This window comes from Rhizobium sp. Leaf311, from assembly GCF_001423445.1.
Classification (GTDB): Bacteria; Pseudomonadota; Alphaproteobacteria; order Rhizobiales; family Rhizobiaceae; genus Agrobacterium.
The window spans coordinates 470987-528657 of sequence record NZ_LMNZ01000020.1; the positions used below are offsets into that span (position 1 = coordinate 470987).

A 57671-nucleotide genomic window follows, 5' to 3' on the forward strand; every position below is an offset into this window, starting at 1 on the left:
CTGGGCCGATTGTTGTATGCAAAGGCCTCCAAGAAACTTGAAATAAGCGGTGGATAGAATGAGTTCTCAGGATACGGGCAAGACGCAAAACACAAACGCCAATGCGGATCTGGAAGAACAGGCGCTTTTCTATCATCGTTACCCGCGCCCGGGAAAACTTGAAATTCAGGCGTCCAAGCCCCTTGGAAACCAGCGCGATCTGGCGCTTGCCTATTCACCCGGTGTTGCAGCACCCTGCCTTGCCATTCACGAAAATCCTGAAACGGCGGCTCAATACACGGCGCGCGCCAATCTGGTTGCGGTGATTTCGAACGGCACAGCGGTCCTCGGCCTCGGTAACATCGGACCTTTGGCCTCCAAGCCCGTCATGGAAGGCAAGGCGGTCCTCTTCAAGAAATTCGCCGGCATCGATGTGTTCGACATCGAAATCGATGCGCCCGGCATCAACGATATGGTCTCGACCATTTCAGCGCTGGAGCCGACCTTCGGCGGCATCAATCTGGAAGACATCAAGGCGCCTGAGTGCTTCGAAGTGGAACGTCAGCTCCGTGAGAAGATGAACATTCCGGTGTTCCACGATGACCAGCACGGCACGGCCATCATCGTAGCTGCAGCGGTTACGAACGCGCTCGAACTGGCCGGCAAATCGATCGGCGACGTCAAGATCGTGGCATCCGGTGCGGGCGCTGCCGCGCTCGCCTGCCTCAATCTTCTGGTCGTCTTGGGTGCCAAGCGCGAGAACATCTGGGTCCACGATATCGAAGGCCTCGTCTATGATGGCCGTAACACTCTTATGGACGAGTGGAAGGAAGTCTACGCCCAGAAGACCGACAAGCGCTCGCTCAACGAGACCATCGATGGCGCTGACGTCTTCCTCGGCCTTTCCGCTGCTGGCGTGCTGAAACCGGAACTTCTGGCGCGCATGGCTGAAAAGCCGCTTATTCTGGCGCTCGCCAATCCTACACCCGAAATCATGCCCGAACTTGCCCGCCAGGCCCGGCCGGATGCCATGATTTGCACCGGTCGTTCGGATTTCCCCAATCAGGTCAATAACGTGCTCTGCTTCCCCTATATTTTCAGGGGCGCGCTGGATTGTGGTGCGACAAGCATCAACGAAGAAATGAAAATGGCTGCCGTTCACGCAATCGCTGAACTGGCGCGTGAGGAAGTTTCTGAAGTTGCGGCGAAAGCTTACAGCGATGAGACACCAATCTTTGGTCCGAACTACCTCATCCCCTCGCCGTTCGATCCGCGGCTCATCCTGCGTATTGCTCCGGCTGTCGCACGGGCAGCGGCTGCGAGCGGTGTTGCCTCCCGTCCGATTACCGATTTTGACGCCTATCTCGATCAGCTGAACCGCTTTGTCTGGCGCTCCGGCTTTATCATGAAGCCGATCTTCAACCTGGCGAAGACCGCCGAGAAAAAGCGGATCATCTTTGCGGAAGGCGAAGACGAACGCGTGCTGCGTGCTGCCCAGGTGTTGCTCGAAGAAGGTACTGGAATACCGATCCTCATCGGTCGTCCGCAGATCATCGAAACCCGTCTGAAGCGGTTCGGTCTTCGCATTCGGCCAAATACGGACTTTGCCGTCGTCAATCCGGAAGACGATCCGCGCTACCGCGACTATGTCGATGACTATTTCGCGCTCGTCGGCCGCGCCGGCATCAACCCGGAAGCTGCTCGCACAATCGTTCGTACCAACAGTACGGTCATCGGCGCTCTCTCGGTCAAGCGCGGTGAGGCAGACGCATTGATCTGCGGTCTGGAAGGCCGTTTCGACAGACATCTGCGCGACGTCAATCAGATCATCGGCAAACAGGAAGGCGCACATACATTTGGCGGCCTCAGCCTGCTGATCACACAGCAGGGTGCGCTGTTCCTTACGGACACCTTCGTCAATTACGAACCGACGTCGGAAGACATCGCTGAACTGGCGATCCTGTCGTCCAAGGAAATCAAGCGCTTCGGCATCACGCCGAAGATTGCACTGGCAAGCCATTCGAACTTCGGTTCGCGTGATTCCGAAAGTGCCCGCAAGATGCGCCGCGCCCTTCAGCTGGTACGTCAGGCTGCGCCGGAACTGGAAATCGATGGTGAAATGCAGGGTGGCTCTGCCCTGTCGGAGACCCTTCGCAAGCGCGCCATGCCAAACAGCTCCCTGTCGGGCGAGGCCAATTTGCTGGTGTTCCCGAACCTCGACTCGGCAAACATCACGCTCGGCGTTGTGCGCACCATGACAGAAGGCTTGCATGTCGGCCCGATTCTTCTTGGTTCCGCCCTGCCCGTCCACATCCTGTCACCAACAGTGACATCACGCGGCGTGGTCAACATGGCTGCCCTTGCGGTGGTGCAAGCCTCCAATCCGTCGGAGTAAGCCAGAGTTAACATAATTTTGAGGTGCGGCTTGCCGCACTGCGATGCAGCATTATGTTACCATCAGCTAAACAGCGTCGTCCGTATTGCGCGGGCGACCCACGACAGAAGATGGCTCGCATAAGGCGGGCCAGGAAGACGGACGTATCATTGACCCCGCGCCGCCGCCGAGCGATTGGTACCTTGCTTACGCTGATGTTCGCCGTGCCGTTTTCGGCTCAGGCAGATCCCGTCTGCGATTCCCTGCGCGCGCAGCTGGAGCAGCCAAGGCAGGCCATCGGCAACACTGCTGAGGTGCGCAGATATGCGAACGCGCTGGCGCAGCAGAATATCCTCATTCGCCGGATCAGGAATGATATGCGCGGCTACGGCTGCTCGTCAGGCAGTGTCATTGTCTACGGAAATCCAAATGCCGAACTCTGCGCAGAGATCGGCGATGCGCTCGTTCAGGCGCAGGAAGACCGGGAAATGATCACGCAGGAGCGTGACAGAATGCTTGCCGAACGGCGGCAGAACAGCGGCAGCAACAACCGACAGCAAATTATGGCGGCTCTGGATGCGCAAGGCTGTCTTGACGAGCAGGCACCATCGATCACCACCATCGACCCGCCACAGGACCCTGACATGCGCGGCCCGGGTGATCCGTTTGAGCAACCCGGCTATTCCGATTATGGGCCGAACCCCGATATGCCCATGCAAGGTAGGCTTAGAACGTTATGCGTGAGAACCTGCGACGGCGCATTTTTCCCCATCGCATCCAACGCAACGCCGCTGGATTTCCGCTCGCAGGCAGCGCAATGCGAGCGAATGTGTCCAGGCACCCAGACGGAACTTTTTTATCACGCGCTTGAGGGCCAGGAAAGTTCCGACATGGTCTCTGCCAAGACTGGCCAACCCTACTCTTCGATGCCGACAGCTTTCGCCTATCGAGACAAGCCCACTTCCGAAAGGTCACCGTCCTGCAGCTGCAACATGGCGGCCTATCAGAATGATGAGAAGAAGCAGGATCAGGCGCCCCAGTCCACAGCGCTGCAAAATCAGTCCAGCATCACAACGATCAAGCCGAAGGGCAACGAAGAGTCGGCAAAACCTGCGCAAGAGCCGCAAAAACAGACGGCTTCGCCCATTCCCGAGCGAGATTATGATCCGGCGAAGAACAAGGTCCGCATGGTTGGACCACAGTTTCTGCCGGAGGAGCAAAGCCGAATCGATCTGAAAAATCCAGCTTTGAAGGGTGCGCAGCCACAACAGCAGTGATGGCCAGCTAAGACCTTCCCCACCTGTCGCGGAACACCAGCTCTTCAATAGGCAGCCGCTGACGCCAGCCTTTGACCGCAAGTTCCGGCTCCTGATAGAGCATGTCGACCCGGCCCAGACAGAGCCACGCGACGATTTCAATATGGTCGGGAATGCCGAGGATGTCCCGGATGTCCGCATCGTGGAAGATGCTGACCCAGCCAACCCCGATACCTTCCGCCCTTGCGGCCAGCCACAGGTTTTGCACGGCACAGACTGTGGAATAGACATCCATGCGGGGATTGTGTGTGCGCCCCAGAACGACGTCGCCGCCGCGTGTAGGATCACAGGTCACGCAGATCGAGAGCGGGGCCTTGCGAATGCCTTCGAGCTTGAGACTGCGATAAAGCGCCTGCTTCTCACCCTCGAACATATTGGCCGCTTCTGCATTGGCGCGAGAAAACGCCTCCCAAGCACGCTCTTTCGTCGCCGCGTCGGTTACCAGTGTGAAGTTCCACGGCTGCATGAACCCGACCGAGGGAGCAGCGTGAGCGGCGCCAAGCAGTCTCTCAATAAGATCAGCCGGCAATGGGTCAGGCAGGAACTGATCGCGAACGTCCCGGCGCTCATGTATGGCACGATAGACGGCGTCGACCTCGTCCTGCGAAAATTTACAAACAGGCCTGAGTGCCTGCTTCTGTTCGTCCGTCGGCATCGTCATTCCCCAACAATGCATGGCATAGCGCTTAACGCCTGCCAATTAACAACGTGGCGCCGTCCTTGCGCTTCGGTCCATGGTATCAGGCCGGTCTTCTGACTCGGCTTCTTCAGCACATTTCCGCCTTCCCGAAACTTTAGTGGCATTTGGAAATATGCCTCGGCCTTACAGCGTTGGGCACGTCACGGATTTTCACCGTGTTCCCGATTCTCCCGCGTCGCGCGGGCACCTGATGCGAGCGCTTATGCAAGCCATGAGTTCGAGATGCAAGCCGCTGGTGGCCGATTTCGCAGATGGCGGAACCGTGCTGCCCACCTGTGCATTCTATAGGCAAATGGAGTAAGACGATGGACGATTACAACGAACTTAGGCAGCAGATTGGTTCGGACCTCGATACGTTGAGCCGCATGGAACGTCCAAAATCGATCTTCGAGCTTGCAGACGACTATTTGTTGGGCGACCCTTCATTGAAACGCCAGCTGGTTGAAGACATCATCAAGCAGGAAGCTGACAAGCGGAATATTGAGATCCACTAAGACCTTTAAGTCTTTACGATAGGGCGGATAAAACGATCGCTGTGAGTGCCGTAACATTGTTTGCAGTGTTGATCGTCCTGGCAATTTTCGCTGGCCTTGCGCTGGCATCCCGCCATCGTGACAAGATCATTACGAAGATTGCTTCTACGGCCCTGCCGAAATCAGACGATGCCACACCGCTCGACCGGCACTGGATCAACCTCAGTTCGGCCCATGCCGAACCTAGCGCCATCTCCCTGATACAATCCAATCTTGGTGCATTTGCTGTACGCGTTGGCAGCGCGCGCGCCGCAGGGCGCAGCCTTGATCTCATGTACTATATGTGGAACGCCGACCTCACCGGACAGCTGGTGATGCGCGAGGTGATCGCTGCAGCGGACCGCGGTGTTCGTGTTCGCCTGCTTCTGGATGACTTGGGTGTCTCCATATCGGACAGGGCCTTCCATGCCATAGATAGCCACCCCAACATCGAACTGCGCCTCTTCAACCCGACAAAGGCACGGGAGAACGTCATTCGCCGAGGGCTCGAGCTTCTCATGCGTTTCCGTTCCGTCAACCGACGTATGCACAACAAGGCCTGGATTGCAGATGGTCGGGTTTTGATTGTCGGAGGGCGAAACATTGGAGATGCCTATTTCGACGCCGCCGAGAGCGCGAATTTCCGCGATTTCGATGTTATCGCGCACGGAGAATGCGTTGCGCAGGCAGAGGAAATCTTCGACGACTACTGGAACAGTGCCGTTGCCGTGCCTGTTCGGTCCCTTCTTGCAAGAAGGCCAAACAAACTCGCAAAACTTCGGCGCCGCATGGATGTACTCGCCTCAGGCGACGCCGCTTCGCCCTATCTTGCACAGGTGGAAAGCCAGCACCATTCCGGTAACTTCCTGAGGGCCGATAATCTTCATTGGGTGGACAATGCGCAAGTGGTCGCCGACCCGCCTGAAAAAGCAGCCGGAAAGCGACGCACCGGTCGCAACTTTCTCATGGAAACGCTTCTGCCTTTGATGGAAGAGACGAAGCATAAGCTCAAGATAACATCGCCCTATTTCATACCGGGGCAGAAGGGTGTGGAAACGCTTTCGCGCCTGTCTGCAAGCGGGGTTTCGGTCAGCGTTCTCACCAACTCGCTTGCCGCAACCGATGTCGCGGCAGTACATGCAGGCTATTCACGATACAGGCGTCCGCTCTTGGTCAATGGCATCAAGCTGCATGAGCTTCGCTTGCTCGCAGATGACCATAAGTCCTTCTCCTTGCGGGGCTCGGGTCAGGCAAGCCTTCATACGAAAGCCTTTACCCGTGATGGTGGGACCGGATTTATCGGGTCTCTGAATTTCGATCCCCGGTCGATGTCTCTCAACACCGAAATGGGTGTTCTTTTTTCGTCCGAAGAACTGGTTCGGGAAATGGACGAAATCTTCAAGGAAGAAACAAGCCGCGAAATGAGTTTCGAGCTTGCTCTGGACGAACGCAACAACCTCAGATGGACCGGCCTTGTTCGAGGCAAGCCGCAACATTATCGATACGAGCCATATGCCAGCGTCAGCCGTCGTGTACTTGCCGGCATCATGGGCTTTCTTCCGCTTGAATCACAGCTTTGAAAAAAGCTTGCGAACAACTGATCGAATTTCGCGCTCACGCATTTTAGAAATATGGAAATGCAGGAGAGTCACATGTTCATCACGCCGCCAGAGCCGAAAACCAGCCGCAAAACGGCTGAAATGTACAGGAACGCGGAAGAAACCTACGGCTACTTGCCCAATATGTACCGGGCTTTCGGCCATCGACCGGAGGTTATGGAAAGCTGGAGTGCGCTTCTTGTCAGCCTTCGAGGCAATATCGAGCCGCGCCGCTATGAGTTGATCACACTGGCAGCAGCGCGGGAACTGCGGTCCTCTTACTGCATGTTGGCACACGCCTCTGTTCTGGCTCGGGAAGGCGCTACAGAAGACGAACTGGTTGGCATCATTTCAAATGCAGAAAACGCGCCACTGGATGAACAGGAGCGCGCAATCATGATATTTGCGTCGAAGGTCGTCCATGATGCAACATCGATCACCCAGGCGGATATCGATGCGCTCAAGACGCACGCGCTGACAGACGCCGAAATCTTTGACATTGTCGCAGCAGCGGCAGCCCGTTGTTTCTTTTCAAAAACACTGGACGCGTTGGGCACCCAACCGGACCCGGCCTACGTCGAAAAGCTTGGACCTCAGCTTGCCCAGAAACTGGCACTAGGTCGTCCGGTAGAGCAGCCCGCAGAAGCTGCCCTACCCTAATGGCGATCAGGCAGCTTTTTTGCCAAGCAACTTCGCAGCCTGGATCTGTACCAGCGTGTCCAGGTTCTGGTTGACGCGGCAATAGAACTCTTCTTCGATGAAGGGCCGCAGCATAAAGTCGTTACCGCCAGCTTTCAGGAAGCGCGCGGACAACAGGCGGTTCGTAGACGAAGAAACGCCGATAATGCGCAGCTCATGAGACCCGCGCATGGTGCGAATACGGCGTGTGAGCTCAAATCCGTCGATATCGGGCATGTTATAGTCGGTAACGACCAAACCGATATCCTTGTTGTTCTTGAGAATGTCCAGAGCCTTGGCACCGCTCTCAGCAAGGCTGACTCGGAAGTTATACCGCTTCAGGCGGCTTGAAAGAAGCGCGCGTGCGGTCGGGCTATCATCGACGATAAGAACGTGGTGGCGGTGGTTTGTCAGGAAGCGGCAAACCGATTCCGTCAGCATGTCGACGGCAAAGACGTTGTCTTTCAGGATGTAGTCGACAACTTCCTTGGTGATGAGCTTCTCGCGCGTATCCTCATGGAAGGTACTTGTGAAAACGATTGTCGGGATCGAGAGATCAATGAGATATTCGAGCGCTTCGCCATTTTCTGCACCAGGCAGATTAATATTAGAGATCGCGAGAGTAACAGGTTCGGTGGAATGTTCGTAACACTCCTGCAGCTCTTCAAAGTTCCTGCAGATTTCGACTGAGAGTCCAAGCAACTCTTTCAGGCGGGCACCAATCATCTGGGTAAAGACATTCGAGTCTTCAGCCAGCAGTATTCTCGTTTCGTCAAACGGTACGCCTGAATACTGCATACCTGTGATACCCAAAAAATTCATAGTGCCCCCAAAACACCTCAATTGTTTGGACGCACTATATGGGACAGTATTTTCGGAATAATTAATTGCGACCCGTGTGTCGCAACTATGGTTACTGATTTTCAAAGCTCTTTTTAGCTTAAGTGAACATTAGAGCGTCATGCGCTTTAGCGTATCTACCACTTTCTGAAAATCGTAAGGCTTCGAAAAGAAGACGCTCCGCGGTGGAAGCGCGTCGTCGTCTGGACGATGGTGCCCGGAGGTGAGGACTATGCCAAGTGGCATGTCTGTCGCCCTTGCCCAGTTGGCAAGCGCTACGCCATTCATGCTCCCGGGCATATCCACGTCGGTAAACAGGACGTCTACATCCGAGCGATGCTCCAAAATCTCGACAGCCTCGTCTGCACCGCAGGCTTCGATGGCGTTGAAACCGGCATCCTCGACCATGTCGACGGCCATCATCCGTAAGAGCGGGTCGTCTTCAACGACCAGCACCACCTGTTTGGCGAATGGATTACTCTGTCCCATATCAAGTCACCTGCTTCCACATCCGAGCGTCGAGTTCTTCGAACCCTTAACCCTTGGATTGAACAACGTGCCGATAGGGTGCTTGTTCCTTCAATAGCTGTGGAAACAGGCTTCCCGGCCCATCAAAAGCCAGCCGAGATGGACGTAAAAATTTCAACATTTACGGGAATTTCATTTAGACAGAACGGGTTAGCCCGCCATCAACACGCAGGTTCTGGCCAGTAATATAACCCGCGCCGTCAGAGGCGAGGAATGCGACCGTTGCCGCTATCTCTTCACTTCTGCCATAACGCTGCATGGGCACCATCTCGCGCCGCTGCTCGGTTGCGGGCAAACTGTCGATCCAGCCGGGCAGCACGTTGTTCATCCGCACATTGTCGGGCGCATATTTGTCGGAGAAGATTTTCGTGTAGGCCGCAAGGCCGGCGCGAAAAACGGCGGACGTGGGAAACATCTCGCTTGGCTCAAATGCCCATGCCGTAGAAATGTTGATGATGGTGCCAGCTTTCTGCTCGACCATCACTGGTGTAACGATGCGCGTCGGGCGGATAACGTTCATCAGATACACGTCCAAGCCGGTATGCCACTGCTCGTCGCTAATTTCGAGAATGGGCGCGCGCGGACCATGACCCGCGCTGTTTACGAGAACATCGATGCGGCCGAAGGTTTGCTGCGTCATATCAACCAGCTTCTGCAGATCGTCGGTGGACTGGTTGGAGCCGGTCACGCCAATGCCGCCAAGCTCCTTTGCCAGGGCCTCGCCCATGCCGGACGATGAGAGAATGGCGACCTTATAACCATCTGCGGCCATGCGTTTCGCCACCGCAGCACCCATGCCGCTTCCGCCTGCCGTAATGACTGCAACTTTTTCCGTCGACATGGTGCTTCCTCCAAGCTTCCTTAGTTTTCTGCTGATCTATTTGAGCCAGCCCGCAATCCGGCCGATCGCTTCGGCAATATCTGACACCGAACCCGCATAGGAGAACCGCAGAGCGCGGTGACCTTCCAACGGATCGAAATCAAGACCGGGCGTTGCCGCGACATCGATCTCCGCCAACATGCGTTTGGCAAAATCCATGCTGTCGTTGGAATAGCGGCTGGTATCAACATAGGCGTAAAACGCACCATCCATGGGCGAAGCCAACGGCAAACCCAGCTCCGGCAGGCGGCTGGTCAGAAAATCGCGATTGGTGCGATAGCTTTCCTTGTAGACGTCAAGTTCTTCCTCTGCGGAAAAAGCAGCCGCTGCTGCAAGCTGCGACAGTTCGGGCGCTGAAATATACATGCTCTGCGCAAGGCACTCTATCGGCCTTATCAGCTTTTCCGGCAGAACCATCCAGCCAATGCGCCAGCCAGTCATGCAGTAGTATTTGGAGAAAGAATTGATGACGATGGCGTTGTCGCTGAGTTCAACGGCACTCGTCTCGTCACCAACAAATGTCAGCCCGTGGTAAATCTCGTCGGAAATGAAGGCTATGTCCCGGCTGTCGCAGTAGCCTATCAGACGTTTCAGCGCCTCACGGCCCGTGACTGTGCCCGTAGGATTGGCTGGGCTGGCGAGCAGCACGCCCTTGAGCTTGCAACCGGCTTTGGTTTCCGCCCGCTCAAGGCTGGCTGGGGTCAATGTGTAACCGGTCTCTGCCGTTACGGGAACTTCAACAACGTTCAGCCCAAGCGCCTTGAGGATATTACGATATGCGGGGTAGCCAGGCCGAGCGATCGCAACCGCATCGCCGACATCAAACAGCGCCAGAAACGCAAGATTGAATGCCGCAGACGAACCAGTTGTCACGGCAATGCGTGCCGGGTCCACAATCGCGCCGTGGCGTAGGCGATAACTGGAGGCAATCGCCTCGCGCAATTCCCGAAGCCCCAGTGCATCCGTATAGCCAATGCGGCCATGTTTCAGCGCAGCTTCTGCCGCCTTGAGCGCAACCTTCGGAGCGGAGTGAGAGGGTTGGCCTACCGCCATGGAAATAACGGGGCGACCCGCCTGTCTGCGGCGGTTGGCTTCTGCCAGGATATCCATGGCATGAAATGGCTCAACCGCGCTTCGCTTGGACAAGGTTATCAAAGGCATGTTCTTTCTTGGAAAACTGTCGGAGATTTGCCGTATTATTGCTGTCATCACAATGGCGACATCGCAACGGACAGACTACTTTGCGATATGGCAATTAAATTAAATTACGGTAATTGCGTGGGATAACGGAATCATCACGCAAACCGCATCTATGAGGACAGACATGGCGCTTTCGATCAAATCCACGGCTCTGGCCTGCATGACGGCTCTTTCCACGCTATTCGTCTCGCTACCGGCACATGCGCTGGATGATCAGCAGAAGAAGGAATTCGGTGCGTTCATCAAGGAATACCTGATCGAAAACCCGGAAATCATGCTGGAGGTTCAGGAGGCGCTTGAGCGCAAGCAGTATGAAAGCCGCAATGCCAAGGCTGCGGAAGCTGTCGCCGACAACCAGAAAACCATTTTCCAGTCGAAGTATGACCTTTCGCTCGGCAATCCCAATGGCGATGTCACGCTTGTCGAATTTTTCGATTACAATTGCGGCTATTGCAAACGGGCCATGGCGGATGTCGACACGATCCTGAAAACCGACAAGAATGTGCGCTTCGTGCTAAAGGAATTCCCCATCCTTGGGCCGGAATCACTGGAGGCCCACAAGGTTTCCAATGCCGTGAAGCTGATCGCACCTGAGAAGTATCCACAATTCCAGAGAACGCTTCTTGGCAGCTCCGGCCGCGCCAATGAAGAAAGCGCGATGGAAGTCGCTCAGTCGCTTGGCATCAAGGAAGCGGATATCCGCAAATCCATGGCTGCAAATCCTAATGATGAGCAGGTCAAGGAAGCCTATCAGCTGGCCACAAATCTCGGCATCACCGGCACGCCCTCCTACATCATTGGCAACGAGGCTGTCTTCGGTGCGGTCGGTGCGGTGCCGCTGAAGGAAAAGATTGCCAACATGCGCAGCTGTGGAAAGGCGACCTGCTCTTAAAAAAGCAGGCCAGAAACACCGCCAAAGCCCAGAAGATTAAGGACAACCCGTGCTTTACGTGCTTCGGGGCTTTTCCTTCGCGGTCGCGCGGTCTATAGGTGGCGCTGATTTTTTGACGGAACGGCAAATGAGCAACACGATCTTCGTCCTCAACGGACCCAATCTCAACATGTTGGGAAAACGGGAACCGGGCATTTACGGTGGCAAGACGCTGAAAGATATCGAGAACGAATGTGAAGAGGCTGGCAAGGCCCTTGGCTTCGTCGTCGAGTGTCACCAGTCCAATCACGAGGGCGTGCTTGTAGACCTCATGCACCAGGCCGGTGAGCGCGCCGCGGGCGTCATCATCAATCCAGGCGCATATGGACACACCTCCATTGCACTGCATGATGCAATTCGCGCCATCTCCGTTCCCGTGCTGGAAGTTCACATCTCCAACATCCATGCGCGCGAGGAATTCCGCCATAAATCGATGATAGCGCCTGCCGCAAAGGGAATGATTTGCGGCTTTGGACCTTACGGCTACATCATGGCGCTCAACGCTTTGAAAAACATCACGGCATAAAAAGAAACAATCAGAATAGGGTTTGTCATGTCTGAAAAGAAAAACGGTATCGATAAGGAACTGATCCGCGACCTCGCGAACATTCTCAACGACACCGACCTTTCCGAGATCGAAGTCGAGCAGGACGATCTGCGTATTCGCGTTTCGCGCTCCGCCCCTCCTGCCACGGTCTATGCTGCTGCACCCCCGCAGTACCAGCAGGCCCCTGCCGCCCCGCAGCCTGCACCAATGGCCGCACCGGCTGCCGCCGCCGCGCCCGCAGCACCTGCGCGCAACCCGGCCAACACCGTGTCGTCACCAATGGTTGGTACGGCCTATCTTTCCCCGGCACCAGGTGCACGGCCATTCATCGAGGTTGGCGCCTCGGTCAAGGAAGGCCAGACCCTGCTGATCGTCGAAGCCATGAAGACCATGAACCAGATCCCTGCTCCGAAGTCCGGCAAGGTAACGGAAATCATTGTCAACGACTCCCAGCCTGTAGAGTATGGTGAAGCCCTCGTGGTCATCGAATAAGGGCGCACAGTCATGGTATCCAAGATCCTCATTGCCAATCGCGGCGAAATTGCCCTCCGTGTGCTGCGCGCTGCAAAGGAGCTCGGCATCCCCACTGTTGCTGTCCATTCCACGGCAGACGCAGACGCAATGCATGTGCGCCTTGCAGATGAAAGCGTCTGCATCGGTCCTCCGCCATCGCGCGACAGCTATCTGAACATTCATCAGATTGTTGCTGCCTGCGAAATTACCGGCGCGGATGCTGTTCACCCGGGCTACGGCTTCCTGTCTGAGAATGCCAAGTTTGCCGATATTCTCGACGCCCACGGCATCACCTTCATCGGACCGACCGCCGACCACATCCGCATCATGGGCGACAAGATCACTGCCAAGCAGACTGCAGCCGATCTCGGAATTCCCGTGGTTCCCGGTTCGGACGGCGAAGTGAAGCCCGAAAACGCGCTGGAAATCGCCCGCAAGATCGGCTTCCCTGTGCTTATCAAGGCAACCGCTGGCGGTGGTGGCCGCGGCATGAAGGTTGCCAAGGACGAGACAGAAGTCGAAGAAGCCGTGTCCACGGCCCGCTCCGAGGCCCTGGCGGCATTCGGCAACGACGCCGTCTACATGGAAAAATACCTCGGCAAGCCTCGCCACATCGAAGTGCAGGTTTTTGGCGATGGTGCAGGCAATGCAATCCATCTGGGTGAGCGCGATTGCTCATTGCAGCGTCGTCACCAGAAGGTACTGGAAGAAGCCAATTCGCCCGCATTGACCGTCGAGCAGCGCATGAAGATCGGCGAAATCTGCGCCGATGCCATGCGCAAGCTGAAGTATCGTGGCGCCGGCACCATCGAGTTCCTCTATGAAAACGGCGAGTTCTATTTCATTGAAATGAACACCCGCCTGCAGGTGGAGCATCCGGTAACCGAAGCCATCACCGGCATGGATCTTGTGCAGGAGCAAATTCGCGTTGCATCCGGCCAGGGACTTTCGGTGACGCAGGATGAGGTGAAGTTCAATGGCCACGCCATCGAATGCCGAATCAATGCCGAAGATCCGCGCACCTTCGTTCCCTCTCCGGGAACGCTGACCTATTTCCACACGCCCGGCGGTCTCGGCGTTCGCGTGGATTCAGGTGCTTATCAGGGTTACAAGATCCCGCCTTACTACGACAGCATGATCGGCAAGCTCATCGTGCACGGCCGCAATCGCGACGAATGCATCCGTCGTCTGATCCGCGCGCTGGACGAGTTCGTGGTTGACGGTATCAAGACCACCCTGCCCCTGTTTCAGGATCTTCTTCAGAACGAAGACATCCTGAAAGGCGATTACGACATTCACTGGCTGGAGAAATATCTGGCCGGCGACAAAAGCTGATTGATGGCGAGGCGCAGCAGAAATAACGACATTACCGTCGATACTCTGCTGCGCGCCTATTCCATCGGCCTTTTTCCCATGGCCGATGCAGCCGACGACCCGGAGCTGTTCTGGGTTGAGCCGGAGGTGCGCGGCATCATCCCGCTCGACAATTTCCACGTTTCCAAAAGCCTGGCCAAAGTCATCAGAAAAAAACCGTTCGACATCCGCTTCAACACGGACTTCGAAGGGGTGATGGCGGGTTGTGCCGCCGAAGTCGATAACCGGCCCAGCACCTGGATCAACGAAACCATTCGTCGCCTTTACACTGAACTTCACGAAATCGGTCACGCCCACAGCGTCGAAGCCTGGGAGGGCGAGGAACTGGTCGGCGGGCTCTATGGTGTCTCACTTGGCTCGGCTTTTTTTGGAGAAAGCATGTTCTCCAGACGCACCAACGCATCGAAGATCTGCCTCGTCTATCTTGTCGAGCGATTGAGGGAAATGGGCTTTACCCTTCTCGACACGCAGTTCACGACCGAACACTTGAAAACGTTTGGCGCAATCGACGTGCCCAAAGCGGATTACGCGAAGCTGTTGGAGCCCGCTGTCAACTCGGCAGACATATTGTTCTGAGTTTGAGTCGGCTCGAATTATCGGCCGGAAACAAGCAGGCTCAACCTGCGGCTTGGAGAATCAATTCGTCTTTGAGGCCGCGGTTGGCGCAGGAACATCCGATTCCTGTTTGCAGCCGGTCAGCCAGACGTCATAAATCGGGTGTTCGACAGCATTCAAGCCGGGGCTATCGGCAAACATCCAGCCCGTGAAGATGCGCTTGATCTTGCGATCAAGCGTGATTTCATCGACCTCAATGAACGCGTCGATCTTCTGCGCTTCGGTGTCGTCTCGTGAATAGCAGACCTTTGGCGTCACCTGAAGGGCGCCAAATTGCACTGTCTCGTTCAGATAGACGTCAAATGAGGTGATACGACCAGTAATCTTGTCGATGCCGGAAAAGACGGCGACGCGATTTTCAATACGGGCGGCAGATGCGGGAGCGACAGCACCGGCAAGTGGCAGGACCGCCAGCAGCGAAACAGCCATAACACGCAAAAAACGATCTCGCGTGATTTTTCCCATATCGAAGCGTCTCCAGAAAGATTTCCCGCACCATCAAGTGCGGGCTCAACGCCTACAGGCGGATTGTGGCGAAAACGGGTGGCAGGGGTGCAGATGCGCTGCACACTACACCGCAATCGAACGCGGCAGCCACCCTCGCAGTTTTACTCAGCTACCGGGCGTCCATGCGTCGTAATCGCCAGTAACGCGGGGGCGCTCACCCGTTGCAGCCAGCGAGCCCTGTGGGCGATAGGCCTGCGATGTGCCGGTGAGATTAGGCTTATGAGCCTTCTGCCACTCACGAGCCGTGTAGCTCTCCTGGCTCGGCGGGGTGTCGGTGCGGTAATGCATCCAGCCGTGCCAACCTGGCGGAATCGCCGAGGCTTCGGCATAACCGTTATAGATGACCCAACGACGCGGCATTCCCCAGGATGTGGTGCCACCTTCATAATAGGTGTTTCCCAACTCATCCTGCCCAACCTTCTTGCCGAAACGCCATGTATGAAAGCGTGTTCCAATAGTCTGGCCGTTCCACCAGGTGAAGATTTGCGTCAGGAGAGTCTTCATAATCCGTTCCTCGGGCTTGAGTGTGCTGCGATGATATGACGTCCGCAACACAGCAGAAGCTTATGCCGCCCCATGGGCCGATTGTCCAGTATTTCCCGCAATCTCGGCACTATTTCAATTTCATACTGAAGCCGTAATGCCGCTTTTCAAAACCAAGCCGTTCATAGAAGCGGTGAGCGTCTTGCCGCGCCATGTTGGATCCCAATTCTATCGTTTTGACACCGCGCTTGCGGGCCTCATCAATGCAGTGGTTGATCATGATGGCGCCAATTCCCCGGCCTCGCATATCAACCCGCGTCTGCACGGCCTGTATTTTCAGAGATGACGCACCCCGACCCACAAGCTTTGTGAGAATCGCCGTCTGGAACGTACCGATGATCTCGCCATCGAGACACGCCACGTAGAGAGTCTCATTGGGCGAAGCGCGGATAGCGCGAAGGGCAGCAAGATAGTCCGGATATGCCGCGTCGTCCGTCGTGTCGCCGTGACCGCCGATTTCATCGGCAGCAAAAATGGCGATGAGCGCCGCTAGATCGCTTTCCTCAGCCAAGCGAATGACGAGGTCGTTGATACCGGCACTCATCGGGCAAGCGTCTTTTCCATGACGATCCCGGGCAAACCAGCCACCCCGGCCATTTTTTCCACTCGATCAACCTCCACAAAGCCGACACCTTGGTAGAAAGCAATTGCCGCCGCATTTTTCGGCTCGACTTCCAGGCGCATGATTTCGGCATCCGGAAAACAGGTTTCGAGCTCCGCGAATATATCGCGACCGACGCCCTGCCGCTGGAATTGCGGATCGACATAGAGCTGATGCAGCAAGGCGGTCTTTGCCATTTTGCTGGACATGGCGGCAAAGCCCATGCCGCCGATGCGCTTGCCATCGTCCGCGATCAGAAACTCGCCACCCTTCTTTTCAACACGCTCTTTCATTGCCTTGGGAGAATGCCATTCCGCAATCAGTTGAGCGACCCTGTCGGCGCCATAGATGCCGTCATAGGTGGCGTGCCATGTCCGCGCCAAGAGTGCCCTCACCGGCTCGATATCGCGCTCACTGGCCGTGCGAATGAAAAACACCATGTTCACTCCGTCTGAAAATGAAAATGCCGGGAATAATCCCGGCTCGGTTGGCTGCGCTTCTCCTCGACGTCATCCTCGGGCTTGTCCCGAGAATGACGGAAGAGATGTTTTCTGTCTCTGATTGCTCAGCGGAGTAGCCCCGCCGAACAATCCTTACTCTTCGATGCCAAGCTTGGCCTTCACAAGCTCCTGGACGGCCTGCGGATTGGCCTTGCCGCCCGTTGCCTTCATGACCTGACCCACGAACCAGCCGGCCAGTGTCGGCTTAGCCTTGACCTTCTCGACCTGATCCGGGTTGGCAGCTATGATTTCGTCTACGGCCTTTTCAATGGCGCCCGTATCCGTCACCTGCTTCATGCCGCGGCTTTCCACGATTTCTGCCGGATTGCCGCCCTCGTTCCAGACGATTTCGAAGAGATCCTTGGCAATCTTGCCGGAGATGGTGTTGGCCTTGATGAGATCGATGATGCCGCCGAGCTGATCGGCAGATACCGGAGTTTCCTCGATGCCCTTGCTGGACTTGTTGAGCGCGCCAAGCAGATCGTTGATCACCCAGTTCGCGGCGATCTTGCCATCACGACCTGCAGCAACCAGCTCGTAATAATCCGCAATCGCCTTTTCCGAAACAAGGATGGAGGCGTCGTAGACAGACAAGCCAAGCTCGCTCACGAAGCGCGCCTTCTTGTCATCTGGCAACTCCGGCAAATCCTTGCCCAGTGCCGCGACATAGGCATCGTCAAATTCCAGCGGTAACAGATCCGGGTCGGGGAAGTAGCGATAGTCGTGCGCGTCTTCCTTGGAGCGCATGGAGCGCGTTTCGCCCTTGCCGGGATCGAACAGGCGCGTTTCCTGATCGATGGTGCCGCCATCTTCCAGAATCGCAATCTGGCGGCGTGCCTCATATTCGATCGCCTGACCGATGAAGCGGATGGAGTTCACGTTCTTGATTTCGCAACGCGTGCCAAAGGCTTCTCCGGGCTTGCGCACGGACACGTTGACGTCGGCGCGCATTGAGCCTTCGTCCATGTTGCCATCGCAAGTGCCGAGATAACGAACGATGGACCGCAGCTTCGTCATATAGGCCTTCGCCTCGTCGGACGAGCGCATATCCGGCTTGGAGACAATTTCCATCAAAGCCACGCCGGAGCGGTTGAGGTCGACATAGGACATCGTCGGGTGCTGGTCATGCATCAGCTTGCCCGCGTCCTGCTCCAGGTGCAGACGCTCGATGCCGATTTCGATATCTTCGAAATTGCCCTGGCGGTCAGGGCCTAGCGAGATGATGATCTTGCCTTCGCCGACGATCGGATCCTTGAACTGCGAAATCTGGTAGCCCTGCGGCAGGTCGGGGTAGAAATAGTTTTTCCGGTCGAAGATGGAGCGATTGTTGATCTTGGCCTTCAGCCCGAGGCCTGTGCGAACGGCCTGCGCCACGCACTCCTCGTTGATCACGGGCAGCATGCCAGGCATTGCGGCATCCACGAGCGACACGTTCGAGTTTGGCGCATTGCCAAATGTTGTGGAGGCGCCGGAAAACAGCTTGGAATTGGAGAGAACCTGCGCGTGAACCTCCATGCCGATGACGATTTCCCAATCGCCGGTGGCACCGGGAATGAAGCGTTTCGGGTCTGGTGTGCGCACGTCTACAAGGGTCATATCAAGCTCTTAATATACGGATTTCTGTCCTCTGTGAGGTAGAACAATTGGCCACTTGGCGCAAGGCTTGTCACACTCTAGGAGATATCGCATCGTTTCTGCCACCGACTGAAAGATCTGATGTTCACATTCCAAAATTCGCTTACCGGGACGATAATGGCATATTTCTCAGCCATCGCATTCTTCCTGGCCTTCAACGTCGTGGTCTTTGCCATCTACTGGCTCGACAAATCTGCGGCAAAAAACGGCGGACGCCGCATAAGAGAGAGCACGTTATTGTGGCTTGCGGCTATTGGAGGGAGCGCCGGTGCCGTCCTTGCGCAACGTCTTCTACGGCACAAAACGCAGAAAGAACCCTTTCGGACGATTCTCCTAGCCATTGTAATCGTTCAGATGGCGGCCATCTTAAGCTTCGTTCTGGTGCCCGAATGGTGGAAGGATCTGCTGACAAGTTTCGGCTTGGGCCTTTAAAAGTCGAAGCCATAGGATTCGTTTTCGAATTCAACGAGTTGCTTTTCCAGACCGATGGACTGAACTTCTCGATCCAGCTTCTGCAGATATTTCACCGACAGCCAACTCACGCGATATCCATGCTTGCAGAAAAATGAGACCGCTGCTTCGTTCTGCGAGTGACTTTCAAGCTTCGCAGAAGCGAATCCCCGCTCGGTGATCTGCCGCTCGACCTCGATCAGGAGCTGGCTACCGATTCCACGTCGCTGAAAAGAGGGCGCAATCCAGAAGTCCGTGATCGTGTCATCGAAATTTTCACGGGCCGCCCAACCAGCAACGGCCCCATCAAGCTCCGCAAGTGTGATCGCACCCCAAGCCGACTGCGTGAAACTCTCAAACGCAACGCGGGCATTGCCTCGCAGTTCTTCCGTCACGCCAATCGCAGCGCTCGCTTCCGCCCAGGCCAGAAGACCTATCGCTGACAGGATGGGGGCGTCTGCCTGCCTGGCGGGCCGAATCGTGATCACATTCCTCTCCAACGCGGAGTGTGGCGCCGCATAACGGACCGCCATTACGTGTTAAAGCTGCATCCGCAGCCAAAGGCTCATTTCCCGATTCTCAAGCCAGCCTGTCAAGATTGTTCCGCCGCCAGACAGCGTTCGCTGAACAAAAAAACCACCGGCTTTCGCCGATGGTTTTAAAACTTGCGACGCCTGCCAGAAGTCAGGTGCGTTCGATCCTGATGACCTGCGGCTCACTGACAAGATACTTCTTGTCCTTGATCGCGGCCACAGCCTTGCGAATTGCATCTTCCATCGTGGCATGGGTCACGAGAATGATGGTCTGCGGGGCGCCCTCCACTTGGACACGCTGACGCTGCACAATCGATTCAAGCGAAATATTGTTGTCAGCCATCGCAGTCGCGATGGAAGCAAACACGCCAGCCTTGTCCTTGACCGTGAGGCGAATGAAATAGCCGCCTTCGTGGCTCTTCATCTTGGCGCGGCGATATTCCGTCAGCGACTTCGCTGGGCGACCCAGAACCGGTACCTGCTGGACGCCGGGGCGGCTCTTGGCGATATCAGCGATATCACCCAGTACCGCGGAAGCTGTGGCATTGCCGCCTGCGCCGGGGCCAACCATCAGCAATTCGCCAAGAATGTCAGATTCGATCGCAACAGCATTGGTGACGCCATCCACCTGCGCGATGACCGAGTCGAGCGGCACCATTGTTGGATGAACGCGTTGTTCGATGCCGGATTCCGTCATTTGCGCAACGCCCAGAAGCTTGATGCGGTATCCAAGGTCTGCAGCGGCCTGGATATCCTCAATCGAAATATTGGTGATGCCTTCGAGGTAGATATTGTCGGCGGAAATCTTGCTGCCGAATGCGAGCGTAGTCAGAATGGCCAGCTTGTGGGCAGTATCATTGCCCTCGATGTCAAAAGCCGGATCCGCTTCGGCATAGCCAAGGCGCTGTGCTTCCTTCAGGCAGACCTCGAAGGACAAGCCTTCCTTTTCCATCTTTGTAAGGATGTAATTGCAGGTGCCATTCATGATGCCGTAGATGCGCGACACGTGGTTGCCGGTGAGCGATTCACGCAGGGCCTTGATAACGGGAATGCCTCCTGCAACCGCCGCTTCGAAGTTGAGCAAGGCCCCCTTCTCTTCTGCCAGCACGGCAAGCTCGACGCCGTGTTTCGCCAGCAGTGCCTTGTTGGCTGTCACCACATGGAGACCACGTGATAAAGCAGCGCGGACTGCGTTTTCGGCAGCGCCGGAAGCTCCACCCATCAGTTCTACAAACACATCGATTTCGGCTTTTTCAGCCAGTTCCTCAGGCGTATCGAACCAGGTAATACCTTTGAGATCGATGCCGCGATCGCGCGATCGGTCGCGCGCGCTGACGGCAATAATCTCAATTGCGCGTCCGCAGGTAATCGCAAGTTCGTTGCTTCTCTGCTGGAGGATGCGCACAAGCGAAGAGCCGACAGTGCCGAGTCCCGCTATGCCGATTCTCAATGAATCTGCCATTGGTATATTCCTGATTTGCTGAGTGAAGAGGTGGCCGGAACCGGCCACCCTGGTGGATTGCCCTTATCTGTGGGCGTTAAGCGAAACCACATTGTGCAATGTTTCGTCCGCAGTCGACAGGAAGCGCTTGAGATTGCGCGCAGCCTGACGAATTCGATGTTCGTTTTCAACGAGGGCCAGACGCACATAGTCGTCACCCATTTCGCCAAAGCCGATGCCCGGAGCGACCGCGATGTCGGCCTTTTCAACCAGCAGCTTGGAGAACTCAAGCGAGCCGAGATGACGGAATTTTTCCGGAATCTTCGCCCAGGCAAACATAGTGGCCGCTGGCGGCGGCACTTCAAAGCCGGCCTTGCCAAATGTGTCGACCATGACGTCGCGGCGGCGGCGGTAGACATTGCGAACCTCTGCAATATCGGTGCCATCGCCGTTAAGCGCGTGGGTGGCGGCAACTTGGATCGGGGTAAAGGCACCGTAATCCAGGTAGGATTTGACGCGCGTCAGCGCGCTGATCAGGCGCTCGTTTCCAACCGCAAAGCCCATGCGCCAGCCCGGCATGGAGAAGGTCTTGGACATGGAGGTGAACTCCACGGCCACGTCCATGGCGCCCGGTACTTCAAGCACCGATGGTGGCGGATTGTTCTCGTCGAAATAGATTTCCGAATAGGCCAGATCAGACAGGACGATGAGATCGTGCTTCTTCGCAAAAGCAATCACGTCCTTGTAGAAATCCAGCGATGCCACATGTGCCGTCGGGTTCGAAGGATAGTTGATGATCAGCGCCAGCGGCTTTGGAATGGAGTGCCGCACGGCACGCTCCAACGGGCCAAAAAACGTCTCATCCGGCTCGACATTCATCGAACGGATGACGCCGCCCGCCATCAGGAAGCCGAAGGCGTGAATGGGATAGGTCGGGTTCGGACAAAGAATGACATCACCCGGCGCCGTGATGGCCTGTGCCATATTGGCAAAGCCCTCCTTGGAGCCAAGTGTGGCCACGACCTGTGTGTCGGGGTTCAGCTTGACGCCAAAGCGACGAGCGTAATAGGCCGCCTGCGCGCGGCGCAGACCCGGAATTCCCTTTGATGAGGAATAGCGGTGCGTGCGTGGATCCTGCACGACTTCGCACAGCTTATCGACAATGGCCTTGGGCGTAGGAAGGTCGGGGTTACCCATTCCAAGGTCGATGATATCGGCGCCACCCGCTCGCGCGCTCGCTTTCAAACGGTTGACCTGTTCGAACACGTATTGCGGCAGACGCTTGACCTTGTGAAACTCTTCCATCTCTTTCCTCATGGAAATGAGCCGAACAACCGGCTCACATAGCGTTCGTTTTTGATGTGAAACACAGCCGACACGAACAAATCGGACCTGTATCGTTCATTGTACCGCATGGCCCGCAAAACACGAATTGGTTTTCGGCAGGGGTCAAGTTTACCCAGTCCCCCTAAGGAAGCGGGCAGCCGCGAACCAAAAGACTCGCGGCACCTTTCGGTGACAATGGTGTTGCATAACGCGACTTTTTTCAAAAATGCAAGGCGACCGGCAGCGTTTGCCGACGCCTTGGCTCAATCAACCTCGCTCACCGCGTACAATTGCGCTGTTGATGACTGAAAGCACACGTTCGGGCTGGATATCCGTGCACACCAGCTGGCTGGGATGCCCATCCCACTTGCCGGGCGGAAATCCGACACCATCAGGCTTCTGGATGGTCTGCCCATCGGCAAGCCCTCCGCACACGACCCGTATTGCGCCACTGCGGGTTTCGAACAGTTCGGGATTGGTGAGGTAAACGCAGGCGCAGTTGTCATGCACCACCATGCCATCGCCCGTTCTTTGATTGTAGAACTCAATGTAAAACTGCGACAGATCGGAAAGAAGCTGGACATCCGGCCCTCCTTCCAGCGCCATATCCGCCATGAACTTCGATGTCATGACGGTGCGGGTCGTGACATCGAGACCGACCACGACCACCCGCCACGGCGCGGTGAACACGAGGTCTGCTGCTTCTGGATCGCCGTGAATATTCGCCTCTGCGGCAGGGCTAACATTGCCATTGATGTCAAACGCGCCGCCCATGACGATGACCTGTTTTACAAGGGCAGCAATATCGGGATCTGCCCGCAGGGCCAGCGCGAGGTTCGTCATGCGACCCACCGCGATCAGCGTCACCTCGCCGGGGTTCGCCTTGACCGTATCGATGATGAAATGATGCGCGGGCCGCGCGTCAAGCGGAAGCGGAATGACATCAGGAACACCAATATTGCCCAGACCGTCTTCACCGTGAATAAACGTCGGCCAATGCCCTTCGGGACGAGACGGATCGAACGTCACGCCGGCGCCTTTGGCAACCGGTGCCGACATGTTCCATTGCTGCTTGAGGAACAGCGCATTGCGGGTGGTGATATCCAGCGGCGCATTGCCGAACACCGTCGTTACGCCCACAAGGTCGATATCGGGGTGGCGATGCAGGAAAAGCAGTGCCATGGCGTCATCGATGCCGGGATCCGTGTCAAAAATTACCTTGTGCATTACTGTCCTCAAAATCACATCGCGGCGGAATCGGCCTGTAAGACGCCGCACCTGCTCTCAGCATAAACGGACAGAGATTGTGCGCAATGCTTTAGAGCACGTCCTTTTGTGTCGGAAAGCATCAGGATAACCCGCCAGAAAAATCATTGCGCAGGCAGCGGATCGGTGACAGAAGCGACCGTCTCTCTCCTTCCCGGAATTCCTGCCTTGCAAGACGTCGCGCTCAATCTGTTTTTCCTGCTGTTTCTTGTCGCCATATTCGCTGGTTTCGTCGATTCGATTGCAGGAGGCGGCGGTCTTATCGTGCTGCCAGCCATGCTGATCCTGGGCATCCCTCCGCTTGAAGCCTTGGGGACAAACAAGTTGCAGGCACAGTTCGGTTCTGCATCGGCCACCATTGCCTATGCCAGGCGCGGCCATGTTGACTTGAAGAAACAGTTCCCGATGGCGCTAATGGCCTTCTTGGGCGGCATTGTTGGGGCGATCATAGCGGCATTTGTGCCACCGGACATCTTGCGTATGATCATGCCGTTTCTTTTGATCGCCATTGCGATCTATTTCGCCTTCAAACCCAACCTCAGCGATCTCGACAGCCATCGCCGCATCACGCCGATTCTATTCGGGCTGACCATCGTCCCACTTGTCGGTTTCTACGACGGTATATTTGGGCCTGGCGCAGGCTCATTCTACATGCTGGCCTTCGTGGGTCTTGCCGGCTTTGGCATGTTGAAGGCCACAGCCCACACCAAGCTTCTGAACTTCGGCTCCAACTTTGGAAGTTTTCTTGTCTTTACAGTCAGCGGCGCCATCATGTGGAAGCTGGGCCTGATCATGGGTCTAGGCCAATTCCTGGGTGCTCAGATCGGCTCCCGTCTCGCGATGAAGAACGGAGCGAAGATCATCCGTCCACTTCTGGTCATTTCCTGCATCGCCATGGCAACAAAGTTGCTGATCGATTCCGGCACCTTGGCTGAGGTCGCCCGGTACATCTTAGGCGGGTGAACTTACCCGGTCAGGGCGGGCACCGCCGTTGGTTCCTGCAGGACAATGACGGCACCAATGATCTCATTTTTGGTGCCGCGTAGCGGCGTCATACGGCAACGCGTGGTGAAAGTGCTGCAACCACGTCGCCCCTTGTGAATGTAATCCACAACATTGCCTTCAAAGCATCTGTTGAAGGCGGGACGCGCCATTTTTTCGAAACTCTCCTCCCCGATGAATTCGGCGACGTGGCATCCGATCATCGAAAGAGGCGACTTGCCGATAAACTGGGCGTTGGCCTGGTTCGCATACAAATACCGGTGGTCACGTGTGATGACACCAACGCGATCCGGCAAGCAATCGAGAACCGCCTCATTGAAAAGAGGCTGCTCCACATTATCAAACGGGAGAGCGCTTTGAGGGCCGCCGACTGGCGGCTGTTGAAAACCATCTCTTCCGTTGCTGCTGTTGCGGAAGTACCGATCGATCAACATGGACATGGCTGCGCTGCGGCGCACGACGGTGGACTTGTCATCCGCCTCATCTCGGATCAACCCGTTGAGGAACTGCAACTGCATGTGAGCTTCTTCTCGCGTTTCTGCCCGGTAGGCCAGAATTTCCGCGATCATTGGCTCCAGTTCCTTGTCCAGCAGGCGAACAAGATCATCATATCCGCAAGCCACGGCCTGTCTCAATTGCGTGCATTTGAGCGAGAAAGCGTCGAACAGTCCTAGCAATGGCACCTCCCTGTCACCACACACACGTTCTTCGTGCCCAAGACGAATTCTTGTCTTCGACACGATCGCAAAATCCTTTTTCGACTCACCAGAGGCTCAGTCATTCTTGCCTGCTGTTGGACCCGTCGAAATTCACCTGCCGCTATGGCGTGAGGTGCGACTTGGAGCAAAGCGCGTGCGCTGCATCGAGTACGCTGGAACGACATTCCTCGCGACTATGAACACGACGATTGGCTGGTCCGTCAATACACTAGTTTTCACCTATAGCGCGCAAAATATCGAATTAATATTTGTTATAACAAGTTTAAACGGAGCGTCGGGATTATTGTGTAACATTGTTACACATCCCGCCAAAACAATACTTAGATTGACCGCCAAATATACTGTTTTCTTGGTCGGAAGCGGCTAAAAATCGCCTATTTGCGACATGGCCACCGACATGCCTCTGCACGCACGGCCTCAAATTGACAATCGTAAATTTTCAAACGCAGGCGTGCTGAACGTGCGCTGTCCTCAGAGTGTCAAATGACATAGTGATCAGGCCACGGCTCTATTGCGCCGGTCAGCCAGTTCCTTGACGATGATGATGGCACCGACAAGCTTGTAGGAGGGAGAATAGCAAGGAGACATCTCGTAGGAACGCACTACGGTGCGTCCATCGATATCTTCGGCATAGGTGTATTTCGCCGCTTCGCCTTTGAAGCAAGCATCCAGCTTTTCGCGCAGTGCCTGCTGGAAATGGTGGATGCCGATGAATTCGGCAATGTGACGACCGATAATGTCGTTGGTCTTGGCCTCGTAGCAAAGAGCATTCAAAGCGTTGGTGTAGTTGATGCGGTACCCTGGCGAGACGACGAATACCCGCTCGTCGAGGTCATCGAGCCTGTCTTCGTCGAGAATGACGTATGGGCTCCAGGATGCGGGTTCTCCGTCTGGTGTTGCTCCATCGTAGGGAAGTCCGGCGCCGATGTAACGATCAACAAGCTTGCGCAGCAATTCCGAATTCCGCTGGACGCAGCCTGTGTCCTCCGCCTCTTCGTTCAGAAGATCGATTGCAAAGCGGAACTGCTCAAGCACCTCAGACGAGCTTTTGGTTTTGAAGCTTGTGATACTCTCCAGCAAAGGATCAAGCTCGCGATCCAGTATAGTAATCTTCTGGGCGTCGTTGCGATCAACGGCTCCCTTCAGCTCCGAATATCTTTGCCAGAACAAGTCAATCAAAGCTTTCAACTCGACTCTCCCCCGGGGGTGATTGTGCGCCACTCGCACTTTCAAACTTACACCGGTTCAGCGGCCCCGAGACCCGTTACATACGATCACCATGAAGAATGGCGTAACGAGAGACAGCACTGCCATCACAACATTGGACAAATTAACACACGCGGAACGTCTTTAACAAATCCCAGAAATTGTGAAGAAAAATATACATACACAATCCTGAGATGTTTTCGTGATTCCAAGACCAGACATTAAATCTTCTAGTCCTTTAACGCTGCCTTGATTTTCCAGCGATCATGATACCAAAGCCATTGCCCGGGATATTCCCGGACCCAGCTTTCGACCTTATCGTTGAGCATTTGTGCGGTTTTCTGCACATCGACGTTTCCGAGTGCATCGCGAGGAATATCCACTTTCGGTTCAATTTCTAGCCGATAGCGGTTATCTGGCAGACGGATGCAGCGCGCAGGAAAAACATCGCACCCAAATTGCCTTACAAGCTTTGCCAGCAATGGATTGGTAAGGACGTCGTTACCGAAAAACTTGGTGGGCAGGCCTTTGCGAAATTTCTGGTCTACAAGCACGCCAACACCGCCACCTTTTTCCAATTGACGGGCAAGCGCAAAAGCAGAGCCGGCATGCGACGGTACGAGATTACCCATGCGTTCCTTGCGGAAATTGAAGACCTTCTCCGCCACATAGGGATTATTCGGTGGGCGGAACAGCACCGTCGTATCCAGGCCGAAAGCGGAGCCAGCGACGGGCAACAGTTCGAAGTTCCCGGTATGGGCGGTAAAAACGATGAATGGACGCGGATTGTCGCGCAACTCCAGAAAGGTATCGGTTCCGACAACCTCGATCCGCCCAGGCTCGGTCTTCGTCGGATCAAAATCGAAGAGGCGGTCCAAAAAAACATATTCCGCAGCCAGGCGCCCCATATTGCCCCAGCTGTCGAGCGCAATCTCCTCCTGCTCCCGCTCCGTCTTTTCCGGATAGGCGCGCTTGAGATTGTACAGCATCAGCTTGTGACGCGGCGTTCGGGGACCGATTTTCCGCGCGAGTTGGTCCGCAAAACGGATTGCGGGATCCGCAGGCGCAAGCTTCAGCAGATTAAGAACGCTGAAGGCGAGCGTCGCGTTAAACCACTGGCGGAAATTTTCGAGCGCCAGAACGACGCGCGTAATGAACATCTTCAATGGCGTCAATCCATCCGAAGAACGATTTTGCCGAAGACCTGACGGGTTTCCATCCGCTCCAGCGCAGTCTCGATCGTGTCGAATGTCACTTCCGTATCGATAACGGGGTGGACGAGGCCCCGTGCCATTTTCTGCATGGCATCGGCCATGTTTTCCATCCGGCATCCGAAGGATCCGAGCAGCTTGAGCTGTTGCTGGAAAAGCATCATGAGATTGATGTCCGTCGACACGCCAGAAGTGGAGCCGCAAGTCACCAGACGGCCGCCGCGCTTGAGCGAGAACATGGAGCCTGCCCAGGTGTCCTTGCCCACATGTTCGAAGACAACGTCCACGCCCTTCTTCTTCGTCAGCTTGCGGACAACGCCCTCGAACCGGTCTGTGCGGTAATTGATGACATGGTCAGCACCCAGCGCCTTTGCGCGCTCGATCTTGTCATCAGAACCAACGGTGGTGATGACGGTGCAGCCCATTTTCTTGGCGAGCTGGATTGCCGCGGTGCCGATACCGGAACCGCCTGCGTGAATAAGAATGGTCTCGCCGGGCTGCAGCTTGGCATTGTCGAACAACATGTGCTCGACGGTGCCGAATGTTACCGGGGCAAGAGCCGCGCCAATTGCGTCAACTCCAGGCGGTGCCGGAACGAGCTGACGGGCTGGAATATTCATCTTTTCCTGAGCGAAGCCGTCCAAGTGGAAGCCGTGAACACCGGCAACGTTTTCGCAGAGGTTGTCACGACCCTCGACGCAGTGACGGCAGAGCCCACAGGTGCGCGCGCCGTAGATGGAAACCAACTGACCCGGCAAAACATTGGAAACGCCCGGACCGATTGCCTCAACTACGCCCGAGGCTTCGGCGCCGATTGTCAGCGGCATCTTGCGCTTGGCAAAGGCCATACCACGCCAACCCCAGACATCGATATGGTTCAAAGCCACCGCCTTGACGCGCAGCGTCACCTCACCGGGCGCTGGCGCCTCGGGTTCGGGCAGTTCAACTTTTTCAAGCTTACGATCATCTACGAGTTGCAAGGCGCGCATAATGAAGTCCTTCGCCCGAAGGCGTTGTTTTTGTTTTTAAACTGGAACACCGATTAAGCGGGTTCCCGCGTCATGACAAGGCTTGCGTTCTGTCCACCGAAACCGAAGGAATTCGAAAGGACAGCGCTGACCTGCGCATCCCGCTTCACGTTCGGCACAACATCCAGCGCAATTGTCGGATCCGGATTGTTGTAATTGATGGTTGGCGGCAATGTCCCAGTCAACATGGTTTGCAGCGAGAACACGGCTTCAACCGCACCCGCCGCAGTCAATGTGTGGCCAATCATCGATTTGTTGGACGATACGGGAATGGATTTAAGCCCTTCGCCGAAGACGGCGAGCATCGAGCTGTACTCCATCTTGTCGTTTTCCGGAGTCGAGGTGCCATGCGCATTGATGTAGCCAATATCGGCTGCAGCAACACCCGCATCAGCGAGAGCCGCATGGATCGTAGCAATCGCAGGGCCGCCGTCCGGTGAGGAGCGCGTGCGATGGAAGCTGTCGGCCTTTTCACCGGCTCCCTTGATGACGCCGAGGATTTTCGCACCGCGAGCCACGGCAGCTTCAAGCGATTCCAGAACAAGCGTGGCTGCGCCTTCTGCAATCACAAAGCCATCACGATCCTTGCTGAATGGCTTAGAAGCCTTTTCTGGCGGATCGTTCTGGGTCGACAACGCCGACAGTAGCGAGAACCTGATCAATGCTTCCGCACTGACTGAACCGTCGGTAGCCACCGTTAGCGCCCGGTCTGTGCGACCCTGCCGAATGGCCTCCACACCAAGCTGAATGGCCGTTGCGCCGGAAGCGCAGGCGGTAGACAGCGTAACGGGCAGACCACGCGTGCCGAAACGATCGGCCAGACGCTCGGAAATAGCGCCAAACAGCGCCGCTTCCTGAAATTGCGGGTCTGGACGTTCGCGAAGAGCGGCCATGAAGCGATCATAGGCATCGCCTGGCTTTGCAGCCGGTGGCGAACGGTCAGCCAACTCGAAGCGCGCGCTCCATTCGGGCTCGATGGGAGGAGCTGCCAGAAAGAGTGGTCCGTTGAAGTCACCTGAAAGGCCGGCCTGCGCCAGGGCTTCGATCGTTGTTTCCCGCGCAAAGGCGAAGGAACGCTCGACTGAGTTCGGCTTGGGAATGTCGATGAAATCGACCGTGCCGCAGATTTTCGTCGAAAGGTTTTCCGTCGGGAAACGGGTGATCTTGTGAATGCCGGATTTGCCCGAGGTCAAGGCTGCCCAGTTGTCCTGAAGCCCTTGGCCAAGCGATGTGATGATGCCCATGCCGGTAACGGCAACGATGGGGCGACCGAGGTGGTCCTTGAAGTTGCTGGACGCCATGGTGTCTACTCCTCACACATCTCTGGAAAGAACGGCAACGCCTTCGCCGCGAACATGGCCGACTGCCGTCACCACGGCCTGTGCCGGCGCGGATGTTGCAGCCTTTTCAAATGCCGGGTCAAAGGCTGGAACCGCAGCGCCGCTTTCCAGCGCAAGTGCCGCCAAGGCGAGCCCCAGCGGAAATTGCGCCTCAAGTCCATGCCCGGTGACACCACCGAAGCCACGGATGGCCGATGCAGGCAAGGCCTTTGAGAGAACGTCACGCTCCCGCGTGGTTACCGCGTCATAGCCACTTGCACCGGAGAAAATCACTGTTTCAGCGCCATCCTTTGCAGGGGCCAGCAAACGCTCGAGTCGGGTCTCGAACTTTCCGTCTTCACGGCTGCCACGATCGCCCTCGATGGCGTCAATGCGCGCATAGACCTTGGCACCGCGCGCGCTGGCACGCTTGCGGGATTCCAGCACCAGGAAAGCGCCAACGGAGCCGGTTATCATGCCGCCGCCCTCGCCTTCGGAGCGAGACCACAGAGGCTGCCATTGGCCTTGCGCGTGCGCACCGATTGCCTCGAACAGCAACGTCATGTCAGGGCGTTCTGCGGCGAAAGCGCCGCCGACCAGCGCATGGCTGGATTCGCCAGAGCGAATGCGATGAAACGCCGTTTCTACTGCCGAAATGCCCGCAGCCTCTTCGCCCATGAAAGTGCGCGATGATCCGGTGACCTTGTGAACGATGGAGATATTCCCGGCCATGAGATTGGACAGCTGGGCAAGAAACAGCGTCGGGCGCAGTTCGGTGGTCAGCTTCTCATTCAACATGACCTCACGGTCGTTGCGTTTAAGGCCCTCATCCACAATCAACGTATCAACATTGATATCGCGCTCGCCACCGCCGGCAGCCACGATCATGTCCATCGTGCCGCAGGCTTCGGCATCTTCCTTCAACCCGGCGTCATCGAGCGCGAGACCGGCTGCAAAAACGCCGAGCCGCTGCCAGTTTTCCATCTGCCGCTGATCCTTGCGGCCAATCTGGCTCGACCAGTCAATCTCTGGCAATGGGTGAATGGGATAGGGCGCGAATTTCTCAGTCTCGACGATTGGATCAGGGGCTGCCTTTGCAGAAAGAAGCGCCACATGGGCATCCACACCGACGCCATGGCACGTCACGATACCGACCCCGGTGATCACCACATCATTGTCAGATTTCATCATCTGTCATCCTTCGTCGCCTGCCGATCAGATTTGGTCCGGCGAGCTTTCCAAAACGGTATGTTACCGCGTGTGCCATGCGGAATAATGCCCACGATGCGGCTTTGCAATGGCGAAGGCCCAAAGACCGCGCCCAACGCATGAGTTTTCGTCAATTATAAGCAGTTGGGACGCAGGAGAGCGAGATTGGCCAGGACTAGTACCACCCTGCCCGCGTCACATAAAACCGGGTCAGACGGACTGGTCGGCCGCAATCGCGGCCATCAGGCCCACCTCTTCCGCACGTTTGCGCACGATGGGGCCAAGGGGAATATCGCTGAAGGGCATGGTTCTGAGCTTCAACTGTGCGTCACAAACCTTCTTGCCATCGGATGTGATTTTCGCCTTCGTCACGGCAAATCCAGAACCGTCGTGCTCCAGATAGGCCTCAATGTCGAGAACGGCATTTGGCTCTACAAAGGTGCGCATCTTGGCGCCATCAACGCTCATGAGAAATGGCATGGCGGCAAAATCGGTCATTGCCAGAACCAGCATTCCCGAGACCTGCGCCATCGTTTCTATGAGCAACACACCAGGCACAAGCGGCATCCCGGGGAAGTGCCCTTCAAAAACCGGGCTTTGAGCAGGAACAACCGACCGCGCCTTGAGAATCCGGGCAGACTTGTCCAGTGACTCGATGCGGTCCACCATCTGAAAATATTCTAGAAGCATGTTCCGTCCATGACATAGGTGTGTGGAGGGTTCGGCTGCGCCGGAGAGGTGCCGCACGACACGTCCATCATCCCGAATGTGATCCGGGAGCGAGCCGCCGCGCCTCTGCGCGGCGAGAAATCGCATGCGATCATCAACTTGACCGCAACTGATTCAGTGCGGCGCCGTGATGACGGATACGGTGTACCCGTCATCGCGGCTTCCGAAATCAGGCCTTGGCAGCCTTCAGCTCGTCGATCTTGGCGCAGAGGTTTTTCAGAACGAAGTATTCCTCGGTCGAAACCTTGCCTTCGTTGACTTCCTGCGTCCACTGCTCGAGCGGAATCTTGATGCCGAATTCCTTGTCGATTGCAAATACGATGTCCAGAAAGTCGAGGCTGTCGATGCCCAGATCGTCGATCGTGTGGCTTTCCGGCGTAATGGTTTCGCGGTCGATTTCGCTGGTGTCAGCGATAATGTCTGCAACCTTGTCGAATGTAGCTGTCACGCCCATAATCCTTCGTGTGTCTTATCCATTAGATCTATTCAGACGCACCACATAGGCAACTTGCTCTAAAAAGCCAATGGTTTCGTGGTGGATCATTGAATTTTCAGCGCAAAGTGTTGCTCAAACAGCAACCGAATGGCGTCCCCGGCCATTCGAGAGATAGGTATCGAAGGATGCTGCAATGCTTCTTGCGAAAGGTTTTCCCGTATCGGTCAGGCTGAAAACATCGCCCTGCATCGTCACAAGGCCGTCTCGTTCGCTCTCTGCAAATTGCCTGGCTTCGGCAATTGCAACTGAAGCGGCCGGACCGTAGAGGCTTGCCAACGAATCGAGATCCAGCGAAAAATCACACATGAGGCGCTCGATGACGAAAGCGCGCACCCGGTCGTCGAGCGACAGTTCGATGCCGCGCACGACACAGAGATCGTCACCATCCGCCATCCGTTCATATTCGCCGGTGGCAGGCATGTTCTGGACGTAACCTTGAGGCAGCTTGCCGATTGCCGAAGCCCCCAGCCCTATCAGCACATCCGCGCAGTCATCCGTATAGCCCTGGAAATTCCGCTTCAATGCGCCTTCTTTCAACGCTATCGCCAGCGTGTCGGTGGCCTTGGCAAAATGGTCGATGCCGATGCTGACATATCCGGCAGCGATCAGCATTTCGGTAGCTGTCGTCATTTGACGGTAACGCTCCGCTACATTAGGCAGCGCCTTTTCCGGTATCAGGGTCTGATGCTTCTTCATCCATGGTACATGAGCGTATCCAAAAAGCGCAACGCGGTCCGGATCAAGCGAGACAATCTGCCGGACGGTATCGCGCAGGGTGTCCGTCGTCTGGTGCGGCAATCCATAGAGAATGTCGCAGTTGACGGAATGCACGCCCCTCGCCCGGACTGCATCGACCACGCTTTTGGTTTGCTCGAAGCTCTGGAGACGGTTGATCGTCCGCTGGACCTTGGGATCGAAGTCCTGAACACCCAGACTAGCCCGCGTCATGCCGATGGCAGCAAGAGCATCATAACGCTCTTCATCCAGATCGTTCGGGTCCATCTCGACACTGATTTCAACATCCGAGCCGAAGGAGAAGGACGAGCGAAGACAGTCCATCAGTGCAATCATGTCCTCCGGCTTAAGCATCGTGGGTGAACCACCACCGAAATGCACGGCGGTGACCCTTGCATCCCTGGAGACAATGCCGCCGACCTTCTTTATCTCGCGGTGCAACGACTTCAGGTACGCCGCTATGGGTTCATACTTTAGCGTATGCTTGGTGTGACAGGCACAAAACCAGCAAAGACGGTCGCAATAGGGAATGTGCAGATAAAGCGAAATCCGGTTGTCAGCGTCGATGGCGTGGAGCCAGGTCTCATAGACCTGCGAATCAACCCCCTCGTGAAAATGCGGAGCTGTCGGGTAGCTCGTGTAACGCGGTACGGGATTGGCATATTTCCGAATGAGGTGCTCTGTCACGGTGTGTTTCCCCCCTTGGCATGTATCAATTCTGCGACCAGCGATACAACCTGCGACAGTTTGCAACTTTGACTTCGATCAAGTCCCGGTGTAAACATCGAGCATTAAAAGCCGAGGGGGATATCGGCTTATCGGGGCGAGCGAGAGCACATCGTGAGAGTTGCATTTCATTGCCTTGATCTTTTGATCGGAACTTGAACGATGGATACGCTGCAACGAAACGTACATAATTCAGAAATTCCTGTCGTGTGCCGTGCTTGCGAAGCGCGGCACGGTGGATTGTGTGGGGTATTGGTTCCCGACCAACTGGCGGAACTCAATCGACACTCGGCACGAAAGAAGATTGATCAGGGTACGGAATTGCTCGGACAGGGTGAGCAGGTGCCCTATTACGCCAATATTTTGAGGGGCGTCGTAAAGCTTTCAAAAATGATGTCGGACGGTCGTCAACAGATCGTCGGTTTGCAGTTCGCTCCTGATTTTCTTGGGCGGCCCTTCATAGCCGAAAGCAGCATGAGTGCAGAAGCGGCTACGGATCTTGAAATCTGCAGCTTCCCTCGTCGCGTGATCGACAGGATGGTCAGCAGTGTGCCCGGGATGGAGCGGAAGCTTCACAGCCAGTCGCTGAAGGAACTGGATGAAGCACGCGATTGGATGCTAACGCTCGGTCGCAAATCCGCTCAGGAGAAAGTAGCAAGCTTCCTCTACCTGATCGCAACTCATATCGACCCTGAAAAAACGGACAAATCCTGCTTCGACCTGCCGCTGTCACGCGCCGACATTGCAGACTTTCTGGGTCTGACCATTGAAACGGTCAGCCGCCAGATGACAAAGCTGCGCAAAGACAACATTATCCAGATTGAGAATAACCGTCACATCACGGTGCCGGACATGGCTGCGCTGAACTTTGCAGCGGGCAACGACTGAGTCTAAAAAGGCGCTCAAGTTGGATGGCCGAGATGAGCGGCCATCACGTAGGGCGCCTTGGCTTGCGCTGCATTGAACAGCGTAGCGGCAAACACCAGACAGACAAAGAAGCATTTCATTTTTTTTCACGCCCCCCAGCGCCACCGACACTCTGTGCCATTAGGGGGCATTATACGTCCAACTTTACTATGCTGGCTTAAGGAACGCAGTAATCCGGCGCTTACCCGAACGGTTAGGATTCAATCAGGCGCTTTTACGCGCCGTTAACCGAAGCCTCACTGGGACGCCGCAGGCGTGGCCGTGGGGTTTTGCTGGGCCGAAAGTGCGCGCAGTTCCGCGACACGGCGCTTATATTCCGCTTCGGAAATCTGCCCCTTGCTGCGCGCATTGCCGAGCCGGGTCATCGACGTTTCCATCGTGTTGGCTTCGTCATTTTCCATTTGCGGCAAGGCAGCCGTCATCGGCGTTGCAAATGTTGGATAGGTTCCCGTGTCGCGCTTCTGTGCAACTGGCGACGAATCGACAGTTCTCGGACCGACGACCTGGGCTGCCGGGCGCTTCATATTCGCAGGCGCAACCACCGGATCGAGATTCCTGCATCCGCCCATCAGTGGCAAAAGAATGCCGCAGATCGACAGGGCGGTTACCGCTCTTACGCGTTCGAGATGCTTGCCCATGTCTATGCCCCGCCTGTAACGTAGTCTTCGAATGCCGGACGCCGGAATCCAGAGCGTCGCTTTGCTGGAACTTGTATTCGTTTTCATGCAGAATGTGCAAACACAAAAATGCGCCGGAGGGCAATGTATGGCGGGCACGAATGGCGAAGTGAACGACAAGGGGGAGAAGCCCGAGGGCTCTACCGCCGAATCGGCCGAAGCCTATATCGTGCGGGATCCTCAGGCTTTTGCCATGAACGTCGCGCGGGCTCTGGAAAATCTTGGCAGGGCGGCGTCGGAATGGCTGGCGCCGCGTGAGCGGGGCGAGATTCCACCGACCTCTGCCAGCCCGATGAGTGATCTCGTCCGGACCATGTCCGACGTCGCCGAATACTGGATGGCCGAGCCGAAACGGTCCATCGAGGCGCAAACGCATCTTCTTTCGAGCTATTTCGACATCTGGCAACAATCGCTTTCACAATATTCTTCCGGGCAGGACGATACCAAGGCGCAGGAGCGCGCCCAAACCACCCACAAACGATTTGCCGATGAGGCCTGGCAGACGAACCCGTTCTTCGATCTCTTGCAGAAGATTTACTTCGCAACGGCCGCCTGGGCGGAAAAAATGGTCAGCGAGGCAGAAGGTCTGGATGAGAAGACGCGGCAGAAGGCCCGATTTTACATGCGGCAGGTAACGGAGGCGATTTCACCCGCCAATTTCGCCTTTACGAACCCGCAGGTCTTTCGTGAGACGGTGGCAACCAGCGGTGCCAATCTCGTCAAGGGAATGGCGCAGCTGGCCGAAGACATGGCCGCAGGCAATGGCAACATCAAACTGCGGCAGACGGATTACAGCAAGTTCGTCATCGGCCAGAATCTTGCGGTGACGCCCGGCAAGGTCATAGCCCGCAGCCAACTGTGCGAGATCATCCAATACACGCCATCAACGGAAACGGTGTGGAAAGAGCCGCTGCTGATCATTCCGCCCTGGATCAACAAATTCTACATTCTCGATCTCAACGCGCGAAAATCCTTCGTGAAATGGTGCGTCGATCAGGGCCACAGCGTTTTCATGATCTCTTGGGTCAATCCGGACAGCCGTCATGCGGACAAAAGCTGGGATGACTATATTGAAGAGGGAATCCAATTCGCCCTTGATAGCATCAAACAGGCGACAGGCGAAAATGACGTCAACGCGGTGGGATATTGCATTGGCGGAACCCTGCTCGCCTCTACTCTTGCCCTGCACGCCCAGACGAGCGACCACCGCATCAAGACCGCGACGTTTCTTGCCGCCCAGACGGATTTCACCCATGCCGGCGATCTGAAGGTCTTTATCGATGAGCAGCAACTGGCGGCTCTCGATGTTCACATGAAGGCGGTCGGATATCTGGATGGCGCCATCATGGCCAGTGTCTTCAATATGCTCCGGGCATCCGATCTCGTCTGGCCTTACGTGGTGGACAATTATCTGCGGGGGGCACAGCCGCCGCCTTTTGATCTTCTCTACTGGAATTCTGATTCCACCCGCGTGGCAGCGGCCAACCATTCCTTCTATCTGCGAAACTGCTATCTGGAGAACAATCTTGCTGAAGGCCGGATGAAGGTTGCTGGAAAGGTCATCAAGCTGAGCGATGTCACAATCCCGGCTTATGATCTCGCTGCCCGGGAAGACCACATCGCACCGGCAAAATCGGTCTTTACTGGTGCTGCCCTTTTTGGCGGACCGGTAGAGTTCGTGCTCAGCGCTTCGGGCCACATCGCAGGTGTGGTCAATCCACCGGACGCGGGAAAATACCAGTATTGGACGCGCAACTTGTCACCCGAAGGTGACTTCGATGACTGGCAGCAGTCCGCAGATGCTCACAAGGGCTCGTGGTGGCCGCACTGGCAGGAATGGCTTGCGTCTCACAACACACAACAGGTCGCCGCCCGCATACCCGGCGAAGGAGCTCTGCCACCGCTTTGCGACGCGCCCGGAACCTATGTTCTTGAATAAGAAACCCGCGAACACGACACTGCGGCATGTTGTATGATTCGCCACTTGTCCCCGCGACACTCGTTTCCCGTTACAAACGCTTTCTCTTCGATGCGGTGCTGGAAGATGGCACGGCCATTACAGGTTCATGCCCCAACACCGGGTCGATGCGCGGTCTGACGACGCCAGGGTCACGCATATGGTTGTCACAGCACGATAGCGCCACACGCAAGCATCGATACATGCTTGAACTCGTGGAGGCGGACGGGACGATTGTTGGCATCAACACCTCAACGCCCAACAAACTTGTGCAGGAGGCGCTGGGTGCGGCGGCCATTCCATCTCTTGCCGGATACTCGACAATAAAACGCGAACAAAGATACGGCAAAAATTCGCGAATCGACTTTCTCCTGTCTGCAAATGGCCGGCCTGATGCCTATGTCGAGGTGAAAAACGTACATTTCACTCGGCAAAAAGGGCTCGCAGAGTTTCCGGACACGGCCACCAAACGGGGCGTCAAACATCTGGAAGAGTTGGGCGACGCAGCGCAGGCAGGGTATCGCGCTGTCATGCTCTACGTCATCCAGCGGTCAGACTGCGACCTTTTCCGGATCTGCGATGACCTGGACCCCGCCTACTCCGTCGCATTCCACCATGCCAGGAACCGTGGCGTAGAGGCCTACGCCATGAAATGTAGCGTTTCGGCACAGGAAATCGTAGCAAACGAGATGGTTGCAATAGACGACCGGCACCCTGCTGCTTTATGAAACAAAGCATTGAAGGACAAGAAAGCTTTATAATGGTCACCTACATCGACGCAACATCGGCACCCATGAAAAATACCGGCGTTATTCGCTTGTATAACGCAGAGGATTTTGCAGGAATGCGCAAGGCCAGTCAGTTGACGGCACGCTGCCTTGATGAACTGGCCAGCCTTGTCAAACCCGGCGTCACGACCAATACGATCGACCGGTTCGTCTTCGAATTCGGGATGGATCACGACGCCCTGCCCGCCACGTTGAATTATCGCGGCTATACCAAGTCCGTCTGCACCTCCATCAACCATGTTGTTTGCCACGGCATTCCGGATGATAAACCCCTGCGCGAAGGCGACATCGTCAATATTGACGTGACCTATATTCTGGACGGCTGGTACGGCGACTCCAGCCGCATGTACCCCGTCGGTCAGATCAAGCGTGCGTCGGAGCGTCTTCTGGAAGTGACCTATGAGTGCCTGATGCGTGGCATTGCGGCGGTAAAGCCGGGCGTTCGCACCGGGGCAATCGGCGCGGCAATCCAAGCCTATGCGGAAGCCGAGCGTTGCTCAGTCGTTACTGATTTCTGCGGGCACGGCGTGGGGCGTCTGTTTCATGATACGCCGAACATTCTCCACTATGGCAAGGAGAGCGACGGTCCCGAAATCCGCGAGGGCATGATCTTTACGATCGAGCCGATGATCAATCTCGGCAAACCGAATGTCAAAGTCCTTTCCGATGGATGGACCGCAGTCACGCGGGACCGCTCACTCTCCGCCCAGTACGAACATGCTGTGGGCGTGACAGCAACAGGCTGCGAGATTTTCACACTTTCGCCAGGTGGTCTCCACCGCCCTGGACTACCGCCGCTCTAATCTTTGAGAGACGATGCCAATGGCCAAAAGCCCCGCTGATCAGACGACGTTGTTCAATTCGGAAACAGGCGTGGAAGGCGACAGCAACGATCTTGCGGAAGTCATGGATGAGCGCGGCTTTTTTGCTGAGCCCAGGCAGGTCGCAAAGAAGATGAAGGGCGAGTTGACGCCTGCCCCTGACGCCGATGGGGCCCACTATCTCGGTCATCGTGAGCGACTCCGTGCCAAATATCGCGACAATGGCGACGCAGCCCTGGCTGACTATGAGTTGCTGGAGCTTCTCCTGTTCCGGCTGATTCCCAGGCGTGACACAAAACCAATTGCGAAGGCGCTGATTGCTCGCTTCGGCACGTTCGGTGGCGTCATGGGAGCCCCTGTTGCCTTGTTACAAGAGGTAAAAGGAGTCGGGGAAGCGGTTGCGCTCGATCTCAAACTCATCGCCTCTGCATCACAACGAATGCTGAAGAGCGAAATCAGAAACAAGCAGGTTTTGGGATCATGGTCTTCTGTGATTGACTATTGCCATGCGGCAATGGCGCATGAGTCACGAGAGCAGTTTCGTATTCTATTTCTCGACAAGAGAAATGTGCTGATCGCAGACGAGGTCCAGGGGCAAGGAACTGTTGATCACACGCCGGTCTATCCCCGGGAAGTTGTGAGACGGGCTCTCGAGCTTTCCTCTACCGCGATCATCCTCGTCCACAATCATCCCAGTGGAGATCCGACCCCGTCCCGAGCCGATATCGACATGACCAAGACAATTGTCGACACGGCAAAACCGCTGGGAATTGCCGTGCATGATCACATCATAATCGGGAAGGATGGGCACGTTAGCTTCAAGGGCCTACGGCTGATCTGACGGCTACGCCGCCCCAAAACGACCTAGCCCAAAAAAAGTTCCGTCATTTGCATTTTTTTTGCGCTTGTGCCCCTGGGTTGAAATCTTTTCCTTAACAGAAAATCAATTTCCGTGTTTTAGCCTTTTCGAAAATAACATATTTTCAGGGGGCGCCATCATGGGAATGGCAAACATTTTCCGTAATCGATCTGGATCAGCAGCGGTCGAATTTGCGATCGTCGCTCCGGTCTTCATACTCGTGATTTTGACCATGATTGCCTACGGCATCTACCTGACAGCGGCCTATGCGGTGCAACAGGTCGCCGCAGATGCTGCTCGCACGGCAATCGCTGGCATGAGCACCCCTGAGCGGCAAGCCCTTGCCAAAGACTTCATTGACAAAAGCGCGCTGAATTACGTCTTCCTCGACAAGAACCACCTGAATGTTTCCGTAGACAGCGATCCTTTCAACGTAACCCAGTTCACGGTGACCGTCGAATATGACGCCACGGAACTGCCGATTTGGAGCCTCTATACCTACGCCCTTCCTGACAAGACAATCCGCCGCTTTTCGACGATCCGTATCGGGGGAGTATGACATGCGGGAATGGACGACCTTGTTCAGGCATCTCGCCTTGGATCGCTCCGGAAATATAGCTGTCATGGCGGCCATCACCTCCCCGCTCATCATGGGGGTTCTGGCCTTGGGTGTGGATTATGGTTCGCTCACCCTGCAAAAGCGACAGTTGCAAAACACCGCTGATCTTGCGGCGGTATCGGCGGCGTCGGCAATCAATCCCGAACGGGCCGTGCTGCAGTTTTTTCAGATCAACAATGAGAATTTGGGCGTCAAGTTGAACTCCACCCTCTTGACGACAAGCGGAACCGTCACATTCGATCCAGACACCGTTTTCTCAACGACCGATGGCTATGCCGAAATAGTCAAAGGCCGATATTATCCCGACGCCAGCATAGCTGTGGGGCAACGCTTCGTTCCCAATGCGACACCCTACAATGCGGTGAAGGTCAACATCGTTGAAAAGGGCCGCATCTATTTTGCCAGCAGTTTCGCACAATCGCCAACGATCAGCGCGACAGGCACGGCGGCAGCCCAGAAGCTGGCAGCCTTTTCAATAGGCACGCGCCTGGCAAGTTTGAACAACGGTCTATTGAACGGCCTGCTCGGCGGGCTCTTGGGAACAGACATATCGTTAAATCTGATGGACTATCAGGCACTCGTTTCCGCTGACGTGAACGCGTTGGCCGTTGTCGACGCGCTGGCGAGCGATATCAACCTGACGGCGGGCACCTACCGAGATGTTCTTCAAACCGAAATTACCTACAGCAAATTTCTGGCTGCACTGAACAAGGCGTCTGGGGGAAAACCTGCTGTCAACACTGCGCTGAAGTCTCTCGAAAAGCTGGTCAACAAGACAACGGTCAAGCTTCGGCTTGAACGGTTGATGGCGTTGGAACCCATTCTCGATAAGAAGATAGGAACTGCAGAAAATCTCAACCTGCAAGCTGGCGTTTTCGATCTCATTTCCGCCGCGGCCACGGCTGCCAATGGCGGCAAGCAGCTTTCACTCGACACCGGCATCACTGTACCGGGACTTGCCTCAACCCAGCTGACGCTGGCAATCGGTGAGCCCCCGGTTGGCACGCCCCCGCTTGCCGTGGGCGCAACAGGCACCATCATCAGAACGGCTCAAACGCGCCTGTCCATCAATACCAAGGTCGACGGCTTGAAAGCGCTGCTGGGGCTTGCCGTCAATATTCCCCTTTATGTGGAAGTTGCGACAGGCGAAGCGAAATTGTCTGACGTTCGCTGCAGTGCCAATGGAACAGGCTCAGTGGATGTGGAGGTGGTGCCGGGCATCGCAGAACTCTCCCTCGGTCAGGTGGATATGGCAGCCTTCAACAATTTTGGCAAAGATCCAAGGGTAACCAGAACGGCCATCGTCGACTCTCTCGTTCTCAAGGTGAGCGGATTGTCCCATGTGGACAGCGCCAACCTGACAAAGACGAAGCTCACCTTCCGGCAAAGTGAGATTGACCAAGCCTTGTCAAAGACAATATCGACAAAAGACGCTTCGACTTCACTAATTAAGACGCTTCTCAAAAATGCTGATCTTGATATCAACCTTCTCTTTATCTCGCTCGGCTCCAACGCGACCGTCCAGGCGGCACTCTCGGAAACACTCTCAGCAGCGACGACGCCTATCGATACCCTGCTTTACAACACTTTGCTTGTTCTGGGCGTAAAGCTCGGCGCAGCAGATGTTCGCGTCACTGATCTTCGCTGTATGCATCCTGCCCTTGTCCAATAAGCGTTGTTGTTTCTGCCAAAACGTAAAAAAGCCGCCGGATCGCTCCGACGGCTTTTTGTTTTCATTGATCTCGATCAGCCGTTGACGACAGCCATACGCTTTTCGTCACGGCCGCTTTTCATGCGCTCGGACAGCAGGAAGGCCAGTTCCAGCGCCTGGTCGGCGTTGAGACGCGGGTCACAATGCGTGTGGTAGCGGTCAGATAGCGAATCGGCAGTAACGGTACGCGCACCACCGGTGCATTCGGTCACGTCCTTGCCGGTCATCTCGATGTGGATGCCACCTGGATGGGTGCCTTCGGCGCGGTGGATCTGGAAGAAGCTTTCGACTTCCGACAGAATGCGCTCGAATGGACGCGTCTTGTAGTGATTGAGCGTGATCGTGTTGCCATGCATAGGATCACAGGACCAGACGACCTTGCGCCCTTCCTTTTCCACAGCACGGATCAACTTCGGCAGGCTCTCGGCAACCTTGTCATGACCAAAGCGGCAGATAAGCGTCAGACGACCGGCTTCGTTGGATGGGTTCAGCGCATCGATGAGCTCGATCAGATTGTCCGGCTGCAAGGATGGGCCGCACTTCAGGCCGATCGGGTTCTTGATGCCACGGAAATATTCCACATGGGCGTGGTCAAGCTGGCGCGTACGATCACCAATCCACAGCATGTGGCCCGATGTCGCGTACCAGTCGCCCGATGTCGAGTCGATACGGGTCAAGGCTTCTTCATAGCCGAGCAGCAAAGCTTCGTGGCTGGTGAAGAAATCGGTTTCTCGCAGGCTGGGCTGGTTTTCCGCAGTGATGCCGATGGCCTTCATGAAGTCCATGGTTTCGGAAATGCGGCTGGCAAGCTTGCGATAACGGTCCGCCTGCGGGCTATCCTTGACGAAACCGAGCATCCACTGGTGCACGTTTTCGAGGTTGGCGTAACCACCCATCGCGAAGGCGCGCAGAAGGTTCAGCGTAGCAGCCGACTGGCGATATGCGTCCAGCTGGCGCTCTGGGCTTGGAATGCGCGATGCTTCGTTGAACTCGATACCGTTGATGATGTCACCACGGTAAGACGGAAGGCTGACGCCATCCAGTGTTTCGATGTTCGACGAGCGTGGCTTGGCAAACTGGCCAGCGATACGGCCAACCTTCACCACAGGAAGCTGCGCGCCATAGGTCAGAACGACCGCCATCTGCAAGAACGCGCGGAAGAAGTCACGAATATTGTCAGCGCCGTGCTCAAGGAAGCTCTCTGCGCAATCCCCGCCCTGAAGCAGGAAGGCTTCACCTTCGGCAACGCTGGCAAGCTGCTTTTTCAGGCGCCGCGCTTCACCCGCAAAAACCAGCGGCGGATAGGTTGCAAGCGTCGCTTCCGTTGCCGAAAGTGCTGCCGCATCCGGATATTCGGGAACCTGCTGGATCGGTTTGTGTCTCCAGCTACCGGGCGTCCAATTCTGTGCCATGTCTTCCACCTGGTTAAGGCCAACTCTGTCGTTATTGGCGATCTCTAAAGTTGCGCGGCTTATAGCTTCAAGGGCGACCTTTGCAAAGCCGATCCTTGAAGCGCCGCGCCGTTTAGCCGGATTTTCCGCCAATTCGAGTGAGAAAAACGAATCTAACCGATTTAATTTTCGCACTCAAATCCCGTCAGAAGTTGCGAACCTAGATTCTTTCCCCGTTCTTGATCCGGTAGCTCGGCGAATACATCGTTACCAGTTCTTCGGATGCGGTCGGGTGGACGGCCATGGTGGCGTCGAAGTCGTCCTTGGTGCAGCCGGCCTTGAGGATGATGCCAAGAAGCTGAGCCATTTCGCCTGCCTCATGACCAAGGATATGGGCACCAACGACCTTACGATCCGCTGCATTGACGATGAGCTTCATGATCGTCTTTTCCGAGCGACCGGAAAGCGTTGCCTTCATTGGCCGGAACTGTGCGCGGTAGACTTCGATTTCCTCGAACTTGGCGCCGGCCTCCTCTTCGGAAATGCCGACGGTGCCAATTTCTGGCTGCGAGAACACCGCAGTCGCGATGAGGTGGTGATCAGGCTTGGTGGGATTGTTCTTGAACTCGGTCTCAATGAAGCACATCGCTTCATGAATGGCGACCGGCGTGAGCTGTACCCGATCGGTGACATCACCGAGTGCGAAGATGCTGGGTACGTTTGTGCGAGAGTATTCGTCAACGATGATCGCGCCCCGATCATTGATGGCAACGCCCGCATTCTCCAAGCCAAGCCCTTGCGTGTTGGGATCGCGGCCAAGCGCCAGCATCACCTGCCCCACATTCAGGGAATGTCCCTGCTTGGTTTGCGCCACAAGTCCACCGGCTTCGTCTTTCTTCACCTCGTGGATCACATCTTCCAGAATGATGCGGATACCCTTTTCGACCATTGCCGCATGCAGACCCTGCCGCATGTCGTTGTCGAAGCGGGAAAGTATCTCCTTGCCGCGATAAATCAGCGTCGTCTCGACGCCGAGACCGTGGAAGATGTTGGCGAATTCGACAGCGATATAACCACCGCCGGCAATCAAGATCGAACTTGGCAATTCCTGGAGGTCGAAGGCCTCATTGGAAGAGATTGTCAGCTCATGCCCAGGCAGTGACACGTGCGGATTCGGTGTGCCGCCGACGGCAATGACGATGCGTTCCGCCGTCACGGTTTTCCCCGTTTGCACGAGTTTGACGGTATGCGCATCGACAAGTTCGGCACGGCTGTTGAATATCTCTGCCTTGGCATTCTCCAGGCCCTTACGATAAAGCCCCTCCAAACGCTCGATTTCCTTGTCCTTTGCCGCGACCAGCTTTTTCCAGTCGAAGCTGCTCTCGCCCACAGTCCAGCCGAAGCCGGCGGAGTCTTCAAAATGCTCGGGAAATTGCGAGGCGTAGACAAACAGCTTCTTCGGCACACAGCCTCTGATGACGCAGGTTCCGCCATAGCGATATTCTTCCGCGATACCAACGCGCTTGCCGAGCGACGCGGCCACGCGGGCACTCCGGACGCCGCCGGAACCGCCGCCGATAACGAAGAGATCATAGTCATAGGATGTCATGGAAAAGCCTCTGAAAGAGATGGTGGCGCAGGCCATATCGTTGGGCATTCATATAGGTGTTGCCGCACACAAATGAAAAGCCCGGACTGTCATCCGGGCTTTGAAAAATTCTGACCTTGGGAAAAGTCTTACTGCTTCGGCTTGGCTGCAGGTGCAGCGCCTGCAGCAGCAGGTGCGCCGGGCGCGCCACCAACGTTGGCGCTGTTGGCTGGCAGAGGCTGAAGATCAGCACCGGCAACCTTCTGAAGTTCGCTCATGCTCGATGTATTCAGATCGCGGTTGATGCCCGCAGCCCAGATATCAGCAGCCTTCATCAGTTCGCGCGTTGCGATCGGACCATCCTTCAACAGCTTCTTGCCGGTTTCACTACCGTAGAATGTCGAGATAGCCTTGAGTTCTTCCAGCGAGAAAGCGCGTGCATAGGTCAGGGCAGCTTCACGCTCGAGGTCGGCACGGCGAGGCGCAAGCTCCAAAGCCTTCGCATCGACAGTCTCGGTGATTGCGTCCTGGACGTTTGGCGAGGCCTGGATGAGTTCGGCCTTCAGGCGCTCGGCAAGGCCCGGCAGGATGTTGTCAAAACGATCCGTGACGCCAAGAGCGGCGATAGCCTGCTTGGCAGCGGCAACATGCTCTTCGGAAATTTCCTGCGCCCGAACTGTGGTACCGAAGACGATACCGGAAATGAGGATCGAAGCAGCGGCAGCTTTGCCGAGTCCCGCAAGGTTGATCATGAAATCTCTCGCTCCTGTTATATTTTCGCCTGCATCACGCGCGCGCCATCCGGCCCGGCGATAATGGCAAGCGATGCCAGATTAATGAAAAGTCCGTGCTCGACAACACCCGGTATGGCGTTCAGCTCGCGTGCCAGTGCTTCTGCATCAGGAATACGGCCAAAAGATGCGTCGAGAATAAGGTGTCCGCCGTCGGTTTTAAAGGGTCCATCCTCCAGCGAACGCAATGTCATAGCGCCGGAAAGGCCAAGCCTCGACGCCACTTTTTCAATTGCTATGCGGGTTGCGACCTGACCGAATATGTTGATCTCGATCGGGAGCGGAAACGCGCCCAGTGTATCGACGACCTTGCTCTGATCTGCGATCACGATGACGCGTGTCGATGCTGCGGCAACGATCTTTTCTCGAAGCAGCGCACCGCCACCACCCTTCACCAGCCGCAAGGCATGGTCGACCTCATCGGCACCGTCGATCGTGAGATCCAGTTCCGGAAGGTCATCGAGGGACTGGAGGGGAACGCCAAGCTCCACGCAAAGACGAGCCGTCCGCTCGGATGTTGGAACGCCCTGAACCCGCAGCCCTGCCGATACTTTTTCCGCCAGAAGCCGGACGAATTCTTCTGCCGTAGACCCGGTACCAATTCCAAGACGCATTCCGTCTTCGACATGGGACAACGCCGCTTCTGCGGCCTTGATCTTCATTTGGCGGGCATCCATGCGGCTGCAAACTCCGGGTGTAACAACAACTCAATCCGCATCGGGGCCACTCTCGGAGCCGGACGCTGGCGTGCTGTTTACACGGGTCGACTGCCAAACAAAAGCCCCCTCGGAATGCATGAGGTGACGATCCAAAGGTTTCATTGCAAATCTTCGTGTCAATGCTTAGCCTTGGAGAGACCTACCCCTTCTCATTGTGAGGCATTCCTTGACTTCTCCCCTTGTTATATTCGACCTCGACGGAACATTGGTCGACACGGCACCCGATCTCATCGACAGTTTGAACTACGCCATTGCCGCTGCCGGGCTGGCACCCACAAGCTATGATGACCTCAAGCATCTGGTTGGCCACGGCGCACGCGTCATGATCAAACGGGCATTCGCCCTGCGAAATACGCCGCTTTCGGATGACGACCTGGAGCCGCTCTATGAGCGCTTCATTGCCTATTACCTCGAGACCATGCCCGGTAACAGCAAGCCCTACCCCGGCACCGTTGCGGCGCTGGAGAGATTGACGGCTTCGGGCCACACACTCGCGGTCTGCACCAACAAGACAACGGTACTGGCACTGCCTCTTCTCGAAAAGCTTGGTCTTGCCCATCACTTTGCTGCTGTCACCTGTGGTGACACCTTCGAATGGCGCAAGCCTGATGCGCGTCACATCACCGGCACAATCGAGAAGGCTGGCGGCGATGCGGCAAAAAGCGTGATGGTAGGTGACAGTTTCAACGATATCGCATCCGCCAAAAATGCAGGCATCCCATCGGTCGGGGTCACCTTCGGTTATACGGATGTGCCGATGGCGGAGCTTGAACCTTCTGTGGTGATCGATAGTTACGACGAACTGGACGCCGCGATGATCGAGCGGCTGATTTCAAAACAGGCTGCTGCGGCCGAGTAAAACGTCCTTCATCGAATGCGTCTTTTTCGATCAAAGGCTCGACCGTATCGCAGTCTACATCAAAGTCGGAATGACGAAATCTGCGCGAAAATCGATCAACAAAAAAGCCGCCTCGAAGGGCGGCTTTTTCAATTGCTGACACGCGATTATTAACGCGAGTAGAATTCGACCACGAGGTGTGGTTCCATGACGACCGGGTATGGAACGTCAGACAGAGCTGGTACGCGAGCGAAGGTCGCAACCATCTTGTTGTGATCAACTTCGATGTAGTCAGGAACGTCACGCTCTGCGAGAGCAACAGCTTCCAGAACGGTTACGAGCTGCTTGGACTTCTGACGAACTTCGATAACGTCGCCAACCTTGCAGCGGTAAGAACCGATGTTGACGCGAACGCCGTTAACCGTGACGTGGCCATGGTTTACGAACTGGCGAGCAGCAAAAACGGTCGGTACGAACTTTGCGCGGTACACGATCGCGTCCAGACGGGACTCGAGCAGACCGATCAGGTTCTCGGATGTATCACCCTTGCGACGGTTTGCTTCGTCGTAGGTTGCGCGGAACTGCTTTTCGCGCAGTTCGCCGTAGTAACCCTTGAGCTTCTGCTTGGCGCGCAGCTGCGTGCCGAAGTCGCTCATCTTGCCCTTGCGGCGCTGGCCGTGCTGGCCTGGGCCGTATTCGCGACGGTTTACAGGGGACTTAGGACGACCCCAGATGTTTTCGCCCATACGGCGGTCAATTTTATACTTGGACGATTCGCGCTTGCTCATCGTATTTCCTTTCAGAATGTTACACCGGTTTGTTGCCAAACCGGATCAAGGAAACACGCCCTCCTCTGAGGTCCGTTTAAGAACCTCTGACAGGTTTCTCACATTTGCGAATGGAGAAGCCACGGGACATGTCGGTGATGTTGACTACCGAACGTCAGTTTATAAACTGCAAGGCAGTCAACGAAACACACCGAGCATTGCTGCCCGGTGTTGATGCGGCTTCTAGGTCTGTGTCATCGAATTGTCAATGAGAAAAAAGTTTCCGACACCTCTTGAATCCGGCTTTCGCCACGTTATTTTTCAAGTGTGATCAGGACTCGGGCCCCTCTGGCGTATTCCGGACAATACGCGATGTCGAGTCTCTTAAGGTTGGGGCCACGTCTATGTCTGTCACACGTTCCCCATCCGTAAAGCCAACCTCGTCCGGAAAAAGGTTGACTGATGGACTATTTGCTCATCGATTTTTTAGGCACTCCCGCTTGGATGTGGGGCGTCTTCATTGCACTGGTTTTGGGACTTCTTTCCCTCGACCTTGGCGTCCTGCATAAAAACTCCAAGGAGATCGGCATACGCGAAAGCATGCTGATGTCCGGTTTCTATATTGCGATCGGCTTGGCCTTCGGTGGCTGGATCTGGTACCAGTCCGGCCAGCAGTCGGCGATGGAATATGTAACGGGCTTTGTCGTGGAAAAAAGCCTCGCGATGGATAACATCTTCATCATCGCGATGATTTTCTCTTACTTCGCCATTCCCCGCCAATACCAGCATCGTGTGCTGCTGTGGGGTATCCTTGGCGTCATCGTCCTGCGCGGCATCATGATTGCTGCTGGCGCTGCCATCGTTGAGAACTTCCACTGGGTTCTTTATATCTTCGCCGCCTTCCTTGTATTCACCGGTCTCAAGATGCTGTTTTCGTCCGACCATGACGAAAACGATATCGGCAACAACAAGATTCTGAAGTTTTTGCGCAGTCACCTGCCGGTGACGAACACGCTGCACGGCGAGAAATTCCTCGTCAAGGAAGTCGATGAGAAAACCGGCAAGCTGAAGACCTTCGTAACGCCGCTGTTCCTTGCGCTGGTGATGGTCGAAATCGCCGACCTGATCTTCGCCGTCGACTCGATCCCTGCGATCTTCGCGATCACGACAGACCCGTTCATCGTCTATACGTCGAACATCTTCGCGATCCTTGGTCTGCGTGCGCTCTACTTTGCGCTGGCAGCTCTGATGCACCGCTTCGCTTACCTGAAATATGCTCTGGCTGCGGTTCTGGTTTTTGTCGGCTCCAAGATCTTCGTGGCTGATATGCTGGGCATCGCAAAGATCCCGCCTGCCCTCTCGCTTGGCATCACGGTTGCCATCTTGGTAACGGGTGTAGTCGGTTCGCTTCTGGCTACGCGTAAGGAAGCGAAAACGATCGAGTAATCCTACTCGGCCGCCAGCTTCGCATCATCTTCAGCCGCGTCCGCATCCCCGGGCGCGGTTTTTGCGTCAAGGTCTGGGAAAGCCACAATGCGTTTGCCGGAAAAATCGGCATGAACAACGACGAGTTCTTTTTCCTCGAAATAGCTCAGCAACCTGCGGGCGCGACGGGCGGAATGGGTGCCATAGGCACGGGCGATGCGGGCGTCTGAAGGACACGGCTCTTCACCAAGTGCGGCCTTGACCAGAAGCAGAAAGACACCTTGGAGATCATCAGAAACGTTTGATGAAAGCTCAAGGGCCTTTTCCCAGGCCTCAGTCGATGCCATTTCGAGATCAACGCCGGATCGGGTGATGGCCACCTGACGACGGAACTCAGAAAGTGCCATGGGCGTGCCGGGAATGCGGCGCATTCGGGCACGCACGAGAAATTCCTGATAGAGAACGGCATCCGTACGATAGGCCGACTGCGGATCGTCCATGATCTCGGCAAGCACGGCGGAAATCTTCTCGGCACGCTCCTCGGGCGACATATCCGCCTGGCTGCTGCGCTGAACCTGTTGCTGCGGCTCTGATCCGCCAATGGCCGGTGTGGAGCGCGAAAGCTCCGCCAGAATATCTGTCGTCGGACGGGGTGCGGGCGGCGTGCGGCGCACAGGCGCGCGGGTAAACTCTTCCGGGTCGGGCGTGAAGATCAGGTCCTCAACGTCCTGCGGCGAGTCGGGGAGCGGCATCAGTTTCGGTGAAGACGAACGGGCCGATGTTTCGACCGCACCAATGATGATCGGTAGCGGACGGCGCGACAGCGCAGGTCCAAGCGCCACGAAATTGCCGCGCTGCAAATCGCGGAACATTTCCGCCTGGCGGCGATCCATCCCCAAGAGATCCGCTGCGCGGGCCATGTCGATATCCAAAAAGGTACGGCCCATCAAAAAGTTGGAGGCTTCGGCAGCGACGTTCTTGGCAAGCTTAGCCAGACGCTGCGTGGCGATGACGCCTGCCAGGCCGCGCTTTCGGCCACGACACATGAGGTTGGTCATGGCGCCCAGCGACATCTTGCGTGCGTCTTCCGTCACCTCACCGGCCACCGATGGCGCGAACATCTGCGCTTCATCCACCACGACCAGAACCGGGTACCAGAACTCGCGGTCCGCATCGAACAGGCCGTTGAGGAAGGCGGCAGCTGCCCGCATCTGCTGCTCGATATCGAGACCTTCCAGCGTCAGGACGCAGGAAACGCGGTGCTGCCTGATGCGATTGGCAATCCCCGCCAACTCGCCCTCGGTGCGTTCGCCATCAACAACCACGTGACCGAACTTGTCGGCCAATGTCACGAAATCGCCTTCCGGATCGATAATGACCTGCTGCACCCAGGGTGCGGATTGCTCCAGCAGCCTGCGGAGCAAATGCGATTTGCCAGACCCGGAATTGCCCTGCACCAACAAACGTGTGGCAAGCAATTCCTCAATATCGAGCTTGGCAGCTTGCCCGCCCGATAGGGTCCCCATGTCGATGCCGACCTGCAATGTTCAAATTCCCTGCAACGCAAATGGATGAGCGCCGATTCGTTGAAACGACAGCGAACGTCTTCCTTACCAAAAAAATCAGCAAATGGCCTGTGACGTCAACGCAATGCACAGGGAATATCGCTGACCTCAGGCCGCAAAACGTCTCAAAGACAGCCGACGGCCGAAGACGTTGAGCGCCAGCCCCGCCACCACAAGTGTGCTGCCGATGACCTCCAGAAGCGTGATCTGTTCCGCAAAAGCAAAGTACGCCCCAAGGAAACCGACAATCGGCACCAGAAGTGAGAAAGGCGCAACCGTGCCAGCGGGGTAACGCAGCAACAGAAAGCTCCATATGCCAGCACCGACGATCGTTGCTCCATAGGCCATGTAGATGACAACGAAAACCGTCATGAGGTTGGCGGACGCAAGCCCGTCAGAGATGGCCTGCGGACCTTCCAAAACAAGCGACAGTGCGATTAACGGCAGCACGGGCACGAGGCTTGTCCACGCCACGAAGGAGACGGCGTTGACCCTGCCGACCTTGCGGTTGACGATGTTGCCGATTGCCCAGCTGAAGGCCGCGCCGACACACATCACGAGCGGCACCATGGCGCTGACATTCAACCGCTCCAGACCGATCACGGCCAGACCGCCGAAGGCCACGGCAGCTCCAGCAATATGCGACTTCAGCGGAATTTCGCCCAGAAGTGTGACAGCCAGCGCCATGGTGAAAAACGCCTGCGACTGCATGACGAGCGAAGCCAGACCAGCCGGCAGTCCCAGTTTGATGGCCGTATAGAGAAGCCCGAACTGCGCGCACCCCATGACCATGCCGTAGATGACCATATGCTGCCACGACACTTTTGGCCTCGGCAGAAAGAAGACAAGGGGCACCGCTGCAAAAAGGTACCGCAGCGCCGTCAGAAACAAGGGCGGCATATCCATGACGCCGACCTTGATGACCACGAAGTTGAAGCCCCACAAAAACACAGTGACGAGGGCGAGAAGGATATGCGGCACGGCCATTTTGTTTTTGTCCAATCAGGTGCCGCTTGGGGATTGCAGCGTTTCTATCCGGCAGCGCGCTTCCAGCCCGCCGTGAGCAGGCCAGCACCAATCAGCAGGCTGCCGCCCGTGCGGTTGACGATGCGCTGAACATGGGGCTTGCGGATGGTGTTGCGTGCGGCACTCGCTAACATTCCATAAAGGGCCGCGTTGCAGGTGGCAAGAACAAGGAATGTGATTTCAAAGATCACGACCTGCGGCCAGAATGGCAGCGATGGCGTCAGAAATTGCGGCAGGAATGCCACGAAGAAGACAATGCTTTTCGGGTTGAGTGCCGTGACGACATAGGTGTGCAGGAAAATCCGCAACGGCCTTTCCTTGCCCGCCGTCTCCGTCTCCGTCTGCGCAAGCCCCTGCCCCATGACCGGCGCTCGCCACAGTTTGATGCCGAGATAGATCAGATAGGCTGCACCCACCCATTTCAACCCAGTGAACAGAGCTGCGGATGTCGCAAGCAGCGCGCCCAAGCCCAGCATCGAGGCCGTCATGGCGGTGAAATCGCCCAAAGCCACACCGGCAACCGTCGCCGAACTGGCTTTGCGGCCATGGCCAAGGGCATAGGAGATGACCAGAAGAATGGTTGGCCCTGGAATTGCAAGCATTATGGCGGATGCGGCCACGAAGGCCAGCCAGTTTTCAATAGGCATGATTGTCTCCCTTTCTTTGATTACAAGACAGAGCAAGCCACCGAGCGAAAGCAACATCAAGAGCCGATGCGAACTAATCTGCTTTTTGGTCGGCGGACTAACGGGTGGCTTCGGCGGTGATGTGGTTCGCGCCGCCGTTATGACGATCACTCAGTCCTTTAGAGCGAGCGTCATCAGCACGTCGTCATAATAGGTATTGCCGATCTTGAGCGCGCGCGGTTCATATCCGTACTGCTCAAACCCCATTTTCCGATAGAGTTTCTGGGCCGAAACATTCGATGCTTCGACGACAAGTGTGATCTGCTCCAGAAACGGCCGGGAATAATCCAGAACATGTTGGATGAGCGCCACACCAACACCGAGGCCGCGCGCCTCCTGTCGCACATACATTCCCCAAATCATGCCCTTGTGCGTTGTTTTCGAAGCCGTGGGCACCTTGATACCGACAGTACCGACCATGGCACCCGTCTCGGCCAGAAAAGCGCCGAATACAGGCTGTCGTTCGAGACGTTCAGCGAAATCATCGACAGTCATAAGAGACTCGTCTTCCCAGGAAGCGCCGAAAGCCTCTGGATGCGCCAAGAGACCCTCCAGCCGAATGGCACGATATTCCGCAGCATCAGAACCGGACAATTTCCGTATCGTGACGGTCATAAGCATCTCCATTGCTTTTCTGTTCATATCTTAAAGCCTTCCCGGCAACTGCTTCACCGGGAAGGCGGTCGGCTCAAAAGCGCGGAAACCAGGGGGGTATCAGCGGCTGGCCGGGCAAAGGTTTGCGGACAGGTTGACCGATATCACGCAGCATGCGGTCAGAAAGGTGAGAGATATGCGTCCGCGTCCGTCGCTGCTGCCACGCTGCGAGCAGCACCGCTTTCAAGGTTGTCCATAGACCCAGCCGGGCGACCAGTTCTTCGACCGTCTCGGCAACATCATTTACACGCAAAAAGTGTTCTTTTGGCATAGGAAATCCGTCCCAGCGCGAGCAAGCGGCCAGGTCCTTTCGTGATGGGAAAAACGTGCATGACCGAAGGACGCAGCGGTGCTGTGACGACAGATCGATCTGCAACGAGTTTAGATGTTGAAATGCCTCAAGGCAGGGGAAAGCCCTTTAGAGAAGGACTATTATCGGAGGGCGACGCCAATAAACGCGGTAGAAACCGTTGGCACCCATCGTGCTGCGCCAGAGAGGCAATGATGCATAAATGTATTCATATAACGCCTCCTGTGGTTCGAGTTGCGAGCTTGAATTTTGTGACACAGCTCTTTTACGATTTCAAGAGGCGCAATCGCGAATTGCAACCGATAGAGCCGCACGATGCAAAAAAGCAACACCACCTCATTTGGCGGCGATTTTCAGTCCAAAGCCCTGCATAAGTCGCCTTGTGGTGAAATCCGGCTGACCGGAGGTAAAAAGCGCGAAATCAAATCCCTCGGGATGTTCGGCGCCTTGCACAAGCTCCACCTTTCGCCGCGCCTGACGAGCAATGGCTTCCGCTGGATCGAGCCAGTCCACCGGCCATGGCGCGAGACGCCGGAAGATATTGGCCATGAAGGGATAATGCGTGCAGGCGAGCACCACGATGTCGGTGCGCCTGCCCTCTTCCTCGATAAAGCACGGGGAAATTTCCGCCAGCACCGCTTCATCCGAGACCGGTTCACCGCGGATCCAGGCTTCTGCCATTCGCGCAAGATTTTCCGATCCTACCAACCGCACATGGCACTGCGAGGCGAAAGACTGGATCAGATCCCGCGTATAGGCGCGCTTGACGGTTCCGGGCGTTGCCAGAACGGAAACGAGGCCGGAACGCGTCCGCTCTGCCGCCGGCTTAATGGCAGGAACGGTTCCGACAAATGTCATTTCGGGATATTTTTCGCGCAGGGCTGCCCCCGCCAGAGTGAAGGCCGTATTGCAAGCAACGATGCATATTTCCGGCTGATAGGTGGCGATCAACCTCCCAAAAAGAGAAAGAAGCCGCTCCCGCAAGGCATCTTCCTCCCAGCCACCATAGGGAAAGCCAGCATCGTCAGCGACATAGATGAAACCGCGCTCGGGCATCAGCACCCTCGCCTCTCGCAAAACAGTCAGCCCACCGATGCCGCTGTCCAGCACCAGGACCGGTTTGAGCGCCGTCTGTGTGGAATCACCCGTTGTTACCGTCATCGTCCGCATTGCTCCCCTCAGCATAAGGACCGTTGCTGCCACGCGGTGTCTGGCGGCCATATTTATCAAAGGTTCCGAAGACGCCGCGAAGAACGCTGATTTCCTGCGAACTCAGCGCCCGACGAGACAGAACGGCCCGCAGATTTTCGATCATACGCTGCTTCTTGCCTTCGGGACGGAAATAACCGCGTGCATCCAGCGCCTCTTCCAGCTGCTCGAACAGACCGTAAAGCTGCTCTTTCGTCGCCTGCTTCTGCTCGAGTGGCTCGAACAATGTCTGGCTCAAATCTTCCATGCCGGATTTCATCCACTCATAGGACATCAAAAGCACGGCCTGGGCGATGTTTAGCGAGGCAAAAGCAGGGTTGACCGGGAAAGTGACGATTTCGTCAGCCAGCGCCACTTCCTCATTGGTCAGGCCCCATCTTTCGCGACCAAAGAGAATGCCGGTCTTTTCACCGGACTTGAACTTGACGCGAAGGGTCTCTGCGGCGACGACGGGTGCGCGGACGGGTTTGAAACCATACCGCTCTCGGGCTGTCGTCGCATAGGTAAATTGCAGGTCGGCGGTGGCTTCCTCAATCGTATCGAACACCCGCGTATTATCGATGACGTGATCGGCCTTGGATGCGGCGGAACGGGCCTTTTCATTCGGCCAGCCATCACGCGGATTGACCAGCCGAAGCTCGGCCAGACCGAAATTGGCCATGGCACGCGCCACCATGCCGATGTTTTCACCCAGTTGCGGTTCGACCAGAATGATTGCCGGACCTTCTGCCAGAAGCTCCAGCTCGCTGTTTGTACCTGCCATCTTCGCCTTCCAATATTTCGGCGTCTCACTGGCACAGTTTTCTGGACAAATCAAAGGCAGCGATCCGCGAAAAGCGGCTTATTCGCCCTTGATGATGTTGGTCATCTCCTGGAGAAGGGAATCACGCCCCTCATCGCCCACACGATGAATGTCGTTGATGACAGGCCGGCCATCTTCCTCGATCACATCGAAATTGACCTGATCAACGGTTGCCTTCATTTCGGCTTCGTCCATGCAGGCCCAAAGCTTGAACTTCACCGTCACATCCGTCACGCCATCTTCGGGTGCTGCGGGCGTTATTGTAACGTCCTGTAGTGGGCAGCCATCCTGCGAATTGGTAACGACGTCATAGCCGAAGGGGTCACCCTTGTCGCCACTCTCTACGTCTGATGCCGGCTTCTTTGAAGCTTCGCGGTACTGCGCCACGAACCCCTTGCTGAACAGCGTCGTCAGCAGGTCCTCGTCAAAGATGTATTTCCAGTCATCCGCTTCGCCAGACCAGTTCTTGACGGTGATATCCATCACCTTTTTGACGGGCTCAGCCGGGTCTGCGGCAGATGCGGTGGTGGCGAAGAGGATGGCGGCGGTGGCGAGCAGAAATTTCCGCATGATGGTGTCCTGGTAGAAGGCTTACCCAACGTAAGCGATTCGCCAGACTGTAATTCTCCAATGGCTTTTGGCAACGTGTTTCAGCGTGCATCGGAACCAAAAAAGCACGTGCATGGCTTTGCCTTCTACGCACACGATGCTATAGCGCCACGGGATATTTTTTGCATATCGCGCCCTCCCGGCGCAATCGTTCTCGAAGGTGAGGAATTCATGACAAAGATCAAGGTAGCCAATCCGGTCGTCGATCTCGACGGCGACGAAATGACCCGTATCATCTGGCAGCTCATCAAGGACAAGCTGATCCTGCCTTACCTCGATCTCGATATCGAATATTACGATCTTTCCGTTGAAAACCGCGATGCTACCAACGACCAGGTAACGGTCGATGCGGCAAACGCCATCAAGAAGCACGGCGTTGGCATCAAGTGCGCAACGATCACGCCTGATGAAGACCGCGTCAAGGAATTCAACCTCAAGCAGATGTGGAAGAGCCCGAACGGCACAATCCGCAACATTCTGGGCGGCGTTATTTTCCGCGAGCCCATCATCTGCAAAAACGTGCCACGTCTCGTTCCCGGCTGGACCAAGCCGATCGTTGTCGGCCGTCACGCATTTGGCGACCAGTACAAGGCAACCGATTTCAAGTTCCCAGGCAAGGGTAAGCTGACGATCAAGTTCGTTGGTGAAGACGGCCAGGTTATCGAGAAGGACGTTTACGACGCTCCCGGCGCTGGCGTGGCATTGGCCATGTACAACCTGGATGAGTCGATCCGCGAATTCGCACGCGCCTCCATGAACTACGGTCTGATGCGCAAGTGGCCTGTCTACCTGTCCACGAAGAACACGATCCTCAAGGCTTATGACGGTCGCTTCAAGGACATCTTCGAAGAAGTCTATCAGACCGAATTCAAGGCGAAGTTCGACGAACTCGGCATCACCTATGAGCACCGCCTGATCGATGACATGGTTGCCTCCGCTCTGAAGTGGTCTGGCGGTTACATCTGGGCCTGCAAAAACTATGACGGCGACGTTCAGTCTGACACCGTTGCCCAGGGCTTTGGTTCGCTCGGCCTGATGACCTCCGTTCTGCTGTCGCCAGACGGTCGCACGGTTGAAGCTGAAGCTGCTCACGGCACGGTGACACGTCACTACCGTCAGCACCAGAAGGGCCAGGAAACCTCGACCAACTCCATCGCGTCGATCT

Annotated in this window: 59 protein-coding genes and 1 riboswitch (1 of these 60 cut by a window edge); of the genes, 22 read left to right on the plus strand and 37 right to left on the minus strand. The window is 56.1% G+C overall.

What is annotated here, in order from left to right; all coding sequences use genetic code 11:
- Positions 1-58: 58 nt before the first annotated feature.
- Positions 59-2374, plus strand: a complete 2316-nt coding sequence (locus ASF69_RS19045) for an NADP-dependent malic enzyme (protein WP_062589789.1) — start codon at positions 59-61, stop codon at positions 2372-2374.
- A gap of 149 nt (positions 2375-2523) precedes the next feature.
- A complete protein-coding gene (locus ASF69_RS19050) occupies positions 2524-3630 on the plus strand; it encodes a DUF2865 domain-containing protein (RefSeq protein ID WP_062589790.1) in 1107 nt (368 codons plus the stop codon).
- Positions 3631-3637: 7 nt separating this feature from the next.
- On the opposite strand, the gene bluB is transcribed toward ASF69_RS19050, so the two are convergent.
- Complete coding sequence (gene bluB / locus ASF69_RS19055) at positions 3638-4324, minus strand: 5,6-dimethylbenzimidazole synthase (RefSeq protein WP_062589791.1); 687 nt, start codon at positions 4322-4324, stop codon at positions 3638-3640.
- A gap of 70 nt (positions 4325-4394) precedes the next feature.
- A riboswitch (cobalamin riboswitch) is annotated at positions 4395-4575 on the minus strand.
- Positions 4576-4674: 99 nt separating this feature from the next.
- Between bluB and ASF69_RS19060 the strand changes: the two genes are divergently transcribed.
- From ASF69_RS19060 to ASF69_RS19070, 3 genes are all read left to right on the plus strand, one after another.
- Positions 4675-4863, plus strand: coding sequence for a hypothetical protein (locus tag ASF69_RS19060; protein ID WP_062589792.1), 189 nt, complete (start codon positions 4675-4677; stop codon positions 4861-4863).
- Between the two features lie 41 nt (positions 4864-4904).
- Positions 4905-6461 carry a phospholipase D family protein gene (locus tag ASF69_RS19065; protein WP_062589793.1) on the plus strand — a complete coding sequence of 519 codons (1557 nt, stop codon included), beginning with the start codon at positions 4905-4907 and terminating at the stop codon, positions 6459-6461.
- Between the two features lie 72 nt (positions 6462-6533).
- Positions 6534-7139 (plus strand): carboxymuconolactone decarboxylase family protein, encoded by a 606-nt coding sequence (locus ASF69_RS19070; protein WP_062589794.1) that lies wholly within the window; start codon positions 6534-6536, stop codon positions 7137-7139.
- Between the two features lie 6 nt (positions 7140-7145).
- Here ASF69_RS19070 and ASF69_RS19075 read toward each other — a convergent pair whose 3' ends face one another.
- The 4 genes from ASF69_RS19075 to ASF69_RS19090 all read right to left on the minus strand — a co-directional run bounded on the left by ASF69_RS19075 (position 7146) and on the right by ASF69_RS19090 (position 10560).
- Positions 7146-7979 (minus strand): response regulator, encoded by an 834-nt coding sequence (locus ASF69_RS19075; protein WP_062589795.1) that lies wholly within the window; start codon positions 7977-7979, stop codon positions 7146-7148.
- Between the two features lie 129 nt (positions 7980-8108).
- Positions 8109-8486: a response regulator gene (locus ASF69_RS19080; protein ID WP_062589796.1), complete on the minus strand. Its 378-nt coding sequence runs from the start codon at positions 8484-8486 to the stop codon at positions 8109-8111.
- Between the two features lie 175 nt (positions 8487-8661).
- Complete coding sequence (locus ASF69_RS19085) at positions 8662-9366, minus strand: SDR family oxidoreductase (RefSeq protein ID WP_062589797.1); 705 nt, start codon at positions 9364-9366, stop codon at positions 8662-8664.
- Positions 9367-9402: 36 nt separating this feature from the next.
- On the minus strand, positions 9403-10560 hold the full coding sequence (locus ASF69_RS19090; RefSeq protein WP_062589917.1) for an aminotransferase class I/II-fold pyridoxal phosphate-dependent enzyme: 1158 nt from the start codon (positions 10558-10560) through the stop codon (positions 9403-9405).
- Between the two features lie 169 nt (positions 10561-10729).
- Here ASF69_RS19090 and ASF69_RS19095 point away from each other — a divergent pair, with 169 nt between their 5' ends.
- From ASF69_RS19095 to aat, 5 genes are all read left to right on the plus strand, one after another.
- The gene (locus ASF69_RS19095; RefSeq protein WP_062589798.1) at positions 10730-11497 is read left to right on the plus strand and encodes a DsbA family protein; all 768 of its coding nucleotides are present in this window, start codon (positions 10730-10732) and stop codon (positions 11495-11497) included.
- A gap of 127 nt (positions 11498-11624) precedes the next feature.
- Entirely contained in the window at positions 11625-12062 is a 438-nt protein-coding gene (gene aroQ / locus ASF69_RS19100; RefSeq protein ID WP_062589799.1) for a type II 3-dehydroquinate dehydratase, read from the plus strand.
- Between the two features lie 27 nt (positions 12063-12089).
- Positions 12090-12575 carry an acetyl-CoA carboxylase biotin carboxyl carrier protein gene (gene accB, locus ASF69_RS19105; protein WP_062589800.1) on the plus strand — a complete coding sequence of 162 codons (486 nt, stop codon included), beginning with the start codon at positions 12090-12092 and terminating at the stop codon, positions 12573-12575.
- Between the two features lie 12 nt (positions 12576-12587).
- Positions 12588-13931, plus strand: coding sequence for an acetyl-CoA carboxylase biotin carboxylase subunit (accC, locus tag ASF69_RS19110; protein ID WP_062589801.1), 1344 nt, complete (start codon positions 12588-12590; stop codon positions 13929-13931).
- A 3-nt stretch (positions 13932-13934) separates the two neighbouring features.
- Complete coding sequence (gene aat, locus ASF69_RS19115) at positions 13935-14546, plus strand: leucyl/phenylalanyl-tRNA--protein transferase (protein ID WP_062589802.1); 612 nt, start codon at positions 13935-13937, stop codon at positions 14544-14546.
- 60 nt (positions 14547-14606) lie between these two features.
- Here aat and ASF69_RS19120 read toward each other — a convergent pair whose 3' ends face one another.
- From ASF69_RS19120 to gatB, 5 genes are all read right to left on the minus strand, one after another.
- The gene (locus tag ASF69_RS19120) at positions 14607-15050 is read right to left on the minus strand and encodes a DUF2155 domain-containing protein (protein ID WP_062589803.1); all 444 of its coding nucleotides are present in this window, start codon (positions 15048-15050) and stop codon (positions 14607-14609) included.
- 147 nt (positions 15051-15197) lie between these two features.
- The gene (locus ASF69_RS19125) at positions 15198-15596 is read right to left on the minus strand and encodes an NADH:ubiquinone oxidoreductase subunit NDUFA12 (RefSeq protein WP_062589804.1); all 399 of its coding nucleotides are present in this window, start codon (positions 15594-15596) and stop codon (positions 15198-15200) included.
- A 109-nt stretch (positions 15597-15705) separates the two neighbouring features.
- The gene (locus ASF69_RS19130) at positions 15706-16179 is read right to left on the minus strand and encodes a GNAT family N-acetyltransferase (protein ID WP_062589805.1); all 474 of its coding nucleotides are present in this window, start codon (positions 16177-16179) and stop codon (positions 15706-15708) included.
- Positions 16176-16673: a GNAT family N-acetyltransferase gene (locus ASF69_RS19135; protein ID WP_062589918.1), complete on the minus strand. Its 498-nt coding sequence runs from the start codon at positions 16671-16673 to the stop codon at positions 16176-16178. The genes ASF69_RS19130 and ASF69_RS19135 overlap by 4 nt, the downstream gene beginning before the upstream one ends.
- A 156-nt stretch (positions 16674-16829) precedes the next feature.
- Positions 16830-18332, minus strand: a complete 1503-nt coding sequence (gatB, locus tag ASF69_RS19140; protein ID WP_062589806.1) for an Asp-tRNA(Asn)/Glu-tRNA(Gln) amidotransferase subunit GatB — start codon at positions 18330-18332, stop codon at positions 16830-16832.
- 156 nt (positions 18333-18488) lie between these two features.
- On the opposite strand from gatB, the gene ASF69_RS19145 reads away from it, so the two are divergent.
- Positions 18489-18803: a DUF1294 domain-containing protein gene (locus ASF69_RS19145; RefSeq protein WP_113093423.1), complete on the plus strand. Its 315-nt coding sequence runs from the start codon at positions 18489-18491 to the stop codon at positions 18801-18803.
- On the opposite strand, the gene ASF69_RS19150 is transcribed toward ASF69_RS19145, so the two are convergent.
- The 4 genes from ASF69_RS19150 to ASF69_RS19165 form a co-directional block, all read right to left on the minus strand.
- Positions 18800-19309, minus strand: a complete 510-nt coding sequence (locus ASF69_RS19150; RefSeq protein ID WP_062589919.1) for an N-acetyltransferase — start codon at positions 19307-19309, stop codon at positions 18800-18802. The genes ASF69_RS19145 and ASF69_RS19150 overlap by 4 nt on opposite strands.
- Before the next feature lie 196 nt (positions 19310-19505).
- Complete coding sequence (locus tag ASF69_RS19155; RefSeq protein ID WP_062589808.1) at positions 19506-20816, minus strand: homoserine dehydrogenase; 1311 nt, start codon at positions 20814-20816, stop codon at positions 19506-19508.
- A 63-nt stretch (positions 20817-20879) separates the two neighbouring features.
- Positions 20880-22112: an LL-diaminopimelate aminotransferase gene (locus ASF69_RS19160; RefSeq protein WP_348271384.1), complete on the minus strand. Its 1233-nt coding sequence runs from the start codon at positions 22110-22112 to the stop codon at positions 20880-20882.
- A gap of 276 nt (positions 22113-22388) precedes the next feature.
- Positions 22389-23348 (minus strand): nucleoside hydrolase, encoded by a 960-nt coding sequence (locus tag ASF69_RS19165; RefSeq protein ID WP_062589810.1) that lies wholly within the window; start codon positions 23346-23348, stop codon positions 22389-22391.
- Between the two features lie 207 nt (positions 23349-23555).
- Between ASF69_RS19165 and ASF69_RS19170 the strand changes: the two genes are divergently transcribed.
- Entirely contained in the window at positions 23556-24350 is a 795-nt protein-coding gene (locus ASF69_RS19170) for a TSUP family transporter (RefSeq protein WP_062589920.1), read from the plus strand.
- Positions 24351-24352: 2 nt separating this feature from the next.
- On the opposite strand, the gene ASF69_RS19175 is transcribed toward ASF69_RS19170, so the two are convergent.
- From ASF69_RS19175 to hemN, 9 genes are all read right to left on the minus strand, one after another.
- A complete protein-coding gene (locus ASF69_RS19175; protein WP_156462119.1) occupies positions 24353-25129 on the minus strand; it encodes a PAS domain-containing protein in 777 nt (258 codons plus the stop codon).
- A 474-nt stretch (positions 25130-25603) separates the two neighbouring features.
- A complete protein-coding gene (locus ASF69_RS19180) occupies positions 25604-26296 on the minus strand; it encodes a PAS domain-containing protein (RefSeq protein WP_062589813.1) in 693 nt (230 codons plus the stop codon).
- A 248-nt stretch (positions 26297-26544) separates the two neighbouring features.
- Complete coding sequence (locus tag ASF69_RS19185) at positions 26545-27489, minus strand: lipid A biosynthesis lauroyl acyltransferase (protein ID WP_156462120.1); 945 nt, start codon at positions 27487-27489, stop codon at positions 26545-26547.
- Complete coding sequence (locus tag ASF69_RS19190; protein WP_062589817.1) at positions 27486-28514, minus strand: zinc-binding dehydrogenase; 1029 nt, start codon at positions 28512-28514, stop codon at positions 27486-27488. The genes ASF69_RS19185 and ASF69_RS19190 overlap by 4 nt, the downstream gene beginning before the upstream one ends.
- Positions 28515-28567: 53 nt before the next feature.
- A complete protein-coding gene (locus ASF69_RS19195; protein ID WP_062589819.1) occupies positions 28568-29854 on the minus strand; it encodes a beta-ketoacyl-ACP synthase in 1287 nt (428 codons plus the stop codon).
- A 12-nt stretch (positions 29855-29866) separates the two neighbouring features.
- A complete protein-coding gene (locus ASF69_RS19200) occupies positions 29867-31063 on the minus strand; it encodes a beta-ketoacyl-ACP synthase (protein WP_062589820.1) in 1197 nt (398 codons plus the stop codon).
- A 228-nt stretch (positions 31064-31291) separates the two neighbouring features.
- The gene (locus ASF69_RS19205) at positions 31292-31771 is read right to left on the minus strand and encodes a 3-hydroxyacyl-ACP dehydratase FabZ family protein (protein ID WP_062589921.1); all 480 of its coding nucleotides are present in this window, start codon (positions 31769-31771) and stop codon (positions 31292-31294) included.
- Positions 31772-31979: 208 nt separating this feature from the next.
- Positions 31980-32264, minus strand: a complete 285-nt coding sequence (locus ASF69_RS19210; protein ID WP_112963452.1) for an acyl carrier protein — start codon at positions 32262-32264, stop codon at positions 31980-31982.
- Positions 32265-32378: 114 nt separating this feature from the next.
- A complete protein-coding gene (gene hemN / locus ASF69_RS19215) occupies positions 32379-33728 on the minus strand; it encodes an oxygen-independent coproporphyrinogen III oxidase (protein WP_062589821.1) in 1350 nt (449 codons plus the stop codon).
- Positions 33729-33929: 201 nt separating this feature from the next.
- Here hemN and fnrN point away from each other — a divergent pair, with 201 nt between their 5' ends.
- On the plus strand, positions 33930-34655 hold the full coding sequence (fnrN, locus tag ASF69_RS19220; RefSeq protein WP_062589822.1) for a transcriptional regulator FnrN: 726 nt from the start codon (positions 33930-33932) through the stop codon (positions 34653-34655).
- Between the two features lie 275 nt (positions 34656-34930).
- Here fnrN and ASF69_RS19225 read toward each other — a convergent pair whose 3' ends face one another.
- Positions 34931-35419 carry a hypothetical protein gene (locus ASF69_RS19225; RefSeq protein WP_244475520.1) on the minus strand — a complete coding sequence of 163 codons (489 nt, stop codon included), beginning with the start codon at positions 35417-35419 and terminating at the stop codon, positions 34931-34933.
- Positions 35420-35459: 40 nt separating this feature from the next.
- On the opposite strand from ASF69_RS19225, the gene phaC reads away from it, so the two are divergent.
- From phaC to ASF69_RS19255, 6 genes are all read left to right on the plus strand, one after another.
- Positions 35460-37310 carry a class I poly(R)-hydroxyalkanoic acid synthase gene (gene phaC, locus ASF69_RS19230; RefSeq protein WP_062589824.1) on the plus strand — a complete coding sequence of 617 codons (1851 nt, stop codon included), beginning with the start codon at positions 35460-35462 and terminating at the stop codon, positions 37308-37310.
- 26 nt (positions 37311-37336) lie between these two features.
- Entirely contained in the window at positions 37337-38056 is a 720-nt protein-coding gene (gene sfsA, locus ASF69_RS19235; RefSeq protein ID WP_062589825.1) for a DNA/RNA nuclease SfsA, read from the plus strand.
- Positions 38057-38088: 32 nt separating this feature from the next.
- The gene (map, locus tag ASF69_RS19240; RefSeq protein WP_062589923.1) at positions 38089-38919 is read left to right on the plus strand and encodes a type I methionyl aminopeptidase; all 831 of its coding nucleotides are present in this window, start codon (positions 38089-38091) and stop codon (positions 38917-38919) included.
- 103 nt (positions 38920-39022) lie between these two features.
- Positions 39023-39778, plus strand: a complete 756-nt coding sequence (radC, locus tag ASF69_RS19245; RefSeq protein ID WP_244475528.1) for a DNA repair protein RadC — start codon at positions 39023-39025, stop codon at positions 39776-39778.
- Positions 39779-39935: 157 nt separating this feature from the next.
- Positions 39936-40355 carry a TadE/TadG family type IV pilus assembly protein gene (locus tag ASF69_RS19250; RefSeq protein ID WP_062589827.1) on the plus strand — a complete coding sequence of 140 codons (420 nt, stop codon included), beginning with the start codon at positions 39936-39938 and terminating at the stop codon, positions 40353-40355.
- A gap of 1 nt (position 40356) precedes the next feature.
- On the plus strand, positions 40357-42087 hold the full coding sequence (locus ASF69_RS19255) for a pilus assembly protein TadG-related protein (protein WP_062589828.1): 1731 nt from the start codon (positions 40357-40359) through the stop codon (positions 42085-42087).
- Positions 42088-42161: 74 nt separating this feature from the next.
- Here ASF69_RS19255 and ASF69_RS19260 read toward each other — a convergent pair whose 3' ends face one another.
- The 4 genes from ASF69_RS19260 to rpiA all read right to left on the minus strand — a co-directional run bounded on the left by ASF69_RS19260 (position 42162) and on the right by rpiA (position 46573).
- Positions 42162-43538 (minus strand): 3-deoxy-7-phosphoheptulonate synthase class II, encoded by a 1377-nt coding sequence (locus ASF69_RS19260; RefSeq protein WP_062589829.1) that lies wholly within the window; start codon positions 43536-43538, stop codon positions 42162-42164.
- 199 nt (positions 43539-43737) lie between these two features.
- Positions 43738-45126, minus strand: coding sequence for a glutathione-disulfide reductase (gene gor / locus ASF69_RS19265; protein ID WP_062589924.1), 1389 nt, complete (start codon positions 45124-45126; stop codon positions 43738-43740).
- 128 nt (positions 45127-45254) lie between these two features.
- Entirely contained in the window at positions 45255-45857 is a 603-nt protein-coding gene (locus ASF69_RS19270) for a DUF2059 domain-containing protein (protein WP_062589830.1), read from the minus strand.
- A gap of 17 nt (positions 45858-45874) precedes the next feature.
- The gene (gene rpiA / locus ASF69_RS19275; protein ID WP_062589831.1) at positions 45875-46573 is read right to left on the minus strand and encodes a ribose-5-phosphate isomerase RpiA; all 699 of its coding nucleotides are present in this window, start codon (positions 46571-46573) and stop codon (positions 45875-45877) included.
- 208 nt (positions 46574-46781) lie between these two features.
- Between rpiA and gph the strand changes: the two genes are divergently transcribed.
- The gene (gph, locus tag ASF69_RS19280) at positions 46782-47474 is read left to right on the plus strand and encodes a phosphoglycolate phosphatase (protein ID WP_082469789.1); all 693 of its coding nucleotides are present in this window, start codon (positions 46782-46784) and stop codon (positions 47472-47474) included.
- Positions 47475-47623: 149 nt separating this feature from the next.
- On the opposite strand, the gene rpsD is transcribed toward gph, so the two are convergent.
- A complete protein-coding gene (gene rpsD, locus ASF69_RS19285) occupies positions 47624-48241 on the minus strand; it encodes a 30S ribosomal protein S4 (protein WP_062589833.1) in 618 nt (205 codons plus the stop codon).
- A gap of 441 nt (positions 48242-48682) precedes the next feature.
- Between rpsD and ASF69_RS19290 the strand changes: the two genes are divergently transcribed.
- On the plus strand, positions 48683-49666 hold the full coding sequence (locus ASF69_RS19290; RefSeq protein ID WP_062589834.1) for a TerC family protein: 984 nt from the start codon (positions 48683-48685) through the stop codon (positions 49664-49666).
- 2 nt (positions 49667-49668) lie between these two features.
- On the opposite strand, the gene ASF69_RS19295 is transcribed toward ASF69_RS19290, so the two are convergent.
- The 8 genes from ASF69_RS19295 to ASF69_RS19330 form a co-directional block, all read right to left on the minus strand.
- The gene (locus tag ASF69_RS19295) at positions 49669-51189 is read right to left on the minus strand and encodes an ATP-binding protein (protein WP_062589835.1); all 1521 of its coding nucleotides are present in this window, start codon (positions 51187-51189) and stop codon (positions 49669-49671) included.
- Positions 51190-51318: 129 nt separating this feature from the next.
- On the minus strand, positions 51319-52197 hold the full coding sequence (locus ASF69_RS19300; protein WP_062589836.1) for an EamA family transporter: 879 nt from the start codon (positions 52195-52197) through the stop codon (positions 51319-51321).
- A gap of 44 nt (positions 52198-52241) precedes the next feature.
- Positions 52242-52883, minus strand: a complete 642-nt coding sequence (locus ASF69_RS19305) for a LysE family translocator (protein ID WP_062589925.1) — start codon at positions 52881-52883, stop codon at positions 52242-52244.
- A gap of 150 nt (positions 52884-53033) precedes the next feature.
- Positions 53034-53537, minus strand: a complete 504-nt coding sequence (locus ASF69_RS19310; protein WP_200939107.1) for a GNAT family N-acetyltransferase — start codon at positions 53535-53537, stop codon at positions 53034-53036.
- 73 nt (positions 53538-53610) lie between these two features.
- On the minus strand, positions 53611-53847 hold the full coding sequence (locus tag ASF69_RS19315; RefSeq protein WP_062589838.1) for a DUF1127 domain-containing protein: 237 nt from the start codon (positions 53845-53847) through the stop codon (positions 53611-53613).
- 375 nt (positions 53848-54222) lie between these two features.
- A complete protein-coding gene (gene murI / locus ASF69_RS19320) occupies positions 54223-55047 on the minus strand; it encodes a glutamate racemase (protein ID WP_062589839.1) in 825 nt (274 codons plus the stop codon).
- Entirely contained in the window at positions 55028-55858 is an 831-nt protein-coding gene (locus tag ASF69_RS19325; protein WP_062589840.1) for an RNA methyltransferase, read from the minus strand. The genes murI and ASF69_RS19325 overlap by 20 nt, the downstream gene beginning before the upstream one ends.
- Positions 55859-55936: 78 nt before the next feature.
- Entirely contained in the window at positions 55937-56467 is a 531-nt protein-coding gene (locus ASF69_RS19330) for a hypothetical protein (RefSeq protein ID WP_062589841.1), read from the minus strand.
- Between the two features lie 210 nt (positions 56468-56677).
- On the opposite strand from ASF69_RS19330, the gene ASF69_RS19335 reads away from it, so the two are divergent.
- Positions 56678-57671 carry the 5' portion of an NADP-dependent isocitrate dehydrogenase gene (locus ASF69_RS19335; RefSeq protein WP_062589926.1) on the plus strand. Its footprint extends 221 nt past the window's final position, so 994 of the gene's 1215 nt are visible here — the first part of the coding sequence; it begins with the start codon at positions 56678-56680; the stop codon falls past the right edge of the window.

Bases quoted from the DNA above. Each gene is read 5' to 3' on its own strand.
- ASF69_RS19045 (WP_062589789.1), top strand. From the start codon at position 59: ATGAGTTCTCAGGATACGGGCAAGACGCAAAACACAAACGCCAATGCG.
- ASF69_RS19270 (WP_062589830.1), bottom strand. From the start codon at position 45,857: ATGATCAACCTTGCGGGACTCGGCAAAGCTGCCGCTGCTTCGATCCTC.
- rpsD (WP_062589833.1), bottom strand. From the start codon at position 48,241: ATGAGCAAGCGCGAATCGTCCAAGTATAAAATTGACCGCCGTATGGGC.
- aroQ (WP_062589799.1), top strand. From the start codon at position 11,625: ATGAGCAACACGATCTTCGTCCTCAACGGACCCAATCTCAACATGTTG.
- ASF69_RS19145 (WP_113093423.1), top strand. From the start codon at position 18,489: ATGGCATATTTCTCAGCCATCGCATTCTTCCTGGCCTTCAACGTCGTG.
- map (WP_062589923.1), top strand. From the start codon at position 38,089: ATGGTCACCTACATCGACGCAACATCGGCACCCATGAAAAATACCGGC.
- ASF69_RS19310 (WP_200939107.1), bottom strand. From the start codon at position 53,537: ATGACCGTCACGATACGGAAATTGTCCGGTTCTGATGCTGCGGAATAT.
- ASF69_RS19315 (WP_062589838.1), bottom strand. From the start codon at position 53,847: ATGCCAAAAGAACACTTTTTGCGTGTAAATGATGTTGCCGAGACGGTC.
- ASF69_RS19080 (WP_062589796.1), bottom strand. From the start codon at position 8,486: ATGGGACAGAGTAATCCATTCGCCAAACAGGTGGTGCTGGTCGTTGAA.
- ASF69_RS19200 (WP_062589820.1), bottom strand. From the start codon at position 31,063: ATGATGAAATCTGACAATGATGTGGTGATCACCGGGGTCGGTATCGTG.
- ASF69_RS19130 (WP_062589805.1), bottom strand. From the start codon at position 16,179: ATGAGTGCCGGTATCAACGACCTCGTCATTCGCTTGGCTGAGGAAAGC.
- gatB (WP_062589806.1), bottom strand. From the start codon at position 18,332: ATGACCCTTGTAGACGTGCGCACACCAGACCCGAAACGCTTCATTCCC.
- ASF69_RS19085 (WP_062589797.1), bottom strand. From the start codon at position 9,366: ATGTCGACGGAAAAAGTTGCAGTCATTACGGCAGGCGGAAGCGGCATG.
- ASF69_RS19255 (WP_062589828.1), top strand. From the start codon at position 40,357: ATGCGGGAATGGACGACCTTGTTCAGGCATCTCGCCTTGGATCGCTCC.
- ASF69_RS19325 (WP_062589840.1), bottom strand. From the start codon at position 55,858: ATGGCAGGTACAAACAGCGAGCTGGAGCTTCTGGCAGAAGGTCCGGCA.
- ASF69_RS19290 (WP_062589834.1), top strand. From the start codon at position 48,683: ATGGACTATTTGCTCATCGATTTTTTAGGCACTCCCGCTTGGATGTGG.
- murI (WP_062589839.1), bottom strand. From the start codon at position 55,047: ATGACGGTAACAACGGGTGATTCCACACAGACGGCGCTCAAACCGGTC.
- radC (WP_244475528.1), top strand. From the start codon at position 39,023: ATGGATGAGCGCGGCTTTTTTGCTGAGCCCAGGCAGGTCGCAAAGAAG.
- ASF69_RS19330 (WP_062589841.1), bottom strand. From the start codon at position 56,467: ATGCGGAAATTTCTGCTCGCCACCGCCGCCATCCTCTTCGCCACCACC.
- ASF69_RS19225 (WP_244475520.1), bottom strand. From the start codon at position 35,419: ATGAAAACGAATACAAGTTCCAGCAAAGCGACGCTCTGGATTCCGGCG.
- fnrN (WP_062589822.1), top strand. From the start codon at position 33,930: ATGGATACGCTGCAACGAAACGTACATAATTCAGAAATTCCTGTCGTG.
- ASF69_RS19165 (WP_062589810.1), bottom strand. From the start codon at position 23,348: ATGCACAAGGTAATTTTTGACACGGATCCCGGCATCGATGACGCCATG.
- accC (WP_062589801.1), top strand. From the start codon at position 12,588: ATGGTATCCAAGATCCTCATTGCCAATCGCGGCGAAATTGCCCTCCGT.
- ASF69_RS19075 (WP_062589795.1), bottom strand. From the start codon at position 7,979: ATGAATTTTTTGGGTATCACAGGTATGCAGTATTCAGGCGTACCGTTT.
- sfsA (WP_062589825.1), top strand. From the start codon at position 37,337: ATGTTGTATGATTCGCCACTTGTCCCCGCGACACTCGTTTCCCGTTAC.
- phaC (WP_062589824.1), top strand. From the start codon at position 35,460: ATGGCGGGCACGAATGGCGAAGTGAACGACAAGGGGGAGAAGCCCGAG.
- bluB (WP_062589791.1), bottom strand. From the start codon at position 4,324: ATGCCGACGGACGAACAGAAGCAGGCACTCAGGCCTGTTTGTAAATTT.
- accB (WP_062589800.1), top strand. From the start codon at position 12,090: ATGTCTGAAAAGAAAAACGGTATCGATAAGGAACTGATCCGCGACCTC.
- ASF69_RS19260 (WP_062589829.1), bottom strand. From the start codon at position 43,538: ATGGCACAGAATTGGACGCCCGGTAGCTGGAGACACAAACCGATCCAG.
- ASF69_RS19155 (WP_062589808.1), bottom strand. From the start codon at position 20,816: ATGGCAGATTCATTGAGAATCGGCATAGCGGGACTCGGCACTGTCGGC.
- rpiA (WP_062589831.1), bottom strand. From the start codon at position 46,573: ATGGATGCCCGCCAAATGAAGATCAAGGCCGCAGAAGCGGCGTTGTCC.
- ASF69_RS19305 (WP_062589925.1), bottom strand. From the start codon at position 52,883: ATGCCTATTGAAAACTGGCTGGCCTTCGTGGCCGCATCCGCCATAATG.
- ASF69_RS19060 (WP_062589792.1), top strand. From the start codon at position 4,675: ATGGACGATTACAACGAACTTAGGCAGCAGATTGGTTCGGACCTCGAT.
- ASF69_RS19205 (WP_062589921.1), bottom strand. From the start codon at position 31,771: ATGCTTCTAGAATATTTTCAGATGGTGGACCGCATCGAGTCACTGGAC.
- ASF69_RS19095 (WP_062589798.1), top strand. From the start codon at position 10,730: ATGGCGCTTTCGATCAAATCCACGGCTCTGGCCTGCATGACGGCTCTT.
- aat (WP_062589802.1), top strand. From the start codon at position 13,935: ATGGCGAGGCGCAGCAGAAATAACGACATTACCGTCGATACTCTGCTG.
- gor (WP_062589924.1), bottom strand. From the start codon at position 45,126: ATGACATCCTATGACTATGATCTCTTCGTTATCGGCGGCGGTTCCGGC.
- ASF69_RS19250 (WP_062589827.1), top strand. From the start codon at position 39,936: ATGGGAATGGCAAACATTTTCCGTAATCGATCTGGATCAGCAGCGGTC.
- ASF69_RS19120 (WP_062589803.1), bottom strand. From the start codon at position 15,050: ATGGGAAAAATCACGCGAGATCGTTTTTTGCGTGTTATGGCTGTTTCG.
- ASF69_RS19160 (WP_348271384.1), bottom strand. From the start codon at position 22,112: ATGAGGAAAGAGATGGAAGAGTTTCACAAGGTCAAGCGTCTGCCGCAA.
- ASF69_RS19070 (WP_062589794.1), top strand. From the start codon at position 6,534: ATGTTCATCACGCCGCCAGAGCCGAAAACCAGCCGCAAAACGGCTGAA.
- ASF69_RS19190 (WP_062589817.1), bottom strand. From the start codon at position 28,514: ATGCGCGCCTTGCAACTCGTAGATGATCGTAAGCTTGAAAAAGTTGAA.
- ASF69_RS19125 (WP_062589804.1), bottom strand. From the start codon at position 15,596: ATGAAGACTCTCCTGACGCAAATCTTCACCTGGTGGAACGGCCAGACT.
- ASF69_RS19195 (WP_062589819.1), bottom strand. From the start codon at position 29,854: ATGGCGTCCAGCAACTTCAAGGACCACCTCGGTCGCCCCATCGTTGCC.
- ASF69_RS19300 (WP_062589836.1), bottom strand. From the start codon at position 52,197: ATGGCCGTGCCGCATATCCTTCTCGCCCTCGTCACTGTGTTTTTGTGG.
- ASF69_RS19210 (WP_112963452.1), bottom strand. From the start codon at position 32,264: ATGGGCGTGACAGCTACATTCGACAAGGTTGCAGACATTATCGCTGAC.